At 28.5% G+C, this 41562-nt stretch carries 32 protein-coding genes and 1 pseudogene (1 of these 33 running past the window's edge); 15 read left to right on the top strand and 18 right to left on the bottom strand.

Annotation, left to right across the window (positions count from 1 at the left end):
• The first annotated feature begins 500 nt into the window (after positions 1 to 500).
• Positions 501 to 1565 (top strand): glycosyltransferase, encoded by a 1065-nt coding sequence (locus EJL03_RS08905; RefSeq protein ID WP_125153611.1) that lies wholly within the window; start codon positions 501 to 503, stop codon positions 1563 to 1565.
• A gap of 700 nt (positions 1566 to 2265) precedes the next feature.
• Here EJL03_RS08905 and EJL03_RS08900 read toward each other — a convergent pair.
• On the bottom strand, positions 2266 to 2682 hold the full coding sequence (locus tag EJL03_RS08900) for a helix-turn-helix domain-containing protein (protein WP_125153610.1): 417 nt from the start codon (positions 2680 to 2682) through the stop codon (positions 2266 to 2268).
• A 176-nt stretch (positions 2683 to 2858) separates the two neighbouring features.
• Between EJL03_RS08900 and EJL03_RS08895 the strand changes: the two genes are divergently transcribed.
• Positions 2859 to 3461 (top strand): RNA polymerase sigma factor, encoded by a 603-nt coding sequence (locus tag EJL03_RS08895; RefSeq protein ID WP_125153609.1) that lies wholly within the window; start codon positions 2859 to 2861, stop codon positions 3459 to 3461.
• A 17-nt stretch (positions 3462 to 3478) separates the two neighbouring features.
• Positions 3479 to 4039, top strand: coding sequence for a sigma-70 family RNA polymerase sigma factor (locus EJL03_RS08890; protein WP_125153608.1), 561 nt, complete (start codon positions 3479 to 3481; stop codon positions 4037 to 4039).
• A gap of 28 nt (positions 4040 to 4067) precedes the next feature.
• On the opposite strand, the gene EJL03_RS08885 is transcribed toward EJL03_RS08890, so the two are convergent.
• From EJL03_RS08885 to EJL03_RS08875, 3 genes are all read right to left on the bottom strand, one after another.
• Positions 4068 to 6071: a sensor histidine kinase gene (locus tag EJL03_RS08885; protein WP_125153607.1), complete on the bottom strand. Its 2004-nt coding sequence runs from the start codon at positions 6069 to 6071 to the stop codon at positions 4068 to 4070.
• A 174-nt stretch (positions 6072 to 6245) separates the two neighbouring features.
• The gene (locus tag EJL03_RS08880) at positions 6246 to 7862 is read right to left on the bottom strand and encodes a hypothetical protein (RefSeq protein ID WP_125153606.1); all 1617 of its coding nucleotides are present in this window, start codon (positions 7860 to 7862) and stop codon (positions 6246 to 6248) included.
• Between the two features lie 32 nt (positions 7863 to 7894).
• Entirely contained in the window at positions 7895 to 9484 is a 1590-nt protein-coding gene (locus tag EJL03_RS08875) for a chitinase (protein WP_125153605.1), read from the bottom strand.
• Between the two features lie 327 nt (positions 9485 to 9811).
• Here EJL03_RS08875 and EJL03_RS08870 point away from each other — a divergent pair, with 327 nt between their 5' ends.
• Positions 9812 to 11482, top strand: coding sequence for an amidohydrolase (locus EJL03_RS08870; protein WP_125153604.1), 1671 nt, complete (start codon positions 9812 to 9814; stop codon positions 11480 to 11482).
• Positions 11483 to 11701: 219 nt separating this feature from the next.
• Here the strand turns inward: EJL03_RS08870 and EJL03_RS08865 are convergent, their stop codons facing one another.
• Together EJL03_RS08865 and EJL03_RS08860 are read right to left on the bottom strand one after the other, a co-directional pair.
• Positions 11702 to 15649, bottom strand: a complete 3948-nt coding sequence (locus EJL03_RS08865) for a cell wall-binding repeat-containing protein (protein ID WP_125153603.1) — start codon at positions 15647 to 15649, stop codon at positions 11702 to 11704.
• A gap of 483 nt (positions 15650 to 16132) precedes the next feature.
• Positions 16133 to 17158, bottom strand: a complete 1026-nt coding sequence (locus EJL03_RS08860; protein WP_125153602.1) for an acyltransferase — start codon at positions 17156 to 17158, stop codon at positions 16133 to 16135.
• A gap of 272 nt (positions 17159 to 17430) precedes the next feature.
• Between EJL03_RS08860 and EJL03_RS08855 the strand changes: the two genes are divergently transcribed.
• A complete protein-coding gene (locus EJL03_RS08855) occupies positions 17431 to 17934 on the top strand; it encodes an SEC-C metal-binding domain-containing protein (protein WP_125153601.1) in 504 nt (167 codons plus the stop codon).
• A 217-nt stretch (positions 17935 to 18151) separates the two neighbouring features.
• A complete protein-coding gene (locus tag EJL03_RS08850) occupies positions 18152 to 19792 on the top strand; it encodes a Na/Pi cotransporter family protein (RefSeq protein WP_125153600.1) in 1641 nt (546 codons plus the stop codon).
• 52 nt (positions 19793 to 19844) lie between these two features.
• Here EJL03_RS08850 and EJL03_RS16455 read toward each other — a convergent pair whose 3' ends face one another.
• The 4 genes and pseudogenes from EJL03_RS16455 to EJL03_RS08830 form a co-directional block, all read right to left on the bottom strand.
• Positions 19845 to 20639 carry a sensor histidine kinase gene (locus EJL03_RS16455; protein ID WP_341472423.1) on the bottom strand — a complete coding sequence of 265 codons (795 nt, stop codon included), beginning with the start codon at positions 20637 to 20639 and terminating at the stop codon, positions 19845 to 19847.
• A gap of 96 nt (positions 20640 to 20735) precedes the next feature.
• Positions 20736 to 21121, bottom strand: a pseudogene (locus tag EJL03_RS16725) (PocR ligand-binding domain-containing protein); the annotation flags it as partial.
• 201 nt (positions 21122 to 21322) lie between these two features.
• Positions 21323 to 21892: a tRNA 5-(aminomethyl)-2-thiouridylate-methyltransferase MnmM gene (gene mnmM / locus EJL03_RS08835; RefSeq protein ID WP_125153597.1), complete on the bottom strand. Its 570-nt coding sequence runs from the start codon at positions 21890 to 21892 to the stop codon at positions 21323 to 21325.
• 87 nt (positions 21893 to 21979) lie between these two features.
• On the bottom strand, positions 21980 to 22984 hold the full coding sequence (locus EJL03_RS08830) for a type I phosphomannose isomerase catalytic subunit (protein WP_164509046.1): 1005 nt from the start codon (positions 22982 to 22984) through the stop codon (positions 21980 to 21982).
• 259 nt (positions 22985 to 23243) lie between these two features.
• On the opposite strand from EJL03_RS08830, the gene EJL03_RS08825 reads away from it, so the two are divergent.
• On the top strand, positions 23244 to 24131 hold the full coding sequence (locus tag EJL03_RS08825; RefSeq protein WP_125153595.1) for a hypothetical protein: 888 nt from the start codon (positions 23244 to 23246) through the stop codon (positions 24129 to 24131).
• A 164-nt stretch (positions 24132 to 24295) separates the two neighbouring features.
• On the opposite strand, the gene EJL03_RS08820 is transcribed toward EJL03_RS08825, so the two are convergent.
• The 6 genes from EJL03_RS08820 to EJL03_RS08795 form a co-directional block, all read right to left on the bottom strand.
• Positions 24296 to 25699, bottom strand: a complete 1404-nt coding sequence (locus EJL03_RS08820) for a MerR family transcriptional regulator (protein WP_125153594.1) — start codon at positions 25697 to 25699, stop codon at positions 24296 to 24298.
• A 13-nt stretch (positions 25700 to 25712) separates the two neighbouring features.
• Positions 25713 to 27317, bottom strand: a complete 1605-nt coding sequence (locus EJL03_RS08815) for a putative ABC exporter domain-containing protein (RefSeq protein ID WP_125153593.1) — start codon at positions 27315 to 27317, stop codon at positions 25713 to 25715.
• Positions 27310 to 28038, bottom strand: a complete 729-nt coding sequence (locus EJL03_RS08810) for an ABC transporter ATP-binding protein (RefSeq protein WP_243108688.1) — start codon at positions 28036 to 28038, stop codon at positions 27310 to 27312. Before EJL03_RS08810 ends, EJL03_RS08815 begins: the two co-directional genes overlap by 8 nt.
• A gap of 234 nt (positions 28039 to 28272) precedes the next feature.
• Positions 28273 to 29481 carry an EAL and HDOD domain-containing protein gene (locus tag EJL03_RS08805; RefSeq protein ID WP_125153592.1) on the bottom strand — a complete coding sequence of 403 codons (1209 nt, stop codon included), beginning with the start codon at positions 29479 to 29481 and terminating at the stop codon, positions 28273 to 28275.
• Between the two features lie 177 nt (positions 29482 to 29658).
• Positions 29659 to 30099, bottom strand: coding sequence for a DMT family transporter (locus tag EJL03_RS08800; protein ID WP_125153591.1), 441 nt, complete (start codon positions 30097 to 30099; stop codon positions 29659 to 29661).
• An 11-nt stretch (positions 30100 to 30110) separates the two neighbouring features.
• The gene (locus tag EJL03_RS08795) at positions 30111 to 30533 is read right to left on the bottom strand and encodes a DMT family transporter (RefSeq protein WP_125153590.1); all 423 of its coding nucleotides are present in this window, start codon (positions 30531 to 30533) and stop codon (positions 30111 to 30113) included.
• Between the two features lie 113 nt (positions 30534 to 30646).
• Between EJL03_RS08795 and EJL03_RS08790 the strand changes: the two genes are divergently transcribed.
• From EJL03_RS08790 to EJL03_RS08770, 5 genes are all read left to right on the top strand, one after another.
• Positions 30647 to 31339: a cyclic nucleotide-binding domain-containing protein gene (locus EJL03_RS08790; RefSeq protein WP_125153589.1), complete on the top strand. Its 693-nt coding sequence runs from the start codon at positions 30647 to 30649 to the stop codon at positions 31337 to 31339.
• A gap of 298 nt (positions 31340 to 31637) precedes the next feature.
• Entirely contained in the window at positions 31638 to 32129 is a 492-nt protein-coding gene (locus EJL03_RS08785) for a hypothetical protein (protein ID WP_125153588.1), read from the top strand.
• 123 nt (positions 32130 to 32252) lie between these two features.
• Positions 32253 to 33176, top strand: a complete 924-nt coding sequence (locus EJL03_RS08780; protein ID WP_125153587.1) for an acyl-CoA dehydratase activase-related protein — start codon at positions 32253 to 32255, stop codon at positions 33174 to 33176.
• Positions 33148 to 34245, top strand: a complete 1098-nt coding sequence (locus EJL03_RS08775) for a 2-hydroxyglutaryl-CoA dehydratase (protein WP_125153586.1) — start codon at positions 33148 to 33150, stop codon at positions 34243 to 34245. The genes EJL03_RS08780 and EJL03_RS08775 overlap by 29 nt, the downstream gene beginning before the upstream one ends.
• The gene (locus tag EJL03_RS08770) at positions 34226 to 35206 is read left to right on the top strand and encodes an acyl-CoA dehydratase activase (RefSeq protein WP_125153585.1); all 981 of its coding nucleotides are present in this window, start codon (positions 34226 to 34228) and stop codon (positions 35204 to 35206) included. The genes EJL03_RS08775 and EJL03_RS08770 overlap by 20 nt, the downstream gene beginning before the upstream one ends.
• 179 nt (positions 35207 to 35385) lie before the next feature.
• On the opposite strand, the gene EJL03_RS08765 is transcribed toward EJL03_RS08770, so the two are convergent.
• Positions 35386 to 36690 carry a VanW family protein gene (locus EJL03_RS08765; RefSeq protein ID WP_243108692.1) on the bottom strand — a complete coding sequence of 435 codons (1305 nt, stop codon included), beginning with the start codon at positions 36688 to 36690 and terminating at the stop codon, positions 35386 to 35388.
• Positions 36691 to 37086: 396 nt separating this feature from the next.
• On the opposite strand from EJL03_RS08765, the gene EJL03_RS08760 reads away from it, so the two are divergent.
• Complete coding sequence (locus tag EJL03_RS08760) at positions 37087 to 37821, top strand: MBL fold metallo-hydrolase (protein ID WP_125153583.1); 735 nt, start codon at positions 37087 to 37089, stop codon at positions 37819 to 37821.
• A gap of 179 nt (positions 37822 to 38000) precedes the next feature.
• Here EJL03_RS08760 and EJL03_RS08755 read toward each other — a convergent pair whose 3' ends face one another.
• Entirely contained in the window at positions 38001 to 39005 is a 1005-nt protein-coding gene (locus tag EJL03_RS08755) for a patatin-like phospholipase family protein (protein WP_125153582.1), read from the bottom strand.
• A 191-nt stretch (positions 39006 to 39196) separates the two neighbouring features.
• On the opposite strand from EJL03_RS08755, the gene EJL03_RS08750 reads away from it, so the two are divergent.
• Both EJL03_RS08750 and EJL03_RS08745 read left to right on the top strand, forming a co-directional pair.
• Entirely contained in the window at positions 39197 to 40429 is a 1233-nt protein-coding gene (locus tag EJL03_RS08750; protein WP_243108687.1) for a PLL family lectin, read from the top strand.
• A gap of 254 nt (positions 40430 to 40683) precedes the next feature.
• On the top strand, positions 40684 to 41562 hold the 5' portion of the coding sequence (locus tag EJL03_RS08745; RefSeq protein ID WP_125153581.1) for an SDR family oxidoreductase. It continues 3 nt past the right edge of the window; only the first 879 of its 882 coding nucleotides appear in the window; the start codon lies at positions 40684 to 40686; the stop codon falls past the right edge of the window.

Below are 41562 nucleotides of genomic sequence, written 5' to 3'. Positions count from 1 at the left end.
ACATTGCCTACTTCTTTAACCTCATTTAGTATTGATTCTTTTAATTCTTTTGTATAACTTCTACCTCTCACAAGTTACCTCCAATTACTTTTCTTCATTATATCTAATGCATAAGCAATTGTCCAAGCGTTTTTAGGGGCTTAAGAGTTAGCAAACCAAACCATTACAGCTGGAAGAGCATTTGATTGGACTGTTCCGAGTACTCTAGCTAATGGTACTGACTACGAAATTGAGTTCCAAGGATTAGTACCTGGTGTATATGCATGGACCAGCACATATATTTCTGGTGTAGTTCCGCAAGCATATTTGATAGTGAACACATTTAACCATAGTCAACTTGTTCCAACTATTAGCTAAATAATAAACTAATGTAATATAGAATTTAAAACGCAGGGTGCATGAACTGTCCCCTGCGTTCCTAGATAATATCTTATAAATCACATATCGTTATAAATATGAATACTAATATAAAATAAAGATTTGCTTTAGGGGGAATTAATATGATAAGTATTAGTTTATGTATGATTGTTAAAAATGAGGAGAAAACTATTGCAAGATGTCTTTCTTGTGTAAAAGATATTGTAGATGAAATTATAATTGTTGATACTGGTTCAACGGACAAAACGAAAGAAATAGTTAGTGAATTTACAAATAAAATCTATGACTTTCAGTGGGTTGATGATTTTTCTGCTGCTAGAAATTTCTCTTTTTCTAAAGCAACAAAAGATTATATATTGTGGCTTGATGCAGATGATGTAATAATGGATGATGACCAAGAAAAACTAATAAGACTAAAACAAACTATGAGCTCTGACGTTGATATTGTGCTTATGCGATATCATGTTGGTGAAGACAAAGATGGAAAAACGATTTGCTCTTTTCCAAGAGAACGACTCTTAAAACGCAGCAAGAATTTTATATGGCACGATTTCATTCACGAATACCTTATTTTGAAAGGTAATATTATAAATGTTGATATTGGAATCACTCACAAAAGCACTCACGGTCTTATTAGTAGAAACCTAAATATTTTTGAAAAAAAACTTGCAGAGGGATATACTTTTTCTGATAGAAATTTATTCTATTATGCTCGAGAACTTTTTTACAATAAAAGATACCAAGAGGCAAAAGAATATTATATCAAATTTCTGGATACCGAAAATGGACTTACTTCTAACTATATTGACGCATGCTTAGATCTTTCCTATTGTTATCAAAGGGTATCTGATAAAAAAAATCAGCTAAGAACATTGTTAAGATCTTTAGAATATGCCAGTCCTCGTGCTGAGATTTGTTGTCGTATTGCCTATTTATATAAAGAAGATTCCTTATACCAAAGAGCTATTGAATGGTTTGAATTAGCAACACGCTTAAAAAAACCTAACGGAAATACTACTTCAGTTATTCATGATTTTTGGGACTATATTCCCTTAATGGAACTTTCTATTTGCAACTTTAAACTAGGTAATTATAAAGTTGCAAAATACTATAATGAACAAGCTGGCATTTACAAACCTAAGGATAAAACATATCTACACAATAAAGAGCTACTAAAAAATTTCTAAGAGATAACCCTTATGTTCTAAAACAAAACCAATAAAAGTTTTAATCAAAATATGATAGCATTATAAAAATAGATAACCTAGACTTGAAAACCTATTGTTCTCACCAATCTACTCATGTTTTTTTTAAAAATTTATAAAATATAAAGCTAATTTCTGCTTCAGTTTCGTAATCTAAACCTATTATACATTCTTTAAATACAATGATAAAACTAATATATAAATACAAAGTTTTTTATATAACTTTTTAACTTTAAGGGTGTAATTTTATTAATCATCTTCTTTTAAATTATCTTTTAAGCCTTATTATTTTTGACTAATAGGAATGAGGTTGTATGATGTAAAACTCTATCCCAAAACATCATTATAAGATATATTCTCTCAAACATTGTACCTTATATTTGTCATTTAATTTCTTCTCTTTTTCTCATATCTAATATGAAAAAATTTGAAAATTAAATTATAGCCTATATTTTATAATACTATAACTTTTAAATAATCATTTTGTTTCATATTTATAGTACCATTTTTTTAATTACTAAAACATTTGAAGCAGTCCTTATTCCTATACCAAATAAATCTTATATTTTAATTAATAATATAATATATATTTTCTTTGTATTTATTTATATTATATATATTCTATAGGACAAATTCTTCCTGTAAATGATGACATTTTAGTCTACCTTATATGGCAAATTTGTCATTTTTTTATTATACACTCCCCATAATCTATATCCTTCTCTAATCCTAATAAATACTTTTCTAACTTATCATAATCATAGCTCCTTTGCTGATAATCTATAAACCTATCAGCTTTATTATTTATAGATTTTTTTAACATATTATAATTTCTTAACTGAATTTTCCCTATAATTTTATATTCATTTCCTCCGCCCTCTCTTTTGATTACTGTAATTGCTCCTTTCTCCCTAAGCTCTTTAATATATCTTGTAACACTCCTCAAACTTCTTTTAAGTCTCTTTGCCAAAGTTTTTTCACTAGGATAGCAACTATCTTTATACCCATAGCAATAACTCATAAGAATTACATAAAGTTTAAAAGCACCATCACTTAAATTCTTCTCTAAAATTTCCTCTTCTATCAAAATAAACTTCACAAAAATCCCTCCATAAAAAATCCTTTTAATATAAAAAAGTACATATATTTATAAAATTGTGACATTGTATATAATTTTTACTATTTTTTTATTTTTCATGTCACAATTTATTTTTTTGAAGAACATTATATAGTGTAAAGGTTTTTAATATATTTAAATTTAGGAGGTCTGATTTCGTGTTTCAAATGAAAACTGCCCAGCTTTTAATGGGTATACAAAAAAATGACAGGAAGTGCATACACATAATCATGAATGCCCTAAACTGTTTTACAGCAAAGGAGTACACACTTCAAATTTCCTCAAAAGGTAATCCACATGTGGATTGGGAAGACTTAACTCAAGAAGTATATTATGAATTTTTAAACAGCTATACTAATTTCCAGGGAAATAGCCATGGCGAATTGTGCAATTTCACCAAAAAAATAGCGAAACATACGGTTAAAAAGTATATATTAAATCATGAAAAACATGCAAATTGCTTTAGTCTTTATAATGAAACACATAAAAATTTAACCCTTATGGACTCCCTGGGTAACGAAGATACTATGGATTTAGAATATGAAAATCTAATTCCTAAACATATAATAGATAAGCTATCTCCTGAAAATAAAGAACTCTACCATCTTTTATCAAATGAAAATTTTAGCTATAAAAAATATTGCAAAGAAAAGAATATAAGTAACCCCACTGCACGAAAAAGAGTACAACGCTTTAGAAAAGCATTAAAAGAAGAAATAGAAAAAGAATACCACTCCCTATCAAAGCTTTTATATAATTAAAGATTAAGGACAAAAAAATGGATATAGAAAAGTTAGTAATAAAAGCAAAGGAAGGTAATAAAAAGTCTCTTGAACTACTCCTTTTAAAGTTAAAACCTTTAGTACTAAAAGAAGCTCAAAAAGTATTTATTAAAAACTATAGTATGGAAGATTTAATTCAAATCGGGTATGTATCAATATTAAAATCTATAAACAAATATAATCCAGCCAAAAAAAGATTTTTAGGCTATGCCTCCGCTGCAATAAAAAACAACTATAACTACTTAATAAGAGAAAAAAGTAATATGCACTTTGAAGAAAGCTTATATAAGGAGACCTTTCAAGGACTAACTTTAATGAATCTTTTACACTCCTCTGAAAATATACAAGAAGATTATATAAAAAAAGAACTTTTAACTACTCTTTATAAATCTATAGACAAGCTGTCAAAAGAAGAAAAGGAGATAATAATTTGGATATATTTTCATGAAAAATCTTTAAAAAGTTATTCCATCTTTAAAAATAAAAACTATGGTCAATGTAGATATCTAAAAAATAAAGCTTTAAAAAATTTAAAACACCATTTAAATAAAATATAGTCGTGTCAAAAGCACGACTATATTTTATTTAATAGATATCAGAAAACTCTACACACATTTTCTCTATGATTTTACTATCTTTAATATAATCTAGAGAATTAGGGCAAGAAGCCTTTTGTAAAACTTCATTACTAGGGAAAAATATAGTAATTTCAGTACCCTCTCCCTGTTTACTTTTACATTTTATGTCTCCCCCCTGAAGATTTACAAAGGATTTAACTAAGGAAAGTCCTATACCACTCCCCTCATTTCTTCTAGTAAAAGATTTATCTGCCTGAATAAAACGTTCAAAAACTGCCTTTTGTTTACTTTCTGGTATACCTACTCCATTATCTTTTACATTTATTTCAATACCGTCATTTTTATCACTTAAACTTACAAATATCTCCCCACAATCCTTACTAAACTTAATAGAATTAGATATAAGATTAAGCATAATTCTTTCTATAAACTCTATATCACACATTACATACTTTTCCTCTGTATCTGTATCAAATACTATATTTAAATTTCTGCTATTAACATATGTAACCACAGAATCCACTATATTTTCAATAACTTCCACAATATTATAACGCCTCATTTTAGCCATTACAAAACCTGCCTCTAGCTTTGTAGTATCAATAAGATTATTACAAAGCCTAAGTATTCTATAACAGTTTTGCTTCATTATACCATTGTATTTATTTATCATCTCTATATTATTTTTATCTATATAAATTTTTTCCACTTGCAATGCACTATATATAACATTTATAGGTGTTCTTATTTCATGACATATATTTGCCAAAAACTCAACCCTTAAATTATCCTTTTCTTCTAATTCCATTTTAAGTCTTTCATATTGTTTTTTCTCCAAAATATCTCTAACTACAATAAGTTTGTAAATCTTATCTTCAAGCTCGATAAAATCATTTGTAACCTCCACATGAATAGTTTGTCCACCCTTTGTTACAAACTCTGTTTCCATTGTGGATAAAACATTTAATTTTTCTTTTTCCTCACTGCATTTCATAAGTAAACATATATCTTTATACATTAACTCACTATAGCTATCATATTTCAATATTTTTACCAAGCAGGTATTTGCATACACTATTTTTTCATCTTTAATTAAAAGTATCCCCTGTGGCAGTAAATCTAAAAATTTTTTATACTTATTTTTACTCCTTTTAAGCTTATCCTTAGCCCTATTAAGCTCCATATTATTTTTTTCAAGAACTTTATTTAAATTCTTCATCTGCTGAGTTTTTATAATAAGTTTTCTAAAAATAGAATCGTAAGGATCCTTTAATATGCTTTTAATTGTTGCTTTATATAACATATAATAGGATAGAAATTTAAATAAATGCCCTACAATATGAGACAAATCATAATTTTTAATATATATTACATAGACAACATCGGATAAAGCGGAAAATATTAAAAATTTTTTAAAGTCACTATAAGATTCCTTACTAAAATAACTTTTATTATCCCTTAAAAGTTTAGTACAATATAAATATACACCAAAGCTAATATAATCATTTAATATCTTAAATCCAGTTGGACCTGATGAACTTATGAAACAAGTTGGGAAATTTTTTGTATAAAACACCATATATAAAATTGAACTTACTATTAAAATATATATAAATATGGTTTTAAGTATATTTATATTTTTATTTATTACCTTAAAAGCTATACAAGAAGATACAGCCTTTAAAGTCTTAGATATGATAGCTAATTGTATATACATATTATAATTAGCTTTATTATGAGAATAAACCATTGTATGCATAAAATCAACTGTGCTAATAAAAAAGAAAGAAAGTGCTAAGAAAGTAAAAAAACTGTTTTTGTTATATTCATAAGAATTTGCTGCAATAAAACCCATACAATATCCTACTATTATAGTAAACATTTCCAAAAAACTGTGAAAAAAAATATAGTTCTCTCTTGAAACAAATAAAGTTATTATTATTAAACTCAAAACAAGCAACATCACTAATAAGTTTCTTCCTTTTAATCCCCCATTAATTACCTCTCTCATTTATTACCCCACCGCCTTAATATAATGACAAGCTATTTTCTTTTATTATATTTTAACATATTTTTCTTTTATTATGTATTATTTTCAAAATATTATATACCTATTTACAAACTTTAGTTAGAAAATTTCTATAAAAAGAAGCAATGATGAATAACTCATCATTGCCCTTACACTTTACCAGCTACCATTCCAAAATACTTTATGATATAGGTGATAGTTTTTATTAAATTCATAATCTGAAAATAGACTTGTTTTAAATCTAATGTCTATTCCACCCTTAGCTCCTAACCTTCCTGTACCCGTTACATTTTTAACTAATTTGGAATCTAAGGTTTTAACATCTAAATCAACATCAGTTTCTCCGTAAAATCTGTTAACTATATTAACTGGAACTATGCCCCCTATTATTATTCCTGCGTTTAACTCCGTTCCAAAATTTAAATTCAAATTTCCTTTACCTTCCCCATGGTAATTCACCTTTGGTTTTGAATTTTTCTGTTCCTCTGTAGGTAATGTACTAACTTCATTAGGATTAGGATAACTTCCATCTGCAAGCACATTAAAGTTAGTAACATTATTTTTCCCATCTATATCCTGAATATATATTCCCTTATCAATATAACAAGAATAATTAGCCCCCATAACAGCAGTAGCCTGTACATTTCCCCTTAAATCCATAGTTATAAATATTGTAGCTCCTATAGGAATCTTTTCCCATGCACCAGTTTTTACTTTAGCCTTTAAAGTTCCTATATTAAAAGTTAAAGAACCTATTATAAACTTGTCTTTCATGTCCACTCCTTCAATTACATTGTTTTTAAGGAAAGGTACACTACTTAAAAATTCTATTATTTTAGACCCTGTATTTTTTCCCTTTAAGTTACTTAAATTCTCTACATTATTTATACCATTATATGCTTTTTTAAGATTAGATAAATCTATATTTTTATTAACATTTACATTAAGACCTGTATTAATATCAAGGGTGGTTATAAATCTTGCCTTTAACTCTTTCCATTTCAGTTTTTCAAATTTAATTCCCATATCCATAGAAGAGTTTTTCATACTAAGAGTACCTGTTAATCTTATTTGATCATCCTTTGTATTTTCATTTCCATCTCCATCATATATAAGTGAATCATTAAACCCTATATAAATATTATTTATTTTATATCTATCCCCATCTTTTTGTATGTTATCACCATGGATATTTAAATCATTATATATATTTTCAAGGCTCCAGTTAGAAGCAGCTACTTTAGGCATTAAACTATTTTCCAAAGGAGTTTTTATATATGCCCCCTCTGGCAAACTATACTGAACCATATTATCTAAGGTTAGCTTTTCAGTATTTTCCATGCTTAAATCTGAAAATATTTCATCTATATCTGGTTGGGAAACTTTTATTATCTTTTCTTCATTAGTATCAGACTCTACTTTTTCTACCTTCCCCATATATCCAAAGGGATTTTCTTTGGATGGTTTTATATAAAATACATCCTCTTCCTTTAAGGATTTTAACTTATCATCTTCTGTATTTTTTATTTTAATAGTGCTTCCATTATCCCTTGGAAAATCTACTACATCAATGTTTTTTTTATCTTTAGTTTCCGATTCTATGCACTTTATCTCCTTTTTTACGTTAGCTTCTCCTACAACCTCTTGCGAAATATCAAAAGCTTGTACATTATTTTTTATAGGCTTAGCCTTTACTGATAAAGAAAGGAAAATATTAGAGGATATAAACATCGCACTCATAAATATACTTAGCTTTTTACTTAACTTATTCATAACCTTCCCCCTTATGTCTCCCTAAATTTATCCTATTTAACTAATTCCCAAGGTGTATCCCAAGAATTCTTTACCTCTGTATCTGGGAAAAATCCCTTTGACCACCACTTTGCCTTATAAACCTTACCTTTATAACTAACAGTACTTCCAGCAAAGTATTCCTTATTGACATTAAATTCTGCTGCACCTTCTACTATCTCTCCATCTCCATCTCCATCTCCATCTTCTCCTTCACCTGGTTTCTCACCTGGTGTTGTTCCTGTTTCATCTCCTGGATTCTCTGAGCCTTCATCATCTATAAGCTCCCAAGGTGTTTCCCAAGAATTTGCTACCTTTGTATCTGGTGCAAAACCCTTTGTCCACCATTTAGCTTTATAAACTTTTCCTTTGTGACTAACCTTATCTCCTGCAACATATTCTCTACTATCACTATATACCAATACTCCTCCTACTTCTCCTCCATCTCCTGGGTCCTCAGGATCTGTTACCTCTGGTTTTTCTATTACTTCTGTTCCATCATTTGAATCATAATTTGAAAGTATTTTACCAAACTCAAATTTTTCTTGTAATATAGAACTATCTGTTATGGATACATAGTTTGTTTCTCCATTAGGATTTTGATTATCTCTATTTACAGACCACATACCTATAAGTCTCATACCTACAGTTTTACCAAAATTCACAACTTTTCTTCCCTCATTTTGATCAACTATATTTCCACTATAGTCTAAACCATTCATAGGAGTTACCCCTATCATTTTCCAAATGTCCTTATCACTTTTTTGAATGTTTTCAGATGAATAAATACTTTTTAATTGTTTATGAACACTTTTAGCTGAATCTATTATTAGATCCCCCATGGTACCATCTGGCACTTTACTACCAAAGCACATAGTCATTACATTTAATCCACTTAACTCTACTCCATTTTTTACTGCATTTTTTACCACATCCACTCCATTGGTCATACCTGAAGGAAGCACTGGAAGTGTATACCAAATTTCTAAAGGATGCTTTTCTTCCTTAAGTTCCTTTTGAAGCAATGCAAGTGCCTTTGAACGTCTTTCTATAGAATCATTATCCGCTGCCCATGCTCCTTCGATATCAAAATCCACATGAGTTAATCCATAATCTTTAATAATTTTTTTATAAACATCCTTTAATTTATTAACATCCTTAATTGATGAAGCTAGTGGAACATTTGCTTCTCCCCCAAAAGAAACCATAACATCTCCACCCATTGCTCTTATACCTTGAATTTCTTTTAATAAACTTCCGCCTTGATAATCTGTAGGTCCTTCTTCCATATCATAATATGTACCCCAAGATGGTTGTCCATTTTTATCAACTACAAAACCTAATATAAAGTGTTTGCATCCAGTAGCCTTTGCATATTCTGTAAGAGAAAATACAGGGTATGAACAAGCATCCACATAAGGAGCAAATACAGTAGTTCCCCAGTACTCTTGTCCTATTCCAATATTTGTAGCTAGTCTACTTTGTGAAGTTTCAATTCTTACGCTCTGTGCCTTAACTACACTATTTCCTGTGTAAATTGAATTAGCGGCTATGGAAGCTACCACTGCAGATAAAATAAGCGCCGTAAGTTTTGGTGTTTTCATAACTTATCCCTCCAAGTAATTTAAATTTATTTTTTAATTTAATTATGCTTATAATTATAGCTTCGTTTTAATTACAAATAACTTTAATTTAAATTATTATTTTTTTAAACTTTTAATAATATTTTATCTATTAGTTTGATTATATACCTTTAAATGTTATCAAAGTAAAATATGTTACTATTTGTTTAAGTTTGTGTAATAAATCTATATATTGTCTAAATAACCCTCCATACTCCCTTATATTTCTTTGACTGTGGAAAATCATGGTGATATAATCAGTGCCGAAACCGACTTTACAGTCAAACTTTAAGGAGGAGATATTTAAAAATGACACTTTCTAGAAAATGGAATGCAGAAGCAGATACTATTTTAACTAATGGAAAAATATATACTGTTTCTCTTACTATTGAAGAAATTAAAAAAGGAAAAAAGGATTTTCCCATTTTAGAAAATGGAGCAATAGCTATTAAGGATGGTAAAATTATTGCAGTAACAGATATGGGGGAAATAAACTCCTATAAAGGAAAAGATACTGCCATAATTGATTTGAAAGGACAAACTGTAATTCCAGGATTAATAGATTGTCATATGCACGCCTTTTTCACTGGAATAAACCTAATGAATATTGACCTTAGTAACACAACTTCGCTAAAGGATTTACAAAATCTTTTAAAAGATAGAGTTTCTATTTCCAAACCTGGTGAGTGGATTAATGGTCAATGCTGGAACAATTCCAACTGGGAAGATAGTACTTTCCCAACTCGTAAAGATTTAGATAATCTATCTAAAGATAATCCAGTATTTTTCATGAGAGTATGCTACCACGTGGCAGTTGTAAACAGTAAAGCACTAGAACTAGCTGGCATAACAAAGGATACTAAAGACCCTGAGGGAGGAGTCATAGGCAGAGACGAATTTGGAGAGCCAAATGGACTTTTATATGAAAACGCAGCACTGGGATTAGTGCAAAGTGTAATCCCTCCTTTCACCAGTGACCAGTTAGTAGACTCTATAAGTGCTATAGGAGAAGAATTAAGTGCCAATGGTGTTACTGGTGTTATAGATGCAAACTTAACCATGGAACAAATGCGTACTTATTATAAAGCTTATAAAATGGGAAAACTTAAATATAGATCTCGTATAATGTATTATTTAGATACTGCTGTTGGCTCTTGTAAGGAGCATTTAAAAAGACTAGATGAAGCAGCTACAATAACAGGATTTGGTGATGATATGCTAAAATTAAATGCTGTTAAAATCACCTTAGATGGTACCCCATCTTCAAAAACTGCTTGTATGAGACGACCTTACAAGTTAGATCCAACAACCTGTGGATTTACTACTGTAACAGAAGAAGAACTAAAGGAAATGGTAGTAAAGGCACACAGCCTTGGATGGCAAGTTGGAATCCACGCTGTTGGAGATAAAACAGCGGATGTAGCCTTAGCTGGATTTAAAGCAGCAAATAAAATAAGCTCCATTAAGGAAAGAAGACACTATTTAATTCATCATCCTTGGCCTTCTAAAGACCAACTAGAGATTATGAAAGAGTTAAATATTGGTGTTACTGTACAGCCAACTATGCTTCATTTGTTAAATGAGGCACCAGTATTATATGATGATATGGCACAAAATAATATACCATGTAAAACATATTTTGAAAATGGCATTGTTACAGGAGGAAGCTCCGACGCTCCTGTGGTACCATTTAATCCATTCTTAGGTATGTGGGCAGCAGTTAATCGTAAAGACTTAAATAAAGATTTGTGGGGCGCACATGAGAGAATTACCCCTATAGAAGCCCTAATAATGTGGACTAAAAACTCAGCCTTTTTCTCCCATGAAGAACACATAAGAGGTTCAATAGATGTGGGAAACCTAGCAGATATAGTAGTAGTGGATCGTGACTTTATAAAAGGACCTAAAGAAGATATCCTAAACACTAAAGTTAAATTAACTCTATTAAACGGAGAAGTTATCTATAAAGATGAAATTTAATTAAAAATAAGAATAAAAAAAGAACTAGTAAATGGCTACTAGTTCTTTTTTAGAAATGTATTATATTTTCAATCAGTATATGACCTGATTATTTTTATGACTTTAGATATGCTTTCCATTAGAGGACATTAAAGATTTGATATATATTATAAATCCGTTCATTATTCAATCTTAAGGGAGAAGGATAAGTAAGGTTACCCTGTCTCACTTTATTAAAATTTATTCTGTAGCTACTGTAACAATTATACCAGCTTTATTTGCTGTAGCTTTACCCTTAGTTAAAGTTACCTTATACTTTCCATCTTTTTCTTCTTCTACTATAACTGTAATACTTTCTTCTTTAACAGCTGCTTTTACTTTTTCTGTTACTTTATCTGTTATATTTGATGTTCCTGCTGGTAATTCATATTTATCTTCAACAACACCTATTTTTCCATCTACTAATTTTTGATTTTCTGCTTTTGTTGCTTCATCTGATAATTCATTAATTTTTTCTAATGCTTTTGTTAACTTTTCAACTAGTGATTTTTCTATAACTGGTTTTTTATTATCTTTTAAATTATTATATGCTGTATTAGCATTTTCAACTTGTTCTTTATTCTCTAAAGAGATTTCTTCTAATTTAGGTAACTTATTTATTAACTCTTGAACTGCTCTTGCAGGTGCAACAGCTTTTCCAGTCATTTCTTTAGAAACCTTGAATTTTAAACCTTCTCCTTTTTCGATGGATGATGGCTCATATTTATTTGTTTCTCCATCTTTATCTTCTTTACTCTTTATACTCTGAGTATCATTAACTTTTACTGTTATTTCCTGAGTTTGTTCTTGGTCTATTAATTTTGCAACTGATTCATCTTTTAGAGTATAAACTACTGTATTTCCTTCAACCTTTGCATTCTTAACTTCTAAATTTGATGCTTTAGTACTTACAAATTTAAAGTCATCTTTATTAGCACAATTTTCTTCAAGTCTTGTATTGAATTTTACAGTTATTTTTCCTTCTTCAAGATCAACATTCCAAGTTTTAGCTATTTCTTCTGCCTCAAAATTATTACTATCACTCTCAGTAAGATTTATATTCACATAACCATCTTTCTTTTCGTATGAAAGTTCTGGTTTTATATCATTTGTATTAACTTGTTCTAGTTTTGACATATCTACACTTATACTGTTTCCAATTATATCTTTTAATCCATCTATTTTGGATACTTTCAAGTCTGAACCTATAGCTTTTACTTTTACAGCTTCTTCATCTTTAAATCTAAATTCAACTATATCTCCCTTTGTTGAAACATTATCTGGGTATATATTTTTATCATTTGCATCTGGAGCACCATCTGCAACTGCATAAGCACTATATACCTTTTTTCCATTTTCTTCAATCTTTGTATCATCAATTTCGTCAACTGTTCCATCAAATTTAATTTGGACAATAGCTTCGTCGCCATCATCTTTAATAGTCATTGGATCTTCAGCTAAACTTACTAATGCTCCTACTGATTTTTCAGATATCGTTTTTGTTGAATCAGCGTCCATTTTTACTCCACTTGATGATTCAACATCTTTTGTTACTATTATTTCTTTTACGATATTTGAATCTGAAATATTATCTTTTTCTGTAGACTCTAAAACAAAATGACTATCTGGTAATTCAATAGTAACAGTTTTATTATCACTTGATACAGTTATCTTTGTATCAGATGGTAACTGTTTTATTTTATTATCCTTTGATTTATATTTGTAATTTTCAACCTTTGTAACACTTGAAGATTTCATTTCTTGATCAAATATTACTGCTAATTTATGATCTTTTGCATCCTTTATCTTAACGGCATCTTTTACAGTTGGAACAATTTCTGCACCATTTATATTTCCTTCGTAATCATCCATAATATTACCAGCTAAGTCTACTATATTTTCAACCTTTAAAGTATACTTAGAACTATCTAGTTTCTTTTCATCTGATAAAGTTATATCATAAGTATCATCTGAAATAGATTTAACTTCTTCTAACTTAACTTTATTACTCTTTGAATCTCTTAAAGTATAATTATCTTTATCTTCGGCAACCTTCTTAGAAACATCTTTACTATAAATTACTCTTATAGTATTATCATCTACTGTTAATATATAATTAACCTTTGGCTTAGCAGTATCCTTATCTGCAGTAAATGTTGCTCTTATATCATCGTCTATTTTATTTCCATAAGCATCTTTTAATTTATTTGATATTTCTACAGTATTAGAACCTGTTCTAATATTTTCAACTCCTGATAATTTAATCTGAGTATCATCTTCCTCAAGATCTCTAGTTACATCTAAATTAGAACCATCATTTAAAGTAATCTTGCATTCATCAACAGATTTCTGATCTAATGCTCTATCAAAGTTTATATATATTTTTCCATCAGTTGATCCCTTTACTGATTTAACCTTTGGAGCTCCAGTAACTTTATCAACCTTAAAATCTACTTTATATTCTTTCATAGTCCATCCAGCAGCGTCAACTAGATATTCTCCATCTTTTCCTTCTGGAACTTTAAGTGTATTAGTACCACTTTCTATTTCACTATCTAAATAAAATTCAACTTTATTTACAAAGTATCCTTTCTTGTTATAGCCTTTTGCTTCAACTGAATTTTTTAATTTACTATATGCTAATTCATTATCTCCATTTTTGTCTGTATTATATCCTATTGATTTTATAGTACGATTATTTATTTCTACCTGATCCGCAATTGTCTCAAGAGCTGCTTCTTCAGTTGTTCCTTCTGTAAATACAGCTTCTGAGAATTCAATTATTACTTTTTTATTACCATTTACAGCTACATCTTTAACTGTTGGAGCAACTGTATCTTTGAAAGTAACTTTCTTTTCATCTTCTTTAATAAGTTTTGATTTATCTGAAACTAAGATACCCTCTTTAACTTTAAGAGTCTTCTCTTTTCCTTGTCCTTCTTTAGCATTTATAGTAATTAAAAGTTCATCATCATTTCCCTGAAGTTCAGCTACTGCCTTATCACTTGATAACTCTTCTCCATCTAATTCATAGTTTCTTACATCTTCAGCTGTGTCTCCATCAACTGCAGTAGCAAATTTAACTTTAATCTGATTTAAGTTTACAGCTTCAACTGAAGCAACTTCATTTTTTCCTTCAGCTTTCTCACCTTTTAATTCTTTTTCTATATCTTCGCTTACAACGCCAGTTCCACCAACGATTGTAACCTTACTATCATCTTTCATGTGGTCTTTAACATATTTAATACTAGCATCTACGTTAGTTTTGTTTGCACCAAATCCAGTAAGAACAACTGGAGCACCATATTTAGCTGCTGCTGCTGATGCAACTAAAGCATCTGCAAAGTTAGCGTCTCCACTAGCTCCACCTGCTGCCATAAATATGTTTTTAACGTCTTTTAAGTCTCCTTCAAAGTATTCTAATACTTTTAAGTTAGTTTCAAATCTGTCAGCACCACTAGCTATTCTAGTAGCTTTAACTGATTCTAATACTGTATCTGGTAAAACTGCTGTTCCACCAACTGCTACTAATTCTAATCCTTTAGCAGCTTCTTTAACTTCTGCTGGAACTTCATTTGCATTACCAAATAATACAGGCATTCCCTTTGATGCTGCTATTGAAGCAACTGATAATGCATCAGCATATCCTGCTGCACTTACTAGAACACCCTTAGTTGATTTTGTTAATTCAACAACTTTTTTAGCAACATTAGCATTTGTTTCATATCTGCTTGTTCCTGCAATTCTTTCTACTTCATAAGATTTTGCAAGTTCAGTTTCTAAAGCAGTTTTAACAACTCCAGTACCACCAACTATAACAACTTTTTTAGCTCCAAGTGAAGCTAATGTTGCTGTTAAATCAGCGGATGGTTTTTCAGCTTCGTTAGTTAAAAGAATTGGTGCGTTTAACTGTTTTGCAAGTGGTGTTGCACTTACAGCGTCAGCATATCCGTATCCATTAACTAATACTACTGTTTCTGCCTTTCCAAATACTTGTTTAGCAACTTCCTGTGAAGTAGCTATTCTGTCGCTTCCACCTGTTCTTTCAACTGTAGCTGCTGCACTTACGTTAACAGCGGATAAAGTTGAAGTTAATATTAAACTCATTACTGTAGCACTTGCTAGTGCCTTGTGGCTTCTTTTACTCATAATTATGATAACCTCCTCATTTAAGTAAATATAAGTTTGTATATATAAATTAATTATATATTAAAATAATATATATACTTTTCTAGCTTAATAATTTTTTGAATTATTTCATTTATTTCAAATAAAAACATTAAAATTCCTATTATTGAAATTTTAACTTATGCGTAATTATAACATAGTTTGTCTATATTTTCTATACCTAACAATAAATAAATTTTTTAAGTTTTTATTAAATATCCGGATATTTTTCTTATGTACTCCATATGTTTGTTTATTTAACTACTATTATGTTTTATTTCTAAATTTAACCTCGGATACTATTATACAACATACATTCTAATATTTCTATAGTTTTTTACTTGGAAAATATAACTATAATGTCCACATTATTGTCAATATACCTGTAATATTATGTTTCTAGACTATATTTATTCTATATCAAGTAACTAATTCCTTCTTATTAACTTAAATTTATAGATATACTCAGAAACTTTTTTTTATTACAAGTTTCAACTTCCTTACTATAGTCCCAAAAATTGCAGGAATAAAAGTGCATAGTATAATGGAAGTAATTATAAAATATACATTTCCTATACTTATATTCATATCTTTAAGTAATTTTATGTAATAATAAAGTACCAAAGGATGGGATAAATATATTACATATGAATTATTCGATATATTTTTTAGAAACTTTAATAAAAACTTGCTTTTTATTTTAAGAATCACTAAAAAAGCTGAAAATACAACAGAATATACTATAATAGAGGGTCTTATAAAGGTAGTAGCATAGTCTAAACTTTTATCTGTATTTAAACTTATATGACATTCTAAAATTATCCCTACACTACTTATAAATGATATGAAAGCTACCATTTTTTTATGACTTCTTATCTTATCTATAATAGATGTAATATTACTACTTATAAATACCCCTAAAACAAAATAAAAAAACCAAAATATTGTGTTTCTCTTTTGGAAAAAATCTAATTGTAAATTAGGTACATTATAATAGTGTGCAGAAAAAGTAACACCTGCAGTAATTAAAAAACTTATGAAAAGTCCTGCTCTCCTTTTCATAAAGCTATATAATAGAGGAAATACTAAATATAATTTAATAATCATGGGCATATAATAAAGATGGTAAAACACCCTGTCCCCTTTTATAATTTTATTAATCCAAAGTGAATAATTAAAATCTTTATTTACTAGGGTTAAATACACTACGCTCCATATAATATATAGAGGTAATATTTTTCCTAATCTATGTATCAAAAAATAAATGTACCCCTTTTCTTTTTTGTAACTTAGAGAAAGCCCCACTCCAGACATAAGTACAAAAAGAGGTACTGAAAATCTGCTGAGTTGATTTAATATTATTGATATATTATATGCAGTCCCTCCATTTACACTCTCTCTTAAAGCATATGCAGATCCGTGTATAACAACTACTCCTATCACTGCTATAGCCCTTGCTAAATCCAATTCTACAATTCGCTTGCTGCTCATTAATTCACGTCCTTTCAAAAATTTGCTTCACTTGCATATTATATTACAGTGAAATTTGCCATTTTTTATTGATTTTTTCTAATATTATGTTAAACTTATTTTATACCATATCTACCCATATGTCATGATTTTTGTATTATCAATTAATGTTTTACATGTATTTTTACTAAATATATTTCATGTATTGGTTATTAATATTAAAATGTTGAAAATATACCCTAACTCTATTATAATTATAAATAGAACTATACTTTGTAAAAGGAGAATATGATATGAGTTTATATAACGAATGGAAAAATTTAGTTGTATTTTTTGTACAAACTAGAGGCGAAGAAGAATTCTGGAAAGAATATGGTTCTATAGAAGGAAAAATTGTACCACAGGTTCTTAAAAACTATAAAGATCCATTTAAGGGTAAATTCAATGAATTAGCTAAGAACTTTAATGTTTCAAATGTTTCTTTTATGGGTTTCCTAGATGGAGTAAATTCTTCTCTTAAAAAACCTGTTCACATTGATAGCATAACGGAAGATTCAGAAATTTTATTAGATATAGATTTTGAAAAATTATACATAGCAATGCTTCAAGCAGGTACTGATAATCTATATACTTTACCTGAATGGAACATTATATTTGGAAAGGACAAGCTTACTAAATTAAATATGGAATTTAGTAATACAAAAACTGTTCTTTCAGCTAAAAAAGTTGGAAGAAATGATCTTTGTCCATGTGGTAGTGGTAAGAAATATAAAAACTGTTGCGCTAATAACGCCTAATTTTCCTATTTTTTATATTTCTTTTATTTGCTTATAAAAATGATAGCCAGATGAATGGTGGCAATTTTGCCGCCATTTGTCTTTTTTGTTTATAAAAATAAAATTTGTTTATATTACGTTTACACTCTTAACATAAACTTAACATACATTTAACATTAAACCTTTATAATAAATAGAGTTTTAGAATCTAATTTTGTCGTTTACAGGAGGATTTTGGATGAAAGATTTGATTTTTGGGCTGATAGGTGGTACAGCTCTGTTAATGTATGGAGTAAACAAAATGGGTACAGGTCTAGAAAAAGCCGCCGGAAAAATGATGAAAAAAATTCTTACAGTGCTTACAGGTAAGGTTTGGAGTGCTTTTATAGTAGGCATTATTTTAACCGCACTAGTCCAAAGTAGTACTGCCATAACAGTTTTAACCGTAGGATTCGTTAATGCTGGACTTATGAATCTTTCTCAAGCAACTGGTATTATTTTTGGTGCAAACATAGGTACAACAGTTACAGCACAACTTATGGCTGTAAGTGTTAAATTTAAGTTAACAGAAATAGCTCTTCCTATATTAGGTATAGGATTTTTAATATCTTATTCTTTTAAAAAGGAAACTATTAAACATTTAGGTGACGCCATTATGGGCTTTGGTTTAATGTTTTTAGGACTTAAAATATTAAATGGCGGCGTTCCTATTATTCAGCAAAGTGAATCCATAAGATATTTCTTTGAAACCTACGCGTCTATTCCTATTATTGCTGTACTTTTAGGAGCTTGTGCTACAGCTTTAGTTCACAGTAGTAGTGCAACTATAGGTTTAGTTTTAGTTCTTGCACAAGCGGGACTTTTAGATTTAAGTTCTGCAGTTTGTATAATGCTTGGAGACAATATTGGTACATGCGTTAGTGCTCAACTTGCTAGCTTAACCGGTAATATAAATGGTCGTAGAACAGCTTGGGCTCATACCTTATATAACTGTTTTGGTGTTTTATTAATGGCAATTTTCTTTAAACCTTTTATAGCACTAATACAAATTATAACTATGAATCTTCAAAACAGTTCCGATATAAATTTACAAATAGCCAATTCACATACTTTATTTAATATTATAAACTCAATGATATTTTTACCTTTAAATAAATACTATGTGAAATTTTTAGAAAAATTAATAAGAGAAAGAAAAAATGAAGTAGGTTTTGCTCCTTTAGATAAATTACTTTTATCTACCCCAATTGCTGCCCTAAAAGCTTCTTTATCAGAGCTTATAAAGGCTACAGAAATTTCAAAAGAAATGGTTAAACATTCTATGGACTGCTTTTTTAATAACGATGATAAAACTTTAAACGAAATAAATAATAACGAAAATATACTGAACAGTATTCAAAAAGATATAACCTCTTATATGGTGGAGCTTGGTAAAAAGCCATTATCAGAAGCCCACTCTAAAATGGTGCCTGCTTTTATAAATTCTGTTAATAACGTGGAAAGAGCCGGTGACTATGCTAAGGAATTCATAACGTTTATAAATATTAAAATAACTCGGGAATTATCTTTTAGTAGCGAATCAGTAAAAGAGCTTAGAGAATTAGAAATGGTTGTTATGGAAATGTTTGATTGTACTTTAAAAGCTTTAGGTACAAATGATCCAAATCTTAGAGAAAAAGTAAAATGTTTAGAAAACAAAATAGATGCTTTAAGTGATACTATTTCTCAAAATCATATTAGAAGACTTGAAAATGGCAGCTGTAAAGTTGAATCTGGAGTTATACTGCTAGATGTGGTTACTCATCTTGAAAGAATTGCAGATCACATATATAAAGTCTGTATGATTGGTACAAATGAATTACTTGATCTTAGTTTATAGCATACATAGGGACAGTACTTATTTATAGCACTGTCCCATTAATTTATCTAATTTAAGAAAAATACACATCTGAAAATTCTATTTCTATTGTTTTTTCCTTACTGCCATTTTCTAAAATATTGTTATTACAAAAGCTCTTTTCCTTCAATGTTCTTTTAGGAATTTGTACAAAAAACTTACTTCCCTTTCCACTTTCACTCTCTACCCATATTTTACCTTTATGCATCTCAACTAAAGATTTTATTAGAGATAAGCCTATTCCACTACCTTCATTATTTCTAGATAATGACTTGTCTACTTGAATGAATCTATCAAATATAAGTTTTTGTTTATCACTTGGTATTCCTATACCATTATCCTCCACAGTTATTAGTAGATTTTTTTCCATTTCCTCAATATTTACAAGGACTTCTCCCCCTGGTGGAGTAAATTTAATACTATTTGAAAGTAAGTTTAGTATAATTTTTTCTATTTTATCTCCATCACAAGCTACTAATAATTCCTCTGTGTTTGTATCAAATAAAAGATCTATATTCTTATTTTTCGCATACTCAACTACAGACAGTGTTATATCCTCTACCAAACTAACTATATTTATATTACTTAAATACAATCTAAAATATTCTGCATCTATTTTATTTAAGTCTATTAAATTATCAACCATTTTTATAAGTCTATAACTATTTTGTCTTATGATTCTTGTATATTTATTTATATTTTTAAGTTCATCATGTGTATCGTTTCTAATATTTTTTGCTACTAATTCACACATCTGTAGTGATGTAAATATCATATTTAGTGGGGTTCTAAACTCATGTGAAATATTTGCAAAAAACTCTGTTCTCATTCTTTCATATTCTTCTGCGTGATTCTTATCAATGCCAAGTTCCCCAATTATGTACCCTAAATTTTCATAGTAGCCAATCACATCTTTTATTTTCTCCTTTTTTACAACTGGTACCTTCTTTATGGCATCTATATACTCTTCTTCGTCTACCTTAAGTAGTCTTGCCTGCTTTTTAAAATAATCCAAATCTGGCTCTTTTATAAAAAACTGTGCCATAACAAATCTTCCCATGTACTCCCCCTCTAAATCAATGGGGATGCTTGCCTTCATAAATCCATTAATACACTTATATATAGTTATATTTTTTTCTATATGCACAACCTTACCATTTTTAACTTTTTCATCATAGCATTTACCTTCGTATCTTGAATATCTATATGAAATTTTTTGCATACATATTGCATATCTGTTTTTGCTAATATTTCTCCATCCTTACTTACAATATAGTGAGATATTCCTGTTAAATTATAAAACTTGTCCATCAAATTTTGTAATTTAGATAAATCTACTATATCTCTAAGACTATATTTAGTCATATTATTTATTCCACTTCCTCTTATTTAAAATGCTGTATATATATTATATACGTAATTGTTATCAGATTAGCTAAAAAAAGTGAATATTGTTCACAGAAAAATAAGGAGTGATTAACATATTGTTTAATTTTTGTTAATCACTTCTAATTAACCCCTTTTTTCTACGCATATAAGAGCAGGAGGGTTATTTATTTGATTAATAAATTCTAGTTTTATTACATTATATTCCTTTTGATTTATTGAAGACAATAAATTTTCTAAAGCTAATTTCTCCTCTTTACCATTTTCATGACCATGATATATAACCAATATTATTACAGAATCCTCTTTTAATAAATTCAAGGATTTTTTAACTGCCTGTAAAGTAGTTTCAGCCTTTGTAGTTATGTTATGTGAAAGCTTTGGCAAGTACCCTAAATTAAACATAATAACATCAACCTTTTCTTTCACATATTTATCTATATTTTCATGTCCATCTTTTATAAGCTCTACATTTTCTACTCCATTTTCTTTTAGTTTTTCCGAAGTATTTAATAGAGCTTTTTCTTGTATATCAAAGGCGTATACCTTTCCACTTTCCCCTACTAAATTAGCTAGAAAAACTGTATCATTACCATTCCCCATAGTAGCATCCACTGCTATAGAACCCTCATTTAGTTTGCCTATACATATTTTCTTAGCCAAATTCATAGAATTTGTAAAAAAATTCTCCTTCATATTTCCTCATCCTACTTCCATTATCTATTGCAATTTATACTACTATAATTATATTTTTAAAAGCTAAAATCATCAAACTCAAATAAACTACATTACTACCATTTTAAATATTTCTGCTCTTGAATATCCCATATCCATAAGCTTTTCTACTTTTTTATCTATAATATCATCATAGGGCATATATATCTTTAAAAATTTAAATTTTCCTTGCAACATATGCTTTTCTAGAGATGCTGGTACAAATATAGCCTCCCCTTTTGTAAATTTTATAATATTAAAATTGTATATAATTCTTCCCTCACCCTGTAGAATTATATATATTACAAAAGCTTTTTTATAGGTATTTTCAGTAATCTGTCCACATCCCTGGTACATTTCTATGCAAAACCTTCTACTTAAAGCTATATAAGTTATATAAAGTCCTTTAGATATTTCAAATTTAAGTCCACTTCTCCATCCACTTTCATCATTTTCAAAATTTATAACCTGCAATGCTTTTTTAATATGAAGCTCTCTTTCATTTCCCTGACTATCTTTTCTATGATAATCATATAGCCTATAGGTTAAATCTGAGTTTTGTTGTACTTCTAAAAGCTTAATGCCACCTCCTATAGAATGTACTGTCCCTGCAGGAATATTTATTATATCCCCTGGTTTAACCTTAATATAATTAACACACTCTTTTATATTATCCTTATATATTTCCTTTAATAACTTTTCCTTATTTACATTTTCTTTGGTTCCACATATAAGCTTTGCATTAGGTTCTGCATATAATATATACCAAAGTTCATTTTTACCCATTTGCTTATTTTCATTTTTATAGGCATAATAATCATCTGGATGAACTTGAATTGAAAGCTTATCCAAAGCATTTATATATTTTATAAGTAATGGAAATTCCTCATTTAAACTAAAGTTTGTACCAAGTATTTCTTCTCTATATTTATTAATAAGCATATATAAAGAATATCCCTTATAAAAACCGTTTAAAATAATGCTTAACCCCTTTGGATGAGTTGATACCTTCCACTTTTCTTCACCCCATAAAGCTTTTTTACATAGGGGATCAAATTTAAAAGGATAAAACATTTTTCCCTCCATTTTTAAAATTGCTTATATTAGATTCTATTTCAAAAATATACAATATAGAATTGTTAGAAAAGAGAATATTATAAAATAAAAAGAAAACATTAAAAGAAACAGTGTAATTTATATATATAAGCTTAAAATAGATTTTTTCAGATAAAATCCCCTAAAATTCTTCTGTACCATTTAAAAACCTTGTAGTAAAATAAAAAGGTATTAAAAGTAATTTAATTGAAAAAATTTCAATTTAGAGGTGTAAACTATGGTTAAATATGAATTACCATTCAACTTTGATATAAAATTACTTGATTTTATTACAGAAAAAATAGATAAGGATTGGGTAGAATTTTTATTTTTAGCACCTTTTAAAGAAGACAGTAAAAACGCTAGAAGTCATTTAGAAGGAATAGATAAAAAAAATTGGACCTACACCGTTCCAATTACAAGAGATGATTATTCCTTTTATATTAAGGAAATTCAAAAGAGAGGACTAAAACCTGCAGTACTTTTTCAAGAGGAAAAACCCATAGATTATTCTACTTTAGATTATTATTTAAAACTTGGAGTAGATAATTTTGTAGTTAACTCGGATGAATTAGCTAAGATGATTAAAAATTTAAATCCTAAATTTAAAGTAGTTGCTTCTATTACAAAAACTTTAAGTGCAACAAATCTCTGGGAAAATGACTATTCTATGTATGATAAAATAGTACTTCATTTCCCATTTAATAGAGCCTTAAGTAGAATAAATAAATTACCTAATTTTTATAAATACACATTACTTGTAAACTCCTATTGCCTTTATAACTGCAGCATAGCAAAAAAACATTGGGCTAGTACAAATGAAAATTATTCTAATATTAATTGCTTAAAAAATCAGCATAAGGATGATTTAATATATATTCCTCCTGAATATGTAAATATATTTGAACCTTTTGTGGATAGTTTTAAAATCCAAGGAAGAGAATATAAAACTGATATATTAAAAGAAGAAATTTACTGCTACTATAAAAATATTCATAATCCTATGGCAGGGGTAATTTATAACCGTTTATCTTCCTTTAATGCAGAAGAGTATTTTAATAAGGGTAAAGACTTAAAATTTGTAATATATGATAATCCTCATAACAATTTGCCTCAACCTGCTTAATAATAATCCCATAGATTAAAAATGAAACACAATATATTTCATAATTTAAAGAAATATATTGTGTTTTATTAAAATGTATATCTTTTTAAAAATATTTATAAAAAATATGAAATTAAAGGACTTCTTCACTGCCATTTTAAAAATATAGTAGTTAAAAAACAATTTTATAATTTTTCTATTTCTATATAAAAATCTATTTTTACTTTTTCCTTATCTGTTACTTCTTTTATTATACTTATTTGAGGACCTATAGCTATGTCTATATCCTTTTCTGAAACAAAAATTAAATACATATAATCAATAAACTTTGAAAAACTTTCTATATTCCCTTTGTAGTTTGTTATACAATACTCCCCACTAGGTATTATAGCTTTTACCATATGTTCTGGAATATTTTCTATATTAGAAACTTCAATACCTATGAAAGTTGAAAAAACTTCGCCATTATTAAAAGATTTATCCAAAGTGTCCATACCATTTATTTTATATATCAAATCACTATTTACCGGGTTTTTAATTTTATAAATCTGCTTTTTAAATTCCCCTACCAGCTTAAAAACATCCTCTATTTTTACAAACTCTGTATAGTTTATACCAACTAGCTTTATTTCATCTTTTTTTACTATTTTATAATGTGTATCAATAAATTCTTCTTTTAATTTATTTTCATACTCCTTAAACTTTTCTTCCCCTGCTTTTTCTCTTTTTACAAGCTTATCATTAAGCATTCTATACTTCGAACTTAAAATTATCAGCTGTGAGTGAATTTTTTCAAGTGTATTTACAAGTAATTTAATATTTTCTTCTTTTTTAAAGTAATTAAAAAATATTTTAAGGTTTTCCTGCTCTTCTTTTGACATATCTATATTTAGGTTTTCAAAGTCATAGAAATTATCATCATAAAAGTCAGTAAAAATTCTATCCATTCCACTTTGAACCCCATTTTTTAAGTTTTCCCATTTTTCTTCTTCCAGCTGCATATAAGGTATTATTTCCTCTGTTACAGAAATATTATCTGATGTGTCTAAAGCTTTTACTAAGTTTATCCATGCCTCTTCCTTTTCCATTGTATTAAGTGGTTCCCTTAAATACTCACCAAATATTAAGGATAATAACTTACCGTAAGGACCTGGGAAAATCCTTTCCAAGGTCCTCTCCATAAAATTTTCCCTTTGTTTTTCATTCATTTCTATGGCTTCTTTTAAAGTTACCATTCTTTCAGTAACTTTAAATATATCTTCATGCTGTCCCTTTAAATCCTCTACGCAGCTTCCTATTACACTACTGCATCTTTCTAAATCTTTAATTTGTTTTTGTATTTTTTCTCTATAATCAGAGAGGATTTTATATAAGTTTTTTGTATCTTTTAAAGCATGCGATATTTCCAAAACGCTAAGTCCAAAGCTTCTAAGGGATGCAATTTGTTTAAGCTTTAAAACATCCTCTTTAGTATAGTGTCTATAATTATTAAATTCATTTACCAAAGGCTTTATAAGCCCCTTTTCTTCATAATAATTTATAGCCTTTTTTGTAAGCTTTGTAATTTTCATTACTTCACTTATTTTCATCTATTCACCTACTTTATAGTTCTAATCTATAAAAAAGTTTATCAATAATTACAAACATTAAAGATAAAATTATAAAAGATACTACTAAAAATATTATAATGGCTAAATTAACACTTGAAAGTTTTTGTCCTAAATATCCTGCAGAAATCATAGGTAAACTTAAAAATACAACCTGTAGTATAAAATTTAAAATGCTGCTTTTGCCTTCACCTACTCCTACTAGTATTCTAGAGATTACTCCTACAAAATAATTTATAATTCCTGTAACTATAAGTAATATACAAATTCCTATAATATAGCCCTTTTTTTCAGTTGAAAATAACATGCTAGGTAAAGTTAAAAAAATGCTAGACAATGTGTTGTTTAAAATATTTTCATAGGATATTGCAAGTATTTTATAGGCTGGTCTCCCTGGCAACAAAAATACATGCTGCTTTTTTAGTTCATATAAAACGTTGTTTGTTATACTTGTAGCTACAGTTGATAATGATATAAACACAAAAACATATATAGCAGTAAAATTTTTAGTATCTTTTACAAACAATCCTATTAATATAGAAATAATTACGCACACTGAATATGACATTATTTTAGTTAAAGGATTTACCCTTCTTTTATTCATAATATTATTTTTCCAAATAAAAGCCCATTCTCCTTTATATTCTTTTGCATTAACTTTTTTAACCTTTTTTAACTTTTGTCCATTATCTGCATTCATATAATCATGTATATTTTTATTACTAGTAAGAATTTTATCTATGCTTTCTGCATATAAAACCGCTTCTTCATAATAATCCGTTGCAAAATAAATTCCCAAAAGAAGAGTGGATGCTGTTACTAAAGTTAATGCTGTTATTTCAAATATAGGCTTTATACCATATAATGATTCATATAATATAATATCCTTTGCCCATCCTACAATAGTAAATTTTGAAAATATACTTCCATTTATCACTTTAACTAAACTTCCCAATATATTTTCTTTATAATCTATAGAAAAGCCTATATATAAAACAATAATAAGGGTACTTACTCTTATTAGTATTTTTAAAAGCCCTCTTAAATTAAATCTTGTAGAAAGTGTATATACTAAAAACTTAATTCCTCTTAAAAATATAGTTAATAAAAGAAATGTAATAACCATATATAATTTTTTATTATCATTGCTACTGGTAAAGTTACCTAAAAAAGCTATATATATAAACATGTAAAATATTGCAGATAATATATCTATAAAGAAGCTTCTAAACATAGTAAAAGCATAAATTATTCTAGATCCAATAGGAGAGGTGAAAAGATAATACGCATCACTTAATTTAAATTGCCCTGGATTATATTTATCCACAGACTTATTTAGTGTGTATAGTAAAATTATAAGTAGTATAGTAAGTATTATAGCCCCTTCCATCTCTGGTGTAATTTTAAAATTTAACTTTTTCGTCCCCGTTTTATTTCCTATAAACATACCATAGATTAAAAATACTAAGGGCAAAAGTGTAAGAGCTAATTTTTTTAATCCTGCTACTGGATTTTTTATATAATATAAAAATGTATTCTTTATTTTAAGTAGTTCCATATAGGTTAAATTTTTAAAATCCTTTATAACTTCATTATTCACCGCTAGTCACCTCTAAAAACATGTCTTCTACAGTAACACAATCATCTGCATTTAGTTTTTCTCTAAGCTCTTTTATACTTCCTTGCTCTATAATTTTACCCTTTTTCATAATTATAATGCTGTCACAAAGCCCTTCAGCAGAATCCAGTATATGAGTACTTATTAAAAGGGTTTTCCCCTGGTCTTTTAACATCTTTAATATATTTTTAAGTTCCTTTATAGCTTGTGGATCAAGACCTATCATAGGCTCGTCTATAAAAAATATATCTGGTTTATGTACTAAACTACAACATATAGAAAGTTTTTGTTTCATACCCTTGGATAGATTTTTCCCAACCTCATTTTTTTTATCTAACAAATTAAAACTTTGAAGTATTTTTTCTCCATATTCTTCCCAATTGTTTATCCTGTAGGCAAGGGCCATAAATTTTAAATGCTCCCAAACTGTAAGCATAGGATATACATCTGGGGATTCAGGTATATATGCAAGTTTACTTCTAATTTCTTTATTTTTTATACTCTCCCCTTTAATAAATATTTCTCCATTAGTTTTTCTTAAAAGTCCTAATATACATTTAATAGTAGTGGTTTTACCTGCTCCATTAGGCCCTGTTAAAAATATAATCTCTCCTTTATTTAAATTAAAACTTATTTCATCTACTGCTTTGGTCTTTCCAAAGTACTTTTTTAAATCCTTTACTTGTAAAATATTATTTTCCATGCTTTCTCTCCCTTTTATATATTAATTTCATATATGTCACTATTACTTTATAACATGTACCCCAGGGGAACAGTCAAGAAAAAAAACTATATTTAGTGAAAAATTTTTCATTAAATATAGCTTTTACTCTTAAGTTTAATTTTTTTATTCTATACTATTTTATTGACTTTTTCCTTTTAAACATTCTTCTTTTAGACTTTTTTAGTTAACTATTTGCTTTTATAAAACTTTTTATCAACTTTCTTCTATTTCTGCCATCCAATTTATAGCCTTTGCATAACTTCTTATGATATATCTTTTTGGCAAATCCATTATCTTACAATAAAGAAGAACTTTATTAAAATCTCCTCTTTCATAATATATAATCAGATCTAAAAGCACCCTAATATTATTTTCTTCTCCTATTAATGCTTTTTTAACATCTTCAGGTATAGGGAGCTCTTTCATTATATTTTCCATGGGCTGTCCTAAAAACACATCAATAGTTGAAAATAACCCTGTAACATATGCATCAAAATCATCCATATTAATATTTTTGGCTAGTTCTTCACAAAACTTTGCCCTTATTAGTGATATTTTTAAAAGTTCATCAGCTTTATCCTTACATATAGCTCTAACAGTTATAACATAAACCCATTTATATATTTCCTTTACACCTAAAAGTGCCATGGCCTGCTTTATAGAATTTACTTTAGCTTTAAAACCATAGGCAGAAGAATTTATCATTTTAAATAACTTATATAATATAGACATATCCATTTTTATATAGTTTTCTATTTTGTTAAAATCCACTTCCTCTTTGTTGCCAAGTTCCTGAAGAATTTTTAAATGAGCTAACTTATTTGCCGGAATATCCTTTGCAGAAACTACAGAAGGTTTACTAAAAAAATATCCCTGGAAATAGCTATATCCATAGCTTATTGCTTCATTAAAATCTTCCCTTGTTTCCACCTTTTCAGCTAAGAATTTTATGTGCGGATTATTAACTGTTTTTATAATTCTTTTTCTCTCCGTTCCTACAACCACTCTAAAATCAACTTTAATAATATCTGCTAAGTCCAATAGTCTTATGTATTTTGGATGAAACACAAAATCATCTAGTGCAATGGTATAGCCCTTCTCTTTTAATATTTTGCAAGCCCTAATTATTTCTTCTGTAGGTTCCACATCTTCTAATATTTCTATAACTACTAAATGTTTAGGAAGTATTGTACCTATTTCATTTTTAATTAAAGTTTCAGTAAAATTTATAAAAGCCTTTTTTCCCCCTGTAAGTCTTTCCATACCTATTAGATAAAAACCATTAGTAATCACATCACAGGTAGCTTTATTTCCATCCACATTATTATAAAAATTTTCTTCACTATTTCTAAAAAGAAGTTCATAAGCTACTACTTTTTCATTCCTGTTAAATATAGGTTGTCTTGCAATAAACACATCCATTTTCTTATCCCCTTTAAACTATATTTAAACTAAGACTTATCAAATATATTCTAACATCTTTTGTGAAAAATTTGTTCAATTAAGTAATAAAAAATATAAAAAGTATAAATTACCCATTATAAAGTAGCATTTGGTCACATAAAAAAGGAACCTTATAAATAAAGTTCCTAAAATAATCTACTGTGTTTTCTTTTTATCTATATAAAAATTATAAAGTAATCCTGCTAATATAAGAATACTTCCAAAAATTTTTCCCTTAGATATTAAATTTGATGCAGTATAATCTATAATTATCCCTGTGCCAATTTGTCCTATAAATATAAGTAGTGTGGAATATATGGCAGGTATTTTGGGTATTACTACATTAGATGTTGCCACAATTAAAACTCCTATAGCTCCCCCTAAATATGACCACCATGGTACAGAATATAAATTATTTGCAGGTATATAAAGCTGTCCATCTTTTACAGCTAACAATATTAAAGTTCCTATAAGCCCTACTATGTAATTTATAAGTGTACTTTGAAATATGCCTATTTCCTCTCCTAATCTAGAATTTGTTACCATAGATGTAATAACAAATGCACCAGTTATAAATGCAATAAATATATATATCATAAAAATCCCCCCTAATAAACCACCATTACAACTAGTCCAACGAACACTAACAAAAATCCTACTATCTTCTTTTTCTCAAATCTAATAACTTCTCTATTAAATAATCCGAAATGGTCTATTATTACGGAAGCAATAAGTTGTCCAAATAAACCTAAAGATAAAGTTAATGAGGCCCCTATATGGTTAAAGGCTAAATTATTAAAAAGTACTGTAAAAACACCTATAGCTCCCCCACTAAAAAGATACAGTGGTATATTTTCCTTTATCTTTATTTTCTCTCTTTTTAGTATTAATATTAAACTAATAGATATAAGTCCAACAATATGAATAATTAATACTGATTTATAATCTCCTACACCTTTGGATAAAACTCCATTAATAGCTACCATTATAGCAATTAAAATACCTATTATCCCTGCACTTAATTTATACATAACTACTCCCCATTCCAATTATTTTGCTGTAATAAGGTTACCATATAAGTATATTAATAAATAGGACATATGTCATAGTTTTCGAAAATATTCAATGGAAGCGAGGTGGTATTTTGAAAAAAGTTCATGACAAAAATAAATTATTATACTATATAAAGAAATATGATATGAAAAATATATTCCAACAAGATATGACAAGTTATATGGAGCTGCACCTATTTGATAAAAATGAGTACATTTGTAAAGACAGAGAACTTCTAAATTATTTTTATTTTTTAGTTAGTGGTAAAACTAAGGTTTATAATTTATTGAAAAACGGTAAATCTATTTTACTTAGATTTTATAGACCCTTAAATGTAATTGGAGATATTGAATTTGTAAGTAATAGCCACACAAGTTCAAATATTCAGGCTGTGGAAAAAACTTTGTGTATAGCAATTCCTATAAATACTTTAACAAAATATGCTTTAAAGGACACTGTTTTTCTAACTTATATAATAAAAAGCTTAGGAGATAAATTAGAAAAAAACTCAAGAGCAAGTTCTATAAATCTTTTATATCCTTTAGAAAATAGGCTTGCTAGTTATATATTAGCTACTTCTTCTAAAGACTCAAACTCAAATATAGAAGGAATTTCTACATATAAGTTAACAGAAATGGCAGATCTACTTGGAAGCAGTTATAGACACCTTTTAAGAACTATAAATAAATTATGTAAGGAGCAAATCATAGAGAAATGTGACCATTGTATAAATATATTAGATATAGATAAATTAACTATATTAGCTGGGGATTTGTATAAATAATTATTGAAAAAAGTCTATACCATATTTATTACTAATCTACCTTAAAAAATTTTCACTAATACCATGATAAAATTTATTGTCTTTTGATTATATAGTGCATAAGATAAATTATAAAATATATTTTAATGAAAGTTAATGTCTTTGCATTATATCATGTGCATAAGATAACTTATAAAATATATTTAATAAAAGTTAATGTCTTTGCATTATATCACATGAACATAAGGGGAATTTTCATATAATATTTTAATAAAAGTCTCATATAATTTAGTAATAGTACTGATTAGATGGGAAGTGTATGGCTAAAAAAAATCATAAGAAAAATACTTCTAAAGATAATATTTTTGATGAAATTACTTCCAATTATAATTCCTTTAATAAAAGCAATGATACTGAAAATACTTGTAATGAAAACACATCTACTACTGAAGATACAAATTCTTGTAATATTGATATAGATGAAGCCCTTAATAAAGCCTATACTAAAATTCAAACTTTAAATTTACTTAGAGATGAACTGATTAGATTAGAAATAAATCCCAAAGGAAGGATTTACTTTGATAATAATATATTCCCACTTCTCACTACTTTATATCAGCTTAGCTCTACATCTGTTAGCTTGGCTAATTCAATTAATGTGTTATCCACATCCTACCTGGTTAATCCTAAGGATTCGAAACTTAAGGATACAATAAAGCTTATATATAATATAAATAAAGAATGTGATGATATTTATTGTGTATTAAAAAGAAAAGTTGAATGTTTGTTAGATATAAGTTGTAATCAATAAAAGTGATTATAAAGCAAAGATGTTTTATAATCACTTTTTATCTTTTAACTGAATAATATTTTTCTATATGGCTAAAATTTCAAATATCGGAGAATTTTTTATTAACTATTAAGGAGATTAATTATGCGAATTGGTATACCCAAAGGATTATTATATTATAAATTTTACCCATTTATTATTACATTTTTTAAAGAACTAGGAGCAGAAGTTATTGTATCTCCTGACACAAACAAAGAAATATTAGACCTAGGTACAAAGTATTCAATAGACGAAGCCTGTCTTCCTATCAAAATATTCCATGGTCATGTTGCTTATTTAAAGGATAAATGTGATATTATACTTCTTCCTAGAATAATGCAGCTTCGAAAAAACGAATATATATGTCCAAAATTTTGTGGTCTTCCAGAAATGGTTATAAACACAATTCCTAATATGCCTAAAATTATTAGTAAACCTATATATGCTTTTTCTAAAAGATCCTTAAAACCATGGATTATAGAAGCAGGACTTTTAGTTACTAAAAACTATTTTAAAATTATAAAAGCCTACAGTCAGGCTATATTGGTCCAAAAAAACTACCACTGCGGGGTAAATGACTTAAATTACCCTCTTAATATAGCCCTAGCAGGACACCCCTATAATATTTACGATGAGTTTTCAAATATGAATTTAATAAATAAATTAAATAAGCTAGGGGTGGGAGTTATAACAGAAGAATTTGTAGATAATACTTTAATAGATAATGAAGTAAGTAATTTATTTAAAAGACCTTTTTGGACCTTTGCTAGAAACTCTTATGGTTTTTCCACTTATTTAGCAAAAAATAATAAAATTCATGGAATTATATATTTATCCTCCTTTGCTTGCGGAACGGATTCTGTAACCATAGAGCTTATTAAAGATAAACTTAAGGATTTTCCAATTTTAATACTAAAAATTGATGAGCATACTGGTGAGGCAGGTTTTGATACAAGAATTGAAGCCTTTGTGGATATGCTCCAAAGGAGATGTGATTTAAATGAAGCTAACCTTTCCTCATCTAGGTAACGCAAGCTTTGCTGCAAAAGCAATTTTTGATGGTTTAAACATAGATTATGTAATTCCACCTTTAAGCAATAAAAAAGCTTTACAGATAGGTGCATATTATTCCCCTGAGGAAATGTGTCTACCATTTAAAATTATTTTAGGAAACTATATTCAAAGTATAGAAAGTGGTGCAGATACAGTGCTTATAACTGGCAGCTGCGGACCTTGTAGGTTTGGAGAGTACTGTGAATTACATATGAATATACTAAAAAAATTAGGCTATAATGTAGATTTTATTGTTATAGATTATCCAAAAGATATTGGGATAAAGGAGCTTTTAAATAGGATTAGCAAAATTTCCTCAGAAAGTCCTATAAATACAAAGGATAAGTTTAAAACTCTTTATTATGCAAATAAAGTTGTAACTTTAATGGATAGAATAGAACAAAAGACTAGATATTTAGCAGGCTATGAAATAAATAAAGGAGAATGTAAATTATTACTTCATAAATGTAAAAGTGATGCCTTTGAATGTAATTCTCCACAAGAAATGGTCCAATTGTTAAAAAAATACGAAGGTGCTGTGGATAATATAAAAATAGATAAGAACAAAAATCCTTTAAAAATAGCTATTATAGGAGAAATATATACCATACTTGAACCATTTTCAAACCTATATATAGAAGATAAGCTTATGGATTATGGTGTTTCAACTAAAAGATATCTTTATCCTAGTTGGTGGGTTAAAGATGCAGCATTAACTCCATTAAAACTTAATTCCTTAAGTATAAAAAATGCATCTCGAAAATACCTTCCTTATTACATAGGCGGTTTTGGAAGAGAGTGCGTTGGAGAAGCTGTTCTTTCCCAAAAGCAAGGACTACATGGTGCTATACAAATATTTCCTGTAGGTTGTATGCCAGAAATTGTTTCTAAATCCATACTTCCTTCTATATCAAAAGATAAGGATTTCCCAATTATGTCCCTTATTGTTGATGAAATGACAGGAGAAGCTGGTTTTGTAACTAGAATAGAAGCATTCTTAGATTTACTTGAAAGGAGAAAAGATTATGTATTATATGGGGGTTGATGTAGGCTCTGTAAGCACTGATATAGTGCTAATAGATGAAAATTTAAATATAGTAGAAGATCTATATTTAAGAACAAAAGGAAAGCCTATAAACGTAATTCAACAAGGTTTTAAAATATTAAAGGATAAATATAGTGACCATATGATAAAGGCTGTTGGAGTAACTGGTAGTGGTAGAAATGTATCTTCATTTTTAATTGGTGCTGATGCAGTAAAAAATGAAATAACTGCTCATGCTGTTGCCGCCCTTTACGAAAACAAATCTGTGCAAACCATAATAGAAATAGGTGGTCAGGATTCTAAAATTATCATACTAAGAAATGGTATTGTAACTGATTTTGCAATGAATACAGTATGCGCCGCAGGTACAGGATCCTTTTTAGATAGGCAGGCAGAAAGATTAGATATTCCAATTGAAAATTTTGGAAATTTTGCACTAAAATCTAATACTCCAGTTAGGATTGCAGGACGCTGCGCTGTATTTGCTGAATCAGATATGATACACAAACAACAGCTGGGATACAGTCAAAGTGATATAATAAGGGGTCTTTGTGAAGCCTTGGTTAGAAATTACTTAAACAATGTAGCAAAGGGAAAAGAAATTAAAGGTCCTATATTCTTCCAAGGCGGTGTAGCATCAAATACAGGTATACGAAAAGCTTTTGAAAATATCCTTAAAGAAAAACTTATAATTCCTAAAAACCATAAAGTTATGGGAAGTATTGGAGCTGCTTTAATTGCTAAAGAAACTTTAGAGAAAAATCATAAAAAAACTAGCTTTAGAGGCTTTAGTATTGCAGATTCCACTTTTGTATCTAAAAGTTTTGAATGCACTGGTTGTTCTAACAATTGTGAAGTAGTAAAAATACTAGATAATGATACTTTAGTTGGTTGCTTTGGTGATAGATGCGGTAAATGGAGTAATCATAATGCTACCAATAAAAATTACCCTTGTGCTTAACCATAAAATCCCTGTGCAAAATGCACAGGGATTTTTAATTTCTCTTTTCTATATTAAAATTAAAAATTAAAATAAAAAGTCATCAATAAATATCCAATTTATAATTCCTTAAAGACTGTATTATTAAAAAGCCTTTTAAATAATAATTCTTGCCCTACTATATAAACATTTAATAATCTTTATTGCTCTTTATACACGTCTGTACTTACTAATATTTTAGAAGTTTGCTTACCATTTTCATAAGTAACTTTATAAACACTAACTTTATTACCATTTACCTCATTTACAAGATCATATCTTCTATTTGTTAAACTTGAATTTGAGTATATATTAAAAGTAACTGTCTTATTATTTATTACCCCTTCTATATATATAGGATATGGTAAAGTATTTTTAAATTTATAATCTATGTTTCCATAGTCTACAGTAGCATCCATACCAAGAGGTACATAAGTAGATGCAAATGTATGATGAGTTCTTTCTGTAGGAAGTATGTTTGCTCTTAATATTGCATTGTATAGTGTACTAGATACTTGACAAACCCCTCCACCAAAATCATCTACAAACTTGTCTCCAACAATTACTTTAGCAGGTTTATAACCATTTTTTTCTCCTCTTTCTCCAGTGGTATCGTTAAAGCTAAAAGTCTCTCCTGGCATTACAAGTTTTTTATCTATAGTCCTTGTACATAACTCTATATTTGTAGATCTATTTGAATTAGATGTGGTATAACTTGTAGGGAAGCTAGATATTCTAGTATTTATAGTTTTTAAAACATCTGCTGTTACATTTGGTTTAACTTCCTTTACTATAGCTTTTATAGATATATCTCCCTTAGAATTTATATCCATATTTTTGTCTATTTGCTTTTTTATGTTATCCTTATCTACTTTTCTTCCAGATTGTTCTGAAGTTACATTAAAGCCTTCTCCAACCTTTGTTATTGTAGCATCTACAGCATTTTTATTATTCTCATTTTCTATTTGTTTAATAAGTTTGTCTACTTCCGCTAAGCTGTATTTATATTTTAAATCTAATTTCATGGGTTTGGGTTCTCTTATAGCTTTATATCTTTCAAATGCACCCTTATCTTTTTCATAATTAAAGGCAGTATTTACCACCTCTTCGAAATTATACTGCATGTCAAGTTTAGAAAAGTTTAATGAATATTTTTTATCATTTACAGTTATATTTATATTTCTCTTCAAATTTCCGTTCTTATAGTTTTGTGATAATATTGTTAATGCCTCATCTTTTGTCTTACCACCGATATTTATATTATTCACATAAACATTAGGATATACTAGGTCATTGTACTTGCTTAAAGTCATATACATACTTATTCCTTTTGTTATAGCAGTTACCACTAATGCAAAAATTAAAATGCTTACAATTATAATAGGCATTTTTTTCTTATTCTTACTTTTTCTCTTTTTCCTTCTGCTATTTTGTGTACTTGTTTCAGTATTAGTTTCTAATAGCATATCTTTCACTTACCTTTCCAAAATAAATTCGCTACTTTTCCTTAATATGTAATTAAATGATTGCAAAAAATAAAACTTAGACGCATTTATTGTATTACAATTATATAATATATCATATTTTATTTTAATTAGTAACAAATAAGTTAAAAAAATTAAAAACTTAATATATTTAATATATTCTACATTAAATATATTAACATACAACAATTTAAAAATCTTATTTGTAACAGTTTATTTATAATTTTAAGAATATATTAAGTTTTATTACGATAATCTTCATATTTGTTATATATGTTTAAGATTGAAATTTAATCTTTCTTATACTATACTTTATTCAGTGAAAATCTTAATTACTCTTAATTTATCACTATTTTTTAAACAAAAGGTGGTTTTTATATGAATAAATTTAAAGCAAAGATACACTATCTATACCATGATGGATTTGCAGTTGAAACAAAAAATCATTTTTTAATTTTTGATTATTATAATAATACCCCTAAAAATGATAAAAGAAGTCTAGAAAATGGAGTTATAGACTTTGAAGAACTTAAAGATAAAAAAAATATATTAGTATTTTCATCCCATCATCATCATGACCACTTTAACCCTCTTATATTAGATTGGGTAAAATATAATCCTAATATAAAGTATATACTAAGCAGTGATATTACTGTTCCTATATATAAACCTAACTATAATATCGTATTTGAAAATAAAGAGCTTAGAATTGACGATGTATTAATCAAAACTTATGGTTCCACAGATATAGGCGTTTCCTATTTAGTTTTTGTAGATGGCATATCTATTTTTCACGCAGGAGACCTTAACTGGTGGCATTGGAAAGATGACCCCATGGAAGAGCAAGTATCATCTGAATTAAACTTTAAAAAGGAAATTCATAAAATAATGGATGAACAAGTAGACATTGCTTTTTTTCCTGTGGATGCAAGACTTGAAGAGTTTTACTATATAGGTGGAAAATACTTTATCGAAAAAGTAAAACCTAACTTATTTATTCCCATGCACTATTGGGATAATACTTATATAACAAAGAAATTCCATGATAAAATAGAAAAAACTTCTACTAATATAGTGGAAATATCCTGCAGAGGACAACTTATTTATTTTTAAAATATACCTTTATATATTTGTAATAATAAATAAGTTAAATATATTAATAAACAAAATTCATTTAAGTAAAAAGTAAAGGGATTCCCTCTACTTTTCACTTATTATTATCTAAACTACTTTTAATGATATAACAATAGAAAATCTATTACTATCTTCACCTCTTTTCTTTAGGAAAAATTCTAAACAAGTTTCTTATGTCCATATTTTTTTCTTAAAGATAAATACATTGTATACCTACTACTAAAACCATTTAAGAATTCTAAAGCACAACTTTCTCCACATCTATATAATTCCATTGCCTTGTCTTTTGAAATATTAAATTCTGTAGCCTTCACCCCTAAAGTATCTATCTCTAGGGTTCTTAAACTATTAATATTTATAACATCCATATCTATGGCACTTTTAAGTGATGTTTCAACTACAGCTTTACTATAATTAATTATATTAGTCACTTTATTTTTTTTATTATCTTTTTCTTTGTCCACAAGTTTAAATCCTATGGTAGGCCAAGTTGGTTCAATGCCGTTATCAAACAACCATACAGGATAATTACTTAATAATCCACCATCTACCATAAAATATTTCCATCCATCTATAGAACTTTTTATCATTACTGGTTGAAAGAAATAAGGAATACTAATACTCATTCTTACCGCTAAACTTACCTCCAATTCATCTGGCTCTATACCATAATCTTTAATATCCTCAGGTAAAATAATCATCTTTTCCCTGGTAATATCCGTAGCTATTATGTGAAGTTTATACTTTCTTTTATATTTTTTATTATTAATAAGTATGCCAAATTCATTTGGAATGATTAAATCCTTAAATTTTACTTTTCTATTCAACTTCAGCTTCTTTTGGAGCATAGTTTCCATCCAATTTTCTATATAATTTCCTTTATATAATCCTTTATTAAAAATAATATTGTTAAATGGAGTTATTCCTGGTATATTTAGTCCTCCCCTATCCTTCATTTTGCTATAATCTAAACTACTCATCATACCTTTTATTTCATTTGCACAATAACCTACAGATAAAAGAGCCCCTACTATAGAACCAGCAGAAGTTCCAGCTATATTTCTAAAATTATACCCATGGTTTTCCATAACTTTTAATGCACCTGCAAAACCTATAGCTTTAACTCCTCCCCCTTCAAATACCGCATCCGCTACTTTCTTCATATATCCCCCTCCATTCAATCTTATTTAAAAGTTTTATAAATTATAATATTAATTCCCAGCTTATCTAATATATAAATATGTGCCAATTTGATTACTGTTCATTATGTTTTTATACTTAACTTTTTTAAACATATAGTAACAAATTACAATAAATTGAATATTATATAATTAGTATTGTATGGAGGCGTATTATGTATAATTGTCCTTTTATGAATTCATCTAACTGTATGTGTAATGGATGTAATCCATGGATGTGGTACTATTACTGGAATTTTATGAATTATGGTAAGCCTTACCATTATAATTATAACTACAATAAACATTATCCTATGAATTACAGATATCTAGATGAAGATTTGGATAGTGAATTTATAAACGAAATAGAAACTAATAGCTACTTAGATAATGACTATATAAATGACATGGAAGCAAATAATTACTTAGATGACTACTACAATGATACTTTAGAAACTAATAATTACTTAGATGACGAGTACATGGATGCAGTAGAGACTAATGGTTATATAGAGGACCCTCTTTTATATGAAGATTCCTATGATGACACATTAGATGACTCTAGACAGGAAAATATGATGATGCCAAACCCTGGTTCCCTAAGATGGCGTCCTTGGGAAACACTACCTGGTAGAATAACCTCTGGTCCCGCAGTATCCTCTTGGGCAAGAGGAAGACTAGATTTATTTGCAAGAGGTACTAAAAATGAATTAATTCACAGCTGGTTTGCCAACGGAAGATGGTATAACTGGGAGGACCTTGGAGGAATTTTAACCTCATCACCAGGAGCAGTGTCCTGGGGTCCAAATAGAATAGATGTTGTTGTAAGAGGAACAGATAATTCCATGTACCACAAATGGTGGGATGGCTCTAGGTGGAGTGCCTGGGAAAATCTAGGTGGAAAGTTAACCTCTGCTCCTTCAATCTGTTCATGGGCAGCAAATAGACTTGATTGTTTCTGCCGTGGAACAGATAATCAACTTTATCATAAATGGTGGAATGGCTCTAAGTGGAGTGATTGGGAAGCTTTAGGTGGCCAACTAACCTCCGCTCCAGCTTCAGTATCTTGGGGGCCTAATAGAATAGATGTTTTTGCTAGAGGCGTTAGAAATACTTTAATCCATAAGTGGTGGAATGGTTCTAGATGGAGTGATTGGGAAGACCTCGGTGGTTATCTAACTTCAGCTCCTTGCGCTTCTTCAAGAGGAAATAACAGAATAGACGTTTTCGCTAGAGGAAGAGGAAACAATTTAATATATAAATATTGGAATGGTTCTAGATGGAGTAACTGGGGCGGCTTAGGCGGCTACCTAACTTCTGAACCTACTTCCGTATCTTGGGACAGAAATAGAATAGATGTTTTTGCTCAAGGTAGAAACAATTCTGTTATTCATAGATATGCTTACTAGTTATTAAAATATAATAAACCCAATTTAAACCCTCCCCTCTATTATGATTAATATCATAATAGAGGAATTTTTTTTTTATAAAATACTAATACTAAAATTATTAAAAGATTTCTTATCTTTAGAGAAAATCCCCCCTTCTAAAGTTTTAGAAATGGTTATCCTAAGGCGTAGTGGCTCTTTACCTTAATCTAAAAGATATAAGCATTAGAGCCAGCAATTAACCAATAAATATTATAAAGAAAGAAGGCTTTAAAATGGATGAAAATTTAAACTTTATAAATAGTTTTCCTAAATCTTTAAAAGGTCAGCACCAAACAAAACATCCTGGTATAGAATCTGCTATGAATCCTAGACCAATTTTTGATAACCCAAACTATATAGCCTCCTCAAAACTAATAAATAAAGTAGCTTTAATAACCGGTGGTGATAGCGGTATAGGTAGGGCCGTTGCAGTTGCCTTTGCAAAGGAAGGAGCGGATATTTCAATAGTATATTATGATGAACATGAAGATGCTAAAGAGACTCAAACAATAATAGAATCTCTTGGTAAAAGGTGCCTTCTAATACCTGGCGATATTACAGATGAAAACTTTTGTAATAAAGCCATAGCTGAAACTGTAAAAAGCTTTAATAAACTAGACATACTTATTAATAATGCAGGGGTTCAATATGTACAAAATAGTATAGAAAACATAACAAAAGCTCAATTAGAAAAAACCTTTGCCACAAATATATTTAGTATGTTTTATTTAGTAAAAGCCGCACTACCTCATCTATCTCAAGGTTCTTCTATTATAAATACGACTTCCATTACAGCATATAAGGGAAATGAACTTTTAATTGATTATTCCGCAAGTAAGGGTGCAATAGTTGCATTTACTCGTTCCTTAAGTCTCTCCTTGGCACCTATTGGTATAAGAGTAAATGCAGTAGCTCCAGGTCCAATATGGACTCCCCTTATACCCTCATCTTTTGATGTAACAGAGGTTTCAAAATTCGGTTCTAATACTAAAATGGGAAGGCCTGGTCAGCCTGTGGAACTATGTTCAGCCTATGTATATTTAGCCTCTAGCCACGCCTCTTATGTATCAGGTGAAGTTATACATATAAATGGAGGACAAATCATAAACGGG

This window comes from Clostridium rectalis, from assembly GCF_900626095.1.
Lineage (GTDB): Bacteria > Bacillota > Clostridia > Clostridiales > Clostridiaceae > Clostridium_AS > Clostridium_AS rectalis.
This window is presented reverse-complemented; position numbering and strand designations above follow the sequence as displayed.

Excerpts from the sequence above, each read along its gene's own strand:
- EJL03_RS08905 (WP_125153611.1), top strand. The coding sequence starts at position 501 with ATGATAAGTATTAGTTTATGTATGATTGTTAAAAATGAGGAGAAAACT.
- EJL03_RS08890 (WP_125153608.1), top strand. The coding sequence starts at position 3,479 with ATGGATATAGAAAAGTTAGTAATAAAAGCAAAGGAAGGTAATAAAAAG.
- EJL03_RS08885 (WP_125153607.1), bottom strand. The coding sequence starts at position 6,071 with ATGAGAGAGGTAATTAATGGGGGATTAAAAGGAAGAAACTTATTAGTG.
- EJL03_RS08880 (WP_125153606.1), bottom strand. The coding sequence starts at position 7,862 with ATGAATAAGTTAAGTAAAAAGCTAAGTATATTTATGAGTGCGATGTTT.
- EJL03_RS08875 (WP_125153605.1), bottom strand. The coding sequence starts at position 9,484 with ATGAAAACACCAAAACTTACGGCGCTTATTTTATCTGCAGTGGTAGCT.
- EJL03_RS08870 (WP_125153604.1), top strand. The coding sequence starts at position 9,812 with ATGACACTTTCTAGAAAATGGAATGCAGAAGCAGATACTATTTTAACT.
- EJL03_RS08865 (WP_125153603.1), bottom strand. The coding sequence starts at position 15,649 with ATGAGTAAAAGAAGCCACAAGGCACTAGCAAGTGCTACAGTAATGAGT.
- EJL03_RS08860 (WP_125153602.1), bottom strand. The coding sequence starts at position 17,158 with ATGAGCAGCAAGCGAATTGTAGAATTGGATTTAGCAAGGGCTATAGCA.
- EJL03_RS08855 (WP_125153601.1), top strand. The coding sequence starts at position 17,431 with ATGAGTTTATATAACGAATGGAAAAATTTAGTTGTATTTTTTGTACAA.
- EJL03_RS08850 (WP_125153600.1), top strand. The coding sequence starts at position 18,152 with ATGAAAGATTTGATTTTTGGGCTGATAGGTGGTACAGCTCTGTTAATG.
- EJL03_RS16455 (WP_341472423.1), bottom strand. The coding sequence starts at position 20,639 with ATGAGAACAGAGTTTTTTGCAAATATTTCACATGAGTTTAGAACCCCA.
- mnmM (WP_125153597.1), bottom strand. The coding sequence starts at position 21,892 with ATGAAGGAGAATTTTTTTACAAATTCTATGAATTTGGCTAAGAAAATA.
- EJL03_RS08830 (WP_164509046.1), bottom strand. The coding sequence starts at position 22,984 with ATGTTTTATCCTTTTAAATTTGATCCCCTATGTAAAAAAGCTTTATGG.
- EJL03_RS08825 (WP_125153595.1), top strand. The coding sequence starts at position 23,244 with ATGGTTAAATATGAATTACCATTCAACTTTGATATAAAATTACTTGAT.
- EJL03_RS08820 (WP_125153594.1), bottom strand. The coding sequence starts at position 25,699 with ATGAAAATAAGTGAAGTAATGAAAATTACAAAGCTTACAAAAAAGGCT.
- EJL03_RS08810 (WP_243108688.1), bottom strand. The coding sequence starts at position 28,038 with ATGGAAAATAATATTTTACAAGTAAAGGATTTAAAAAAGTACTTTGGA.
- EJL03_RS08805 (WP_125153592.1), bottom strand. The coding sequence starts at position 29,481 with ATGGATGTGTTTATTGCAAGACAACCTATATTTAACAGGAATGAAAAA.
- EJL03_RS08800 (WP_125153591.1), bottom strand. The coding sequence starts at position 30,099 with ATGATATATATATTTATTGCATTTATAACTGGTGCATTTGTTATTACA.
- EJL03_RS08795 (WP_125153590.1), bottom strand. The coding sequence starts at position 30,533 with ATGTATAAATTAAGTGCAGGGATAATAGGTATTTTAATTGCTATAATG.
- EJL03_RS08785 (WP_125153588.1), top strand. The coding sequence starts at position 31,638 with ATGGCTAAAAAAAATCATAAGAAAAATACTTCTAAAGATAATATTTTT.
- EJL03_RS08780 (WP_125153587.1), top strand. The coding sequence starts at position 32,253 with ATGCGAATTGGTATACCCAAAGGATTATTATATTATAAATTTTACCCA.
- EJL03_RS08775 (WP_125153586.1), top strand. The coding sequence starts at position 33,148 with ATGAAGCTAACCTTTCCTCATCTAGGTAACGCAAGCTTTGCTGCAAAA.
- EJL03_RS08770 (WP_125153585.1), top strand. The coding sequence starts at position 34,226 with ATGTATTATATGGGGGTTGATGTAGGCTCTGTAAGCACTGATATAGTG.
- EJL03_RS08765 (WP_243108692.1), bottom strand. The coding sequence starts at position 36,690 with ATGCTATTAGAAACTAATACTGAAACAAGTACACAAAATAGCAGAAGG.
- EJL03_RS08760 (WP_125153583.1), top strand. The coding sequence starts at position 37,087 with ATGAATAAATTTAAAGCAAAGATACACTATCTATACCATGATGGATTT.
- EJL03_RS08755 (WP_125153582.1), bottom strand. The coding sequence starts at position 39,005 with ATGAAGAAAGTAGCGGATGCGGTATTTGAAGGGGGAGGAGTTAAAGCT.
- EJL03_RS08750 (WP_243108687.1), top strand. The coding sequence starts at position 39,197 with ATGTATAATTGTCCTTTTATGAATTCATCTAACTGTATGTGTAATGGA.